Source organism: Rhodococcus sp. (in: high G+C Gram-positive bacteria), assembly GCF_049286785.1.
In the GTDB taxonomy this organism is placed as follows: Bacteria; Actinomycetota; Actinomycetes; order Mycobacteriales; family Mycobacteriaceae; genus Rhodococcus_F.
In genome coordinates this window covers 1-41,118 of the sequence record NZ_JBAQEO010000584.1, presented here as the reverse complement: position 1 = coordinate 41,118, position 41,118 = coordinate 1, and the positions used below count along the sequence as shown (strand labels likewise).

General features: G+C 67.1%; 34 protein-coding genes and 1 tRNA gene. 19 read left to right on the top strand and 16 right to left on the bottom strand.

Features of this window, described 5'->3' with window-relative positions; translation table 11 throughout:
* Both nucS and WAW17_RS21380 read left to right on the top strand, forming a co-directional pair.
* Positions 1–540, top strand: a 540-nt coding sequence (gene nucS, locus WAW17_RS21385) for an endonuclease NucS (RefSeq protein ID WP_422334915.1), incomplete at its 5' end; no start/stop codon positions are given.
* Positions 541–556: 16 nt separating this feature from the next.
* Complete coding sequence (locus WAW17_RS21380; protein WP_422334914.1) at positions 557–883, top strand: ATP/GTP-binding protein; 327 nt, start codon at positions 557–559, stop codon at positions 881–883.
* Here WAW17_RS21380 and WAW17_RS21375 read toward each other — a convergent pair.
* Both WAW17_RS21375 and mce read right to left on the bottom strand, forming a co-directional pair.
* Entirely contained in the window at positions 880–1,965 is a 1,086-nt protein-coding gene (locus WAW17_RS21375; protein ID WP_422334913.1) for a hypothetical protein, read from the bottom strand. The genes WAW17_RS21380 and WAW17_RS21375 overlap by 4 nt on opposite strands.
* A 62-nt stretch (positions 1,966–2,027) precedes the next feature.
* The gene (gene mce / locus WAW17_RS21370) at positions 2,028–2,501 is read right to left on the bottom strand and encodes a methylmalonyl-CoA epimerase (protein WP_422334912.1); all 474 of its coding nucleotides are present in this window, start codon (positions 2,499–2,501) and stop codon (positions 2,028–2,030) included.
* A gap of 105 nt (positions 2,502–2,606) precedes the next feature.
* Between mce and WAW17_RS21365 the strand changes: the two genes are divergently transcribed.
* From WAW17_RS21365 to WAW17_RS21355, 3 genes are all read left to right on the top strand, one after another.
* Complete coding sequence (locus tag WAW17_RS21365; protein WP_422334911.1) at positions 2,607–3,800, top strand: acetyl-CoA C-acetyltransferase; 1,194 nt, start codon at positions 2,607–2,609, stop codon at positions 3,798–3,800.
* A 68-nt stretch (positions 3,801–3,868) separates the two neighbouring features.
* Positions 3,869–4,243 carry a DUF3817 domain-containing protein gene (locus WAW17_RS21360; protein WP_422334910.1) on the top strand — a complete coding sequence of 125 codons (375 nt, stop codon included), beginning with the start codon at positions 3,869–3,871 and terminating at the stop codon, positions 4,241–4,243.
* A 120-nt stretch (positions 4,244–4,363) separates the two neighbouring features.
* Positions 4,364–5,275 (top strand): tetratricopeptide repeat protein, encoded by a 912-nt coding sequence (locus WAW17_RS21355; RefSeq protein WP_422334909.1) that lies wholly within the window; start codon positions 4,364–4,366, stop codon positions 5,273–5,275.
* Positions 5,276–5,280: 5 nt separating this feature from the next.
* Here WAW17_RS21355 and WAW17_RS21350 read toward each other — a convergent pair whose 3' ends face one another.
* From WAW17_RS21350 to WAW17_RS21340, 3 genes are read right to left on the bottom strand one after another with little or no spacing between them, the layout of a single operon-like run.
* Positions 5,281–6,702 (bottom strand): neutral zinc metallopeptidase, encoded by a 1,422-nt coding sequence (locus tag WAW17_RS21350; RefSeq protein WP_422334908.1) that lies wholly within the window; start codon positions 6,700–6,702, stop codon positions 5,281–5,283.
* Between the two features lie 60 nt (positions 6,703–6,762).
* Positions 6,763–8,964, bottom strand: coding sequence for a 1,4-alpha-glucan branching protein GlgB (gene glgB, locus WAW17_RS21345; protein WP_422334907.1), 2,202 nt, complete (start codon positions 8,962–8,964; stop codon positions 6,763–6,765).
* Entirely contained in the window at positions 8,964–10,982 is a 2,019-nt protein-coding gene (locus tag WAW17_RS21340) for a maltotransferase domain-containing protein (protein WP_422334906.1), read from the bottom strand. Before WAW17_RS21340 ends, glgB begins: the two co-directional genes overlap by 1 nt.
* A 159-nt stretch (positions 10,983–11,141) precedes the next feature.
* On the opposite strand from WAW17_RS21340, the gene glgP reads away from it, so the two are divergent.
* Complete coding sequence (gene glgP / locus WAW17_RS21335) at positions 11,142–13,730, top strand: alpha-glucan family phosphorylase (protein ID WP_422334905.1); 2,589 nt, start codon at positions 11,142–11,144, stop codon at positions 13,728–13,730.
* Positions 13,731–13,733: 3 nt separating this feature from the next.
* On the opposite strand, the gene WAW17_RS21330 is transcribed toward glgP, so the two are convergent.
* From WAW17_RS21330 to WAW17_RS21310, 5 genes are read right to left on the bottom strand one after another with little or no spacing between them, the layout of a single operon-like run.
* Complete coding sequence (locus WAW17_RS21330) at positions 13,734–15,326, bottom strand: ABC transporter permease (RefSeq protein ID WP_422334918.1); 1,593 nt, start codon at positions 15,324–15,326, stop codon at positions 13,734–13,736.
* Positions 15,323–16,252 (bottom strand): ATP-binding cassette domain-containing protein, encoded by a 930-nt coding sequence (locus tag WAW17_RS21325; RefSeq protein ID WP_422334904.1) that lies wholly within the window; start codon positions 16,250–16,252, stop codon positions 15,323–15,325. Before WAW17_RS21325 ends, WAW17_RS21330 begins: the two co-directional genes overlap by 4 nt.
* A gap of 38 nt (positions 16,253–16,290) precedes the next feature.
* Positions 16,291–18,354: an ATP-dependent DNA helicase gene (locus WAW17_RS21320; RefSeq protein ID WP_422334903.1), complete on the bottom strand. Its 2,064-nt coding sequence runs from the start codon at positions 18,352–18,354 to the stop codon at positions 16,291–16,293.
* A gap of 9 nt (positions 18,355–18,363) precedes the next feature.
* The gene (locus tag WAW17_RS21315; RefSeq protein ID WP_422334902.1) at positions 18,364–18,996 is read right to left on the bottom strand and encodes an isochorismatase family protein; all 633 of its coding nucleotides are present in this window, start codon (positions 18,994–18,996) and stop codon (positions 18,364–18,366) included.
* Complete coding sequence (locus WAW17_RS21310) at positions 18,993–20,363, bottom strand: nicotinate phosphoribosyltransferase (protein ID WP_422334901.1); 1,371 nt, start codon at positions 20,361–20,363, stop codon at positions 18,993–18,995. The genes WAW17_RS21315 and WAW17_RS21310 overlap by 4 nt, the downstream gene beginning before the upstream one ends.
* A gap of 88 nt (positions 20,364–20,451) precedes the next feature.
* Here WAW17_RS21310 and clpS point away from each other — a divergent pair, with 88 nt between their 5' ends.
* The 10 genes from clpS to rdgB all read left to right on the top strand — a co-directional run bounded on the left by clpS (position 20,452) and on the right by rdgB (position 27,261).
* Entirely contained in the window at positions 20,452–20,787 is a 336-nt protein-coding gene (gene clpS, locus WAW17_RS21305) for an ATP-dependent Clp protease adapter ClpS (RefSeq protein ID WP_422334900.1), read from the top strand.
* Between the two features lie 34 nt (positions 20,788–20,821).
* The gene (locus WAW17_RS21300) at positions 20,822–21,406 is read left to right on the top strand and encodes a DUF2017 domain-containing protein (protein ID WP_422334899.1); all 585 of its coding nucleotides are present in this window, start codon (positions 20,822–20,824) and stop codon (positions 21,404–21,406) included.
* Positions 21,403–22,473, top strand: coding sequence for a P1 family peptidase (locus WAW17_RS21295; RefSeq protein ID WP_422334898.1), 1,071 nt, complete (start codon positions 21,403–21,405; stop codon positions 22,471–22,473). The genes WAW17_RS21300 and WAW17_RS21295 overlap by 4 nt, the downstream gene beginning before the upstream one ends.
* A 69-nt stretch (positions 22,474–22,542) precedes the next feature.
* Positions 22,543–22,995, top strand: a complete 453-nt coding sequence (locus WAW17_RS21290; protein ID WP_422334897.1) for a Mov34/MPN/PAD-1 family protein — start codon at positions 22,543–22,545, stop codon at positions 22,993–22,995.
* Positions 22,996–23,058: 63 nt separating this feature from the next.
* Positions 23,059–23,331 carry a MoaD family protein gene (locus tag WAW17_RS21285; RefSeq protein WP_422334896.1) on the top strand — a complete coding sequence of 91 codons (273 nt, stop codon included), beginning with the start codon at positions 23,059–23,061 and terminating at the stop codon, positions 23,329–23,331.
* A gap of 8 nt (positions 23,332–23,339) precedes the next feature.
* Positions 23,340–24,302, top strand: coding sequence for a PLP-dependent cysteine synthase family protein (locus tag WAW17_RS21280; RefSeq protein WP_422334895.1), 963 nt, complete (start codon positions 23,340–23,342; stop codon positions 24,300–24,302).
* Between the two features lie 19 nt (positions 24,303–24,321).
* A complete protein-coding gene (locus WAW17_RS21275) occupies positions 24,322–24,948 on the top strand; it encodes a rhomboid family intramembrane serine protease (protein ID WP_422334894.1) in 627 nt (208 codons plus the stop codon).
* A 102-nt stretch (positions 24,949–25,050) separates the two neighbouring features.
* Positions 25,051–25,809 carry a cyclic nucleotide-degrading phosphodiesterase gene (locus WAW17_RS21270; RefSeq protein ID WP_422334893.1) on the top strand — a complete coding sequence of 253 codons (759 nt, stop codon included), beginning with the start codon at positions 25,051–25,053 and terminating at the stop codon, positions 25,807–25,809.
* 44 nt (positions 25,810–25,853) lie between these two features.
* Complete coding sequence (gene rph / locus WAW17_RS21265; RefSeq protein ID WP_422334892.1) at positions 25,854–26,639, top strand: ribonuclease PH; 786 nt, start codon at positions 25,854–25,856, stop codon at positions 26,637–26,639.
* Positions 26,640–26,643: 4 nt separating this feature from the next.
* Positions 26,644–27,261: an RdgB/HAM1 family non-canonical purine NTP pyrophosphatase gene (rdgB, locus tag WAW17_RS21260; RefSeq protein WP_422334891.1), complete on the top strand. Its 618-nt coding sequence runs from the start codon at positions 26,644–26,646 to the stop codon at positions 27,259–27,261.
* 16 nt (positions 27,262–27,277) lie between these two features.
* Here rdgB and WAW17_RS21255 read toward each other — a convergent pair whose 3' ends face one another.
* The 3 genes from WAW17_RS21255 to WAW17_RS21245 all read right to left on the bottom strand — a co-directional run bounded on the left by WAW17_RS21255 (position 27,278) and on the right by WAW17_RS21245 (position 28,219).
* Positions 27,278–27,640 (bottom strand): DUF3817 domain-containing protein, encoded by a 363-nt coding sequence (locus WAW17_RS21255; RefSeq protein WP_422334890.1) that lies wholly within the window; start codon positions 27,638–27,640, stop codon positions 27,278–27,280.
* Entirely contained in the window at positions 27,637–28,047 is a 411-nt protein-coding gene (locus WAW17_RS21250; RefSeq protein ID WP_422334889.1) for a transcriptional regulator, read from the bottom strand. The genes WAW17_RS21255 and WAW17_RS21250 overlap by 4 nt, the downstream gene beginning before the upstream one ends.
* Before the next feature lie 87 nt (positions 28,048–28,134).
* A tRNA-Leu gene (locus WAW17_RS21245) sits at positions 28,135–28,219 on the bottom strand.
* Positions 28,220–28,983: 764 nt separating this feature from the next.
* Between WAW17_RS21245 and WAW17_RS21240 the strand changes: the two genes are divergently transcribed.
* Positions 28,984–38,289, top strand: coding sequence for a fatty acid synthase subunit beta domain-containing protein (locus tag WAW17_RS21240; protein WP_422334888.1), 9,306 nt, complete (start codon positions 28,984–28,986; stop codon positions 38,287–38,289).
* A 24-nt stretch (positions 38,290–38,313) separates the two neighbouring features.
* The gene (locus tag WAW17_RS21235; protein ID WP_422334887.1) at positions 38,314–38,706 is read left to right on the top strand and encodes a holo-ACP synthase; all 393 of its coding nucleotides are present in this window, start codon (positions 38,314–38,316) and stop codon (positions 38,704–38,706) included.
* On the opposite strand, the gene WAW17_RS21230 is transcribed toward WAW17_RS21235, so the two are convergent.
* Together WAW17_RS21230 and WAW17_RS21225 are read right to left on the bottom strand one after the other, a co-directional pair.
* Positions 38,703–39,326 carry a TetR/AcrR family transcriptional regulator gene (locus WAW17_RS21230; protein WP_422334917.1) on the bottom strand — a complete coding sequence of 208 codons (624 nt, stop codon included), beginning with the start codon at positions 39,324–39,326 and terminating at the stop codon, positions 38,703–38,705. The genes WAW17_RS21235 and WAW17_RS21230 overlap by 4 nt on opposite strands.
* A 247-nt stretch (positions 39,327–39,573) precedes the next feature.
* Positions 39,574–39,642, bottom strand: coding sequence for a GhoT/OrtT family toxin (locus WAW17_RS21225; RefSeq protein ID WP_422334916.1), 69 nt, complete (start codon positions 39,640–39,642; stop codon positions 39,574–39,576).
* Between WAW17_RS21225 and WAW17_RS21220 the strand changes: the two genes are divergently transcribed.
* The gene (locus WAW17_RS21220; RefSeq protein WP_422334886.1) at positions 39,611–40,456 is read left to right on the top strand and encodes a mycofactocin-coupled SDR family oxidoreductase; all 846 of its coding nucleotides are present in this window, start codon (positions 39,611–39,613) and stop codon (positions 40,454–40,456) included. The two genes, WAW17_RS21225 and WAW17_RS21220, sit on opposite strands and share 32 nt — an antisense overlap.
* Positions 40,457–40,795: 339 nt before the next feature.
* On the opposite strand, the gene WAW17_RS21215 is transcribed toward WAW17_RS21220, so the two are convergent.
* Positions 40,796–41,118, bottom strand: a 323-nt coding sequence (locus tag WAW17_RS21215) for a peroxiredoxin (RefSeq protein WP_422334885.1), incomplete at its 5' end; no start/stop codon positions are given.

Below are 41,118 nucleotides of genomic sequence, written 5' to 3'. Positions count from 1 at the left end.
CCGTTGAACTGGATGAGCCCGCCGTGCTGGCTCGTCGAAGGTTCCACGGACGACGGTGGCGCCCTGTGGGTGGTGACCAACAAGGCCGGCGAAGAACTGCAGATCGCCATCGAAGAGATCGAACACGACTCGAGTCACGAACTGGGAGTCGATCCGGGTCTGGTGAAGGACGGCGTCGAAGCACACCTGCAGGAGTTGCTCGCCGAGCACGTCGAAACACTCGGACCCGGCTACACCCTTGTTCGCCGGGAATACATGACCGCAATCGGCCCCGTCGATCTGTTGTGCCGCAGCGCGGATGGAGCGTCCGTAGCGGTCGAAATCAAGCGCAGGGGAGACATCGACGGCGTCGAGCAGTTGACCCGCTATCTCGAGTTGCTCAACCGCGACCCGCTGCTGGCTCCGGTGACCGGGGTATTCGCAGCCCAGCAGATCAAGCCACAGGCCAAGACTCTGGCCACCGACCGGGGAATCCGTTGCCTCGTACTCGACTACGAGGCACTTCGCGGTACGGAGAGCACCGAGTTCCGGCTCTTCTGAGGCATAGGATCGGACCGTGCCCCGTCGTAAACCACAGCGAAAGAACACCCGCAGAGGGGGGCCGTCGGGCACTTCCGACGGCCCCCTGTTCGGGAGTGCGCTGATGCGGGAAGAATCTGGACCCGCGGGAGATGAGACCGAGCGGTACGTGGTGCGGACCATCCCCGGCGCCCGGGCCACCAAGTTCTACCGGTGCCCTGGTTGCGACCACGAAATCAGGCCGGGTGTGGCCCACTTGGTGACCTGGCCGTCGAATTACGGGGGTGCCGAGGACCGTCGGCATTGGCATACCGGGTGCTGGTCGGGACGCAGCACCCGGGGTCTGACTCGCCGGTGGTCCTAGCTTCCGGTCCTGACGGCTTGCTGCTCCCGCGACTGCGTGTCGATACCGTTCACCGTGGACGAGTCGGCTTCGCGGGTGTGTTGCTCACCGGAATTCTTGCCGGAATTCTTGTCTGACTCGGTGTTCCCGGTCTCGGCCTGCGTGGGCGCAGCACTCTGCACAGACTCGTTGTCGCTCTTGATGTTCGGGCGTTGAGCGGAATTCGAGGCTGCGCTGTCGGCCTGTGCGTCCAGCAATTCGCTTTCGCGGTTGACCGAGGCCAGCATTGCCGGCACGGAGTCGAGCTGTCCGCGAATGCCGAGGAGCTGCGCGAGGATTCGGCCTCGGAGGACGCGTAGTTCTTCCGCGAGTTCCTTGGCGTGAGCGATCTTGCGTTCGGACCGGTCCGTGGCCGACTGCAATCGGCGCTCCGCCTCGTGAGTGGCGTCGGCGAGACGGCGTTCCGCCTCTGCCTTACTGTTCGCCTCGAGCTCGTTGACCGCGGTGATCGTCTTCTCGCGGCGCTCGGCCATCGCGAGGTCGAAGTCTTCCAGGACCTGGGTGCGTCGGAGTTCGGCCTCGGCGGCCAGACGATCCCGCTCGGACCGGGCGGCCTCGACGATGCGCGCGGCCTCGCCGCGGGCTTTCGCCATGGTCTGCTCATGCTCGATCTGGAGAGCTTTGCGCCGGTCCTCGAGTTCGGCGACGAGCGACTCGTACTCTCCGCGGAGCTGAGCGCCCTCCTGCTCGGCGACCGAGATCATCTCGGCGGCATCCGCCTCTGCCTTGGCCCGCACCTCGGAGGCCTCGTCGGACGCGAGCCGCAGCATGCGCGAGATGCGGTCGCTCATGCCTTCCGCTGTGGTGGGTGGCACCGAAAGGCGATCGACGTCCTTGCGCAGGGCGTCGATCTCATCACGCGCTTCGTCGAGCTGTTTCGCCAGGTCCCGGGCCTGCGCCGCCGCGGCGTCGCGGTCGGCGGCAGTCACGCAGAGCTCCGCATCGAAACGTTCGAAGTAGTTGCGTACCTCGTCCCGGTCGAACCCCTTGCGCGCGACGGAGAAGGGAAGGGGAATCGAACCGCGGTCCTGCTCGTTTACCATGCCAGCCAATCTACCGGGACGGAATGAAGGTTGTCTCAGTGCCCGGTGACCGGCTTCGGAGGCTAGTGCCCCGCCGCGGGCTCGACGAGTTCGACGAGAACGCCGCCGGCGTCCTTGGGATGGATGAAGTTGATGCGCGAATCGGCCGTGCCGCGCCGGGGAGCGTCGTAGAGCAACCGGACGCCGCGGTCGCGAAGTTGCACAGAGATGGCGTCGATGTCGGTGACGCGGTACGCGAGTTGCTGCAGTCCGGGACCGGAGCGGTTGATGAACTTCGCGATGGTCGAGTTCTCGTTCAGCGGGGCGAGCAACTGCAGCGCCGTACTGCCCTCGGGCGAGCCGACGACGCTGAGCATGGCCTCACGGACACCCTGGTCCTCGTTGACCTCCTCGTGTGTCGAGATCATGCCGAGGTGCTCGGCGTACCACGCGATGGCGGCGTCGAGGTCGGGCACGGCGATGCCGACGTGGTCGATCGCGGTCACCAGGTCGGAAGACAGCGGCGAGAGAGACTGGATGGGGGACGGATGTGTCATACCACGACGGTAGCGCTACCGTTTCAGTAGTTCTCGTCGGGAGGGGACTTCGGTCGCCCGGCGCCCGCCCGCCCGAATTCGTCGTAACGCACCCGGAGGAAAACCGTGACCAGTTCTGTGATTGTTGCCGGAGCCCGGACCCCGATGGGTCGGCTCCTCGGTTCTTTGAAGGACCTGTCGGGTTCGGATCTGGGTGGCATCGCGATCAAGGGGGCCCTGGAGAAGTCCGGGGTGGCCCCGTCGCAGGTGGAGTACGTGATCATGGGTCAGGTTCTCACCGCGGGAGCGGGACAGATGCCGGCACGCCAGGCGGCGGTGGCTGCCGGGATCCCGATGGATGTGCCGGCGCTCACGATCAACAAGGTCTGTCTGTCGGGTATCGACGCGATCGCTCTCGCCGATCAGCTGATCCGGGCGGGCGAGTTCGACGTGGTCGTCGCCGGTGGTCAGGAGTCGATGTCGCGCGCACCGCACATGCTCGAGAAGTCTCGCGAAGGTTTCAAGTTCGGCGATGTCACGTTGCGTGACCACATGGCCTTCGACGGCTTGTACGACATCTTCACCGACCAGGCGATGGGCGATCTGACCGAGGCCCGGAACCAGGACTCCGATCAGCAGATCAGCCGCGCAGACCAGGACGCCTTCGCTGCGGCCTCGCACCAGAATGCGGCGCGGGCCTGGAAGGACGGTCTCTTCGACAACGAGGTGGTGCCGGTGTCGATCCCGCAGCGCCGGGGTGAGCCGGTGGTCTTCGCCACCGACGAAGGAATCCGCGCCGACACGACGGCGGAGAGTCTCGCCAAGCTTCGTCCGGCCTTCTCGAAGGACGGAACGGTGACCGCCGGAAGCGCGTCGCAGATCTCCGACGGTGCGGCGGCCGTCGTGGTGATGAGCAAGGCCAAGGCCGAGGAACTCGGCCTCGAGTGGCTCGCGGAGATCGGACCGCACGGTGTCGTGGCGGGTCCGGACTCGACGTTGCAGTCGCAGCCGGCGCGGGCGATCGCGAAGGCCTGCGCACGGGAAGGTATCGCTCCGGCGGAACTTGATCTGGTCGAGATCAACGAGGCCTTCGCCGCCGTGGGCATCGCCTCTGCGCGTGAACTCGGCCTCGATCCCGCTCGGGTGAACGTCAATGGTGGCGCGATCGCGGTGGGTCACCCGCTGGGCATGTCGGGTGCGCGCATCACGCTGCATCTGGCGCTCGAGCTGCAGCGTCGCGGCGGCGGTATCGGCGCGGCCGCGCTGTGCGGCGGCGGTGGGCAGGGCGATGCACTGATCGTCCGCGTTCCGAAGGCCTGACCGGACCCCGAACAGCCTGTGGTGGTGTACCTCACACCACTACAGGCTGTCGTAGCCGGTCGTGCACAATGGTTGCCATGGCAAATTTCTTCGATCTCGGCACCACGGCCACGCGTTTCCGATTTGTCGCAGTTCTCGAGGCGTTCACCTGGCTCGGCCTCATCCTCGGAATGGCCTTCAAGTACCTGCCGGCGGACGGCAACGAGATCGGCGTCAAGATCTTCGGCCCACTGCACGGTGGCGTGTTCGTCCTGTACGTGCTGATCGCGCTGTGGACGGCGCGCGCGTTGCGATGGAGCCTGCTGACCACCTTCTGGGCTCTGGTTGCCAGTGTCCCGCCGTTCGGCACCATCGTGTTCGAGGTATGGGCGGCCCGGACCGGTCGGCTGGCGGAACTGTCCGTCTCTCCGGATACGAAGAACGAGCCCTCGTACGCTCGCTGACGCACCCCGGCGGATTCGTCCGGCCCGGTTGCCTGTGCTGGACGAAATCGTGACAAACTGGTTCCTGTGACTCGACCAGGTTCTCGTCCCCCAGCGCGTTCCTCCGCAGTGGCCGCAGCCATGAGCGGGGCAGTCGATCTCTCCGCACTGAAGGAGCGTGCGACGCCACCGCCACCCCCGTCGGCACCCGGCGGCGGTGACGGCACCGCCGCCCCCACCGCTTCCGGTCCGGCCGCCGTCGTCGAAGTCACCGAGGCAACCTTCGAAGCGGAAGTACTCATCCGGTCCCAGCAGGTGCCGGTCATCGTCGACCTCTGGGCCACCTGGTGTGAGCCGTGCAAGCAACTCTCGCCGCTGCTCGAGAAACTGGCAGTCGAGGCAGGCGGCACCTGGGTGCTCGCGAAGGTCGATGTCGACGCGAACCCGCGCATCGCCCAGGCGTTCGGCGTCCAGTCGGTGCCCACCGTGGTTGCCATCGCGGCCGGGCAGCCGCTCGCCGATTTTCAGGGTGCACAGCCCGAACCCCAGCTCCGCCAGTGGCTCGCCGCAGTTCAGCAGGCGGTGGCCGGCAAGCTTTCCGGGCCGCCCGCGGCCGCCGGCGAGGCAGAACAACCCGAGGTGGAAGATCCCCGGTTCGTTGCCGCGGAGACCGCGCTCGACGAAGGCGACCTGGCCGGGGCAGAGGCCGCGTTCCAGAGGATTCTGGACGAGGAGCCCGGCAACACCGAGGCACAGGGCGCCATTCGGCAGGTGCGATTCCTCGCCCGGGTCGAGTCTGCGGATCCCGACTCCGTGGCGGTGGCCGATTCCGACCCCGGCAACGTCGACGCACAGTTCGCGGCCGCCGACATCGAGCTGTACTCCCAGGCGCCGGACGCCGCTTTCGCACGGCTCATCGGACTGATCGCCCGCACCGCCGGCGACGACAGGACCCGGGTACGGACGCGGCTGCTCGAGCTGTTCGAACTCTTCGATCCCGCAGAGCCGGTGGTCATGACCGCTCGGCGAAAGCTCGCCGCCGCGCTGTACTAGCTGTACTAGCGGTAGCGGCCCTCGCAGGCCTGCTCGCCGCCGAGAACCCCGGTCCGGAACGCGTCCACCCGGGAAAACCCGCTCGGTACCGTTTCGCCGTTGACGTCACTGGCCGCGAGCCCATCGGTGAGCAGGCCTGACACCGCTTCGTCGAGATCGCCGGGGGAGAGCCAGACGCTGCCATCCTCCAGCGTCGACGGGTTCTCGGGACTCAGTGCGGTGGTGATCACGCCGGACAGGCAGGCAGCCCGCAGCGCGGTCTCCGGGGAGTGCAGATCGTCCCCGTTGGCCTGCTGCAGCGCCAGTGTGTATCGCGAGGCCAGCAGCACATAAGCGTTGTAGTCGCCCGTCAAGTCGGTCTCGAAGAGCTCCTGCCTGCCGGGACGACCCGGTGTGCCGCGTTCCGCGAGCGCGTCGACACTCACTCCGATGGTGTTGGTGGCCGGGCAGTACGACACCGGCTCCGTCGCGTCGGCATCGGCGCAGTCGAGATCGGCGCCGTCGAAACTCAACATCGGCGGGTCGCTCAGATCGAAGATCTGCTGGAACGAGGTGAAGAACGCTTCCAGTGATTCCTCGGTGACAGGAAGTTCGCCGTCGTCGCTCTCGTCCGCGAATCGTTGTGGTAGGTCGGCCCGGCGCGAGTCGATCTCTTTTTCGTCGATACGAGTGCACGCGACGGGTCCGTCGGTGAACCCGATCTGGGTCGCGGTGACCCGCTCGAACGCCGACCCGTGCACGTTGTCGGGATCGCTGGGATCGCTGTCGCCGATCGCGACTGCGGATGCGAGAACCTTGTTGAGGCCGTCCGAGGTATTGAGCGTGAAGTGGGGGGAGCGGTCCTCGGCGATGTAGCGCATGAAGGCGCCGGCGAAACAGTCGGCCTGCTGCTCGCGGACGATACCGCCCCCGATGTTCTCGTCGGCGATTCCGGCCTTTGTCTGCACCGCGTGCCCGTACTCGTGCGCGAGCACGAACACAGCCGCGACGGTCCCGAACTTCTCGACGACCTCGGGCAGCAGAATCGTGCGATCCCAGCCGATCGTGTGGTCGGTGCTGCAATATCCGGCGTTGAGGAGCTCCCCGGTGGAATCACCGCAGAACCTGGGGCCGTCGGTGGCGCGGGCGTCCCAGGAAATCAATTCCGCGACGGGTTCGAAGTTGCTTCGGAACAGTTCCGGGAACTCGATCTCCCAATAGGACTCGATGTCCTCGACGGCGTTCACGACCATCGTGTCGATCGGCCCGTTGTCGGTGCCGGTGACCGGGCGGACTACATCAGGCACGTTCTTGCGCGCGCCGCTGGGACCCGACGTCGCCTCGAGGCCCGCGACTGTGAAGGGGTCGTCGTAGATCGAGGCTGCTGTGCCGTCGATCGACCGGGCGCAGCCGGACAGAACGGCGGCGGTCAGCACCAGCACGCCCACTCCCACAGCCGACTGCCGACGCCTTGTTAGCAAGGCCGGACCTTCATGAACACCGCACCATCATCCACGCTCCAGACTCATCCAGATCGCTCCGTTGGCGGGCAACGCCACCTCGGCGGAGGCGGGACGCCCGTGCCACGGCTGCGACTTCGCCGTGACCGTACCGAGGTTTCCCCATCCCGAACCGTGGTAGATCTCGGCGTCGGTGTTGAGAATTTCACGCCATCGGCCGGGTTCTGGCAACCCCACCCGATAGTCGGCATGCGGTGATCCCGAGAAGTTGAACAGACACGCCACGATCGATCCGTCGGTGCCGTACCGGAGGAAGCTCAGAACGTTGTTTGCGGTGTCGTTGGCGTCGATCCACGAGTACCCACCCGGCGAGGTGTCCAGTGTCCACAGCGCGGGATGCTTCCGGTACGTGGCGTTGAGGTCGCCGACCAGGCGGAGCAGGCCGCGGTGGAGTCCGCCTGGCTGCTCCTGGTCGAGCTGGAACCAGTCGAGTCCCCGTTCCTCCGACCACTCGCGGATCTGTCCGAACTCCTGCCCCATGAACAGCAGCTGCTTGCCGGGATGGGACCACATGTACGCCAGAAGGCAACGGATCCCGGCGGCCTTGACGTAGTCGTTTCCCGGCATCCGGGTCCACAGCGTGCCCTTGCCGTGCACGACCTCGTCGTGGCTGATGGGCAGCAGGTAGTTCTCGCTCCACGCGTACATCAGGGAGAAGGTGATCTCGTGATGGTGATAGCTGCGGTGCACCGGGTCGTGTGCGAGGTACCCGAGTGTGTCGTGCATCCACCCCATGTTCCACTTCATGCTGAAACCGAGACCACCGACGTTCGTCGCCCGGGTCACTCCGGGCCAGGCCGTCGATTCCTCGGCAATGGTGACCACCCCGCGGTGATGCTTGTGCACGGTGGCGTTCATCTCCTGCAGGAACGCCACCGCCTCGAGGTTCTCGCGCCCGCCGTGAATGTTGGGTGTCCACCCGCCCTCCGGCCGCGAGTAGTCGAGATACAGCATCGACGCGACGGCATCCACCCGTAGTCCGTCCACGTGGAACTCGTCGAGCCAGAACAGTGCGTTGGCCACCAGGAAGTTGCGTACCTCGCGACGCCCGAAGTCGAAGATGTAGGTACCCCAGTCGAGCTGCTCACCGCGCTGCGGGTCGCTGTGCTCATACAGCGGTGTGCCGTCGAATCGGGCCAGAGCCCACTCGTCCTTGGGGAAGTGCGCGGGCACCCAGTCGACGATCACCCCGATCCCGGCGGCGTGCAGATGGTCGACGAACCAGCGGAAGTCGTCCGGTGAACCGAACCGCGAGGTCGGCGCATAGTAGGAGGTGACCTGGTACCCCCACGAACCGCCGAACGGGTGCTCCGCGACCGGCAGGAGTTCGATGTGCGTGAATCCGATCTCGGTGACGTACACGGCGAGCTGTTCGGCGAGTTGACGGTAATCCAACCCCGGGCGCCACGATCCGAGATGCACTTCGTACACGCTCATCGGTGACTGTGCCGGCTCCGTCTCGGCGCGCTGCGCCAGCCATGCGGCGTCCTGCCACTCGTACGTGCTCACCGACACCCGGGACGCTGTTGCCGGCGGGACCTCGGTGGCGAACGCCATGGGGTCGGCCTTGTCGCGCGCCTGTCCGTCCGGCCCGTGGACGCGGAACTTGTACAGCTCGCCCGGTCCTATGCCGGGAACGAACAACTCCCACACGCCGGTGGAACCGAGGGCACGCATCGGGAAGCTTCGGCCGTTCCAGCCGTCGAGATTGCCGATCAGTGCCACCCCGCGTGCGGCGGGTGCCCACACGGCGAACGACGTGCCGGTGACGATGCCGTCCGGGGTTTCGTAGCTGCGCAGGTGTGCGCCGAGGATTTCCCACAGGCGTTCGTGGCGACCCTCGCCGAACAGGTGGAGGTCGAGGTCGCCGAGGGTGGGCAGGAACCGGTAACCGTCGGCGGCGGTCACGACGTTGCCACCCGGCCACGTCGTTCTCAACCGGTAGTCGATCAGCTCGCGATACGGGACCAGCGCACCCCATACACCGTTCGCGATGTGCTCCAGGGGAAAGGCGGTGCCGCCGATGACGGCGTCCACCGCCTCCGCGTGTGGACGCAGGGCTCGAATGATGGTGCCCTCGGGGTGCGGATGTGCACCGAGCACCGAGTGCGGGTTGTGGTGCACACCGCGTGCCAGCAGGTCGAGGTCTTCGTCGTCGGGTGCGATCGTCCGGGGTTGTTCGACGGCCACTATGCACCTCCTCGGTAGGCCAGGGTCATCCTGGCCGGATAGGGGATAGAAGGTAATGCCAGGATATGGGCCACCGCGCGCCACGGTTCCAGGCGCACGAAGTTCGCCTGCCCCCACTGGTACTGCTCGCCGGTGACCTCGTCGAGCACAGTCAGATGGTCCTGCCAGTCGCGGCCGAGGGCGGGCATGTCGAGCCACACAGTTCCCTGTTCCGCGGCGTAGGGATTGAGGTTTATCACCGTGAGAACGGCGTCCCCGGTGGTCGGGTCGAACTTGGAATAGGCGATCAACGCGTCGTTGTCGACGTGGTGGAAACGAAGACTACGCAACTGCTGCAGCGCAGGGTGGCGGCGCCGGATCCGGTTGAGCGCCGTGATCCACGGTTCGAGGGATTCGCCGCGCGCCAGCGCGCCCTCGAAGTCGCGGGGGCGCAGCTGGTACTTCTCGGAGTCGAGGTACTCCTCGCTGCCCAGTTGCAGCGGAACATGTTCGTAGAGTTCGTATCCCGAGTACACGCCCCATGTGGGGGCGAGGGTGGCGGCCAGTGCGGCGCGGATCGCGAACATACCCGGACCGCCGTGTTGCAGGCTCTCGTGCAGGATGTCGGGGGTGTTGACGAAGAGGTTGGGCCGCGCCTCGTCGGCCCTGGCCGCGATCTCGTTGCCGAACTCGGTGAGCTCCCACTTGGCGGTCCGCCAGGTGAAATAGGTGTAGGACTGGGTGAACCCGCGCCGGGCCAGTCCGTACAACCGCGCCGGACGGGTGAACGCCTCCGAGAGGAACAGCACGTCGGGGTCCGTCTTCTTCACCTCCGCGATCAGCCACTCCCAGAAGTCCGGCGGCTTGGTGTGCGGGTTGTCGACCCGGAAGATCTTGACCCCGGCCGCCACCCAGTGCCGGACGACCCGCAGGACCTCCGCGTAGATTCCTTCGCGGTCGTTGTCGAAATTGACCGGATAGATGTCCTGATATTTCTTGGGTGGATTCTCGGCGTAGGCGATGGTTCCGTCGGGAAGGACGGTGAACCATTCCGGGTGTGTCTTCGCCCAGGGATGATCCGGTGCACACTGCAGGGCGAGGTCGAGGGCCACCTCCAGGTCGAGCTTGCGGGCCGCGGAGACGAAAGACTTGAAATCCTGCAATGTCCCGAGCCGGGGGTGCACCGCGTCGTGACCGCCCTCGTGCGAGCCGATGGCCCACGGTGAGCCCACGTCGTCCGGTCCGGGGGTGAGAGTGTTGTTGGGGCCCTTCCGGTTGATGAAGCCCACCGGGTGGATAGGCGGCAGATAGACCACGTCGAATCCCATTGCGGCGATGCGGGGAAGGGCGGCCGCGGCCGTGGCGAACGTGCCGTGTCGTGGATTCCCGTTTTCGTCCCGGCCACCCGTCGATCGCGGGAAGAATTCGTACCAGGACCCGAACAGGGCGCGGCGGCGATCGACCAGGACCTGGTGCGCTTCACTCCGGGTCACCAGTTCACGCAGTGGGTGTGCGCGCAGCAACTCGGTGACGTCGGAGCCGAATGCCGGAGCCACCCGCGCCGGCAACTGCCGGTCCGAACGCAGCGAGGCAGCGACGGCGATCAGGCGGGACCGGTCGGTGCGGCGCACATTCTTGGCGGCCCGCTCGAACAGTCGCGCACCGATCTCGAGATCGTTCGCCAGTTCCACGTCGCCCTGTCCGACAGCCAGCTTTGCCTCCACCGCGTGCTTCCAGGTGGTGATCGGATCGCCCCAGGCCTCGATGCGGAAGGTCCAGATGCCCTCGTCCGTCGGTGTGAAGTAGCCGTCGACGGTGTCGGGCACCGGCCCGGCCGTCATCGGAATCCGGAAGGTGGCGGAGCCGGTGGCCTGTGCGCCCCGCGGTCCGCGCACGGCGAGCGTGGCAGCCACGGCATCGTGGCCCTCGCGCCATACCGTGGCCCGCACGGGAAACACCTCACCTACAACGGCCTTGGCCGGATAACGTCCTGCCGAGATGTCGGGTGTCACGTCGTCGATACCGAGTCGACCTGTCACAAAGGGCTCCGTTCCATAGCCGGAAGTTGCCGGCGACGCTGCGGCCGGTCGCCGATTCAACCGTAATGGAGCGAACGGTTTCGTGTTCGTATTGGCGTTCACCGGGCCGTCGCGGATACCACACCACGACGAAGCCGGTTGTACGTTATGGTTCGCGAGGTGAAAGCCTTGCGTCGGTTCACTGTCCGAGCCCATCTTCCCGAGCGCCTTGCTGCCCTCGGGCCGCTGTCCACCAATCTCCGCTGGTCCTGGCATCCCGCGACGCAGGAGCTGTTCGCCATGCTCGACCGGGATCTGTGGCGCCAGGCGCGGTTCGATCCCGTCCGCATGCTCGGTGAGGTCGACCCCGCCCGGTTGGACGAGCTGGCCGAGGACGCGCCGTTCCTCGCGCGTCTCGATGCCGCGGCGGCCGACCTCGACGACTACCTCTCGCGGCCGCGGTGGTACCAGAAGCAAGTGGACAAGGGCGTCACACTCGGCGGTGGAATCGCCTACTTCTCAATGGAGTTCGGAGTCAGTGAAGTACTGCCCAACTACTCCGGCGGCCTGGGAATTCTGGCCGGCGACCACCTCAAGGCCGCCTCGGACCTCGGACTACCCCTGATCGGTGTCGGTCTGCTGTACCGGTCGGGCTACTTCCGGCAGTCGCTGACCGCGGACGGATGGCAGGTGGAGCACTATCCGGCGCACGACCCGCAGGGGCTGCCGTTGCGATTGCTCACGGAGTCGGCCGACGGTGCACCGGTGCTGGTGCACGTCGCGATGCCCGGTGGCCGGGTACTACGGGCACGCGTATGGATCGCTCAGATCGGACGGGTGCCGCTGCTCCTCCTCGACTCCGACATCGCCGAGAACGATGCCGAGATGCGTGGTGTCACCGACAGGCTGTACGGGGGTGACCAGGACCACCGCATCAAGCAGGAGATCCTGGCGGGAATCGGCGGTGTGCGCGCCGTGCGCGCCTACACCCGGGCGTCGGGACTGCCCGATCCCACGGTCTTCCACATGAACGAGGGGCACGCAGGGTTCCTCGGGATCGAGCGGATCCGCGAGTTGGTGACCGCCGACGGCTTCGATTTCGACGCCGCCCTGGCCGCGGTTCGTGCGGGCACGGTCTTCACGACCCACACACCGGTACCCGCCGGGATCGACCGGTTCCCCGCCGACCTCGTGCGGCACTACTTCGGTGGTGACAACGGGATGAACGAGTCGTCCCTGCTGCCCGGGCTGACGATCGACAGGATCCTCGGTCTGGGTGGCGAGCAGGACCCGGCGGTGTTCAACATGGCACATATGGGTCTGCGCCTCGGCCAGCGCGCCAACGGGGTGTCCCAGCTGCACGGCATCGTCAGCCGTGAGATGTTCAGCCCGCTGTGGCCCGATTTCGACGTCGACGAGGTCCCGATCGGGTCGGTGACGAACGGGGTCCACGCGCCCACCTGGGCAGCTCCGGAGTGGATGGATCTGGCAAACCGAACCCTGGGACCGGAAATGGTCGAGGAGGCGCGCGGCTGGGAACGGCTGCAGGAGCTGCCCGCAGAGGAATTATGGTCTACCCGTAACGATCTGCGCGCGAAGCTGGTTGCCGAGGTGCGGCGCCGCGTGCGCGCATCGTGGATCGAGCGCGGCGCCACCGCTGCGGAGCTGGGATGGACCGATGCGGTGTTCGATCCGGGTGCGCTCACGGTCGGGTTCGCGCGCCGGGTACCCACCTACAAACGGCTCACCCTCATGCTGCGGGACCCCGACCGGCTGCGGGCACTACTTCTCGACGAGCAGCGCCCTGTCCAGTTGGTGGTGGCCGGCAAGAGCCACCCCGCAGACGACGGCGGCAAGGCACTCATCCAGCAGGTCGTGCGCTTTGCGGACGAAGCCGACGTCCGGCACCGGATCGTGTTCCTGCCCGACTACGACATGTCGATGGCGCGTTACCTGTACTGGGGTTGCGACGTGTGGCTCAACAACCCGCTGCGTCCCCTCGAGGCCTGTGGCACCTCCGGCATGAAATCGGCGTTGAACGGCGGCCTCAATCTCTCGATCCGCGACGGCTGGTGGGACGAGATGTTCGACGGGGAGAACGGCTGGGCGATCCCCACCGCCGACGGCGTGGTCGACGAGGTGCGGCGCGACGACCTCGAGGCCAGCGCCCTGTACGAACTGCTCGAGCGGTCCGTTCTCCCGCGGTTCTACGACCGGGACGCGGAAGGCCTGCCCGTGCACTGGGTCGAGATGGTGCGCCACACGCTGAAGAATCTGGGGCCCAAAGTGCTCGCCTCGCGGATGGTGCGAGATTACGCGGTCCAGTACTACGCACCTGCCGCAGCCTCGGCCGGGACGGTGACCGCCGACAACTACGCCGGCGCCCGTGAACTCGCGGAGTATCGCCGACGCGTCCTCGCCGCCTGGCCGTCCGTCACGGTGCTCCAGGTCGACGGCTGTGGTCTGCCGGACACGCCGGAGATCGGGGCGAACCTGTCGTTGCGCGCGTGGGTGCGGCTCGGTGAACTGTCCGTGTCGGACGTTGCCGTGGAGGCCGTGATCGGGCGAGTCTTCGCAGACGAGCAGCTCACCGACGTGGTGACCGTGCCGATGACGCACCAGCGGACGGACGAGACGGGGGAATTGTTCGCCGCCGATACGGCGCTGCCGCTGTCCGGCTCGGTCGGGTACACCGTGCGCGTACTCCCCAAGCACCCCCTGCTGGTCGAGCCTGCAGAGCTGGGTCTGGTGACGCTGCCGAATCCGTGACGACTAGGCGGATCCTGCCGGAGCGGCGGGTGCGGGGGGTCCTTTCGAGATCTCGAGGTCTCGGCGGCGGAATCCTTCGATGCCCAGCATCGTGAGCACGAGCGCAGTGGCCGACAGGAACACGATCGGGAGGGCTTCGAATTCGTCTGCAGGCAGAGCAGGCGTGAAATGGAATGGGGACAGCAGACCGAACCAGTCCGGGAGGACTCGGCCGAAGATCTCGGTGGCCAGCACGTACGCCAGATATCCCCATATCGCGGGCAGCGCGCGCGGGGCATGACCGTACATCCACGTGCACAGTCCGACAACGCAGAACAGGGCCGGTAACAAATTCAGGGACGCGCCCACCAGACGGGGGAGAACGCCTCCGTCCGACTGCGTCAGTGCAGCCGCGACGCCCATCCCGATGGCCGATGCCACCATGATGCCGATTGCTGACACCGTGATCACCCCGACCTGCGCGACAAGCCACTGTGTGCGCGACGTCGGTGTCGACAGAACGAGGTCGGTGCGGCCCGACCTCTCCTCGCCGCGAATCGAGACGACGGCGTCCAGCACGTACATCGCCGCCGCCACCGTGAGGAACATCGAGGAGTGGAAGTCGTCGACGGAATGTCCCGAGAACCCCAGCGGAAGTGACAGCGCGACCGTTCCCGCGGCCCATCCCAGCATCCGGTCGCGTTGCCGGTGGGCCGCCGACGCGGTCACTCCGGTCAGCCGCTCAGTCGCCTCGGTTCGGCCACGCCGCGGCGGCAGCAGTCCCGCACCGAGGTCGCGTCTGCCGGCGGCCGTGTACGCGCACGCCAGCAGGATGGCTGAGGCCGCTACCCCGAGCATCAGTGGCCACCAGCGTTCGTCGACATAGGCGCGCGTGGCCTGCGCCCAGCCGATCGGACTCGCCCAGCTCAGCAAGCTTCCGCTCTCGGGCTGCGCCGCATCTCCCACCGCGCGCAGCAGAAATGCGGCCGTCACCGCAAGGACACCGAATGTGTTTGCGGTCCGGGCACGGTCGGCGAGCTGGGACATGAAGGCAGACAACGCCGTGAACACCAGGCCGACCGTCAGCACCCCGGCGGACAGGTTCAGCGATCCCACCGGGGGAAGCCCCACCGCCAGCAGGCCGATGACCAGCAGCAAGGCGACGAACAAGTTGGCGAGTGCCGCCGGGAGCACACCGGCGGTGATACCGGCGTGCCGTCCCGCCACACCGGCGATCAACTCGGCGCGTCCGGCCTCCTCGGCGGCACGCAGATGCCGGGTCACCAGGAGGACGGACATGATGGCCGCGCCCACCATCGTCAGGCCGGCGATCTCGTTGGCCACCATCGCACCGAGGGTGTAATCGCCCAGTCCGTAGCCGGGTCCCGACAGCGCGGTGCCTGCGGCCGACGACGCGATCGCGGCCCGTGACCCGCGCGATTCGGCTGTCGGGTAGAGGGTTCCGTAGCCGGACGACACGAGGACGGTCAGGCCTGCGACCGCAACCGTCCAGACCGGTATCCGGATTCGGTCGGCGCGCACCGCCGACTCCGTGAGCGCCGCCGTCCCGCTCAGTGCGCCTGCCGTCCCGCTCAGCACGCCTGCCGTCCCGCTCAGTGTGCCCACCGGCCCGAACCGATCGCGAGTGCATCGATTTCCTCATGGTACTCACGGAGAAACAGGTCCTCGAGGGTCGGCGGATTCGCGGTGATCGACACGATGCCCAACCCGGTCAGCGTGGTGAGGACGGGATCGATCTGATCTGAGTCCACGTCGAATGTCACCGTGTGCGCGTCCGCACCCTGTCGCAGGTTGTGTACTCCTGCAACGGTCGCGATGGGGCTCGGGCGGATGCGGGTGGTGGCTGTGATCGTGGTGCGCATGAAATGCCTGAGTTCCGAGAGGTTTCCGGCCTGCACGGTCTTGCCGCTCCGGATGATCGTCACGCCCCGGCACAGCGCGTCGACTTCGGTCACGAGGTGACTGGACAGCAGCACCGTGCGTCCTTCGCTCGCGAATTCACTGAGGCACTCCTGGAAGACCGCTGCCATCACAGGATCCGCACCCGACATCGGTTCGTCCAGGATCAGCAATTCGACGTCGGCGGCGAAGGCGGCGACCAGCGCCACCTTCTGCCGGTCGCCCGGTGAATAGGTGTCTCCTTTGCGGGTGGGGTCGAGTGCGAAACGCTCGATGAGGAATTCGTGACGGACACGATCGAGGCCGCCGCGAAGCCTGCCCAGGAGATCGATCGCCTCGCCGCCCGAGAGGTGGGGCCACAGATTCACCTCGCCCGGAACGTACGCGAGACGTCGGCGCAGCGAAGCCGGACTCCGCCACGGGTCGGTGCCGAGGACGGACGCCGTGCCACCGTCGGCGCGGAGCATGCCGAGCAGTATCCGGAGGGTTGTGGTCTTACCGGAACCATGGGGTCCGAGTATTCCGTGGACCTCACCCGCCTTCACCTCCAGATCGAGGCCGTCGACGGCGTGGACGTCACCGAATTTCTTGGTCAGTCCGCGAGCTGAGATGGCAAGGTGCATCGGTCGAGCATAGGGTGCGGTCCGGCACGCCCGCCGAGTCAGTCGGAGCCGGCGGGGGAGCGGGAGTCGCGGATTCTGCCGAGCGCTTTGCGCACGACTTCCGGATCGGTGGTCTCCCAGAACGGGGGCAGCGATGCGCGGAGATAGCCGGCGTACCGAGCGGTCGCCAGTCGCGGGTCGAGGACCGCCACCACCCCCTTGTCGTCGACACTGCGCAGCAGCCGGCCCACGCCCTGCGCAAGCAGCAGAGCGGCATGATTCGCTGCGACGGAAAGGAATCCGTTGCCCCCGCGGGACTCGACGGCCTTCTGCCTCGCGACGAGCAGAGGATCGTCCGGCCGCGGAAACGGGATCCGGTCGAGGATGACGAGACTCAGCGAGGGGCCGGGAACGTCGACACCCTGCCACAGCGACAGCGTGCCGAAGAGAGACGTGGGCTCGTCTTGCGCGAAGGCACGCACAAGTGCGCCGGTGGAGTCGTCGCCCTGACAGAGAATGGGGGTGTCGAGCCGCTCCCGCATGGCCTCGGCGGCAGCCTTCGCTGCCCGCATCGACGAGAACAAACCGAGAGCGCGGCCGCCCGCAGCTTCGATCAACTCGGCGATCTCGTCGAGGTACGACGGCACGAGGCCGTCGCGTCCCGGCGGGGGAAGATGCTTGGCGATGTAGATGATGCCGGCCCGGGCATGATCGAACGGGGATCCGACGTCGACGGCGTTCCACCTGAGCGTGCTCGCGTCCGACGGCGCCTCGGCCCCGGTGGCCATGGCCGGGTCGATCACCACCGACGACTCGGCCGGAAGGCCCCAGTTGACCGCAAGACCCTCGAACGAGCCGCCGACCGTGAGGGTGGCGGAGGTGAGGACCACGGTGGACTCGGCGAACAGGCGCGAGCGCAGCAGACCGCCCACGGACAACGGTGCCATCCGGACCACACGGCGCACCGAACCGCGGCTCTCGTCGGCCGCCAGCCACACGACGTCCCGGCGTTTGGCGGGATCGGGCTCGTCGAAGGCGCTCAATACCCGCACGGCGCTGTCGTGTACTTCCTCGACCGCGGCGAGCGCCGTATTGCGTGCCGCGGCAGCTTCGGGATCGCTCAGCGCCATCCCGGGACGGGACGGTCCGATGGCCGTTCGCAGCGCCCATGCGGCGTCGCGCACAGCAGCGAGGGCGGGGGCGGCACCCGGCGGCAGGGCCTCCCACCGTTCGGGGCGTAACTCCTCGAGGAGTGCGGCCCAGCCCTCACCCGCGGCCTCGAGACGATCCGCGTCCTGTTCCTCGACGAGCTTGACGCATCGACGGGCCGCGGCACTGATCGTGGACGCCGCGAGTTCCGCGGTGGCAACGTTCGTGACCCGGTCGACCAGCTCGTGCGCCTCGTCGATGACGACCACGTCGTGTTCGGGCAGGATCGCGATGCCGGTGATCGCGTCGATGGCCAGCAGTGCATGGTTGGTGACCACCACATCTGCTCGGGAGGCTTCCGTGCGGGCACGTTCCGCGAAGCAGTCCTCGCCCACCGGGCAGCGCGACTTCCCGAGGCACTCGCGGGCGGTGACGCTGACCTGACGCCAGGCCTTGTCGCTGACCCCGGGCACGAGGTCGTCGCGGTCCCCGGTCTCGGTGTCCGACGACCATTCGGTGAGCCGCTGCACCTCACGCCCGAGGCGGGAGACCGCGAAGGGATCGAACAATTCGTCCGTCGGCGGCTCCTCGGACGCCCCGGTGTGGATCTTGTTCATGCAGAGATAGTTGCCCCGGCCCTTGAGGATCGCGAAGTGCGGACGCCTGCCGAGGGAGCCCTCGAGCGCGTCGGCCAGCCGCGGCATGTCCCGGTCGATCAGCTGACGCTGCAGGGCGATGGTGGCAGTGGAGACGATGACCGTTTTTCCGGTCTGCACGGCGTGCCGCACACTGGGGACGAGATACGCGAGCGACTTGCCCGTGCCGGTCCCGGCCTGCACCGCCAGGTGCTCCCCGGTGTCGATCGAGTGCGCGACTGCGGAGGCCATCGTCAGCTGGTTGGAGCGCTCGGCACCGCCCAGAGACCGCACCGCCGTGCGCAGCAGTTCGGGGACGTTCGGCAGGTTTTCGGGCACGCGAGCAGGTTACTCGGGGCCTACGTCAGAAATCGTCACGCGGTCCGGCGGCGCATTCGGATCGCGACCCTCGAGGCACACCCCGGCCGCTCGCATGGCGTCGAGTGCGACCGCGGCGGTGGCAGGGGACACCCCGGCGGTGAGGGGGAGGAGAACCCGCGTTCGGAACCCGGACGCCACGGCGTCGAGTGCGGTGGCCCGCACGCAAGGGTCGGTCGTCAGGCCGGCTATATGCACCTCCCCGATACCGGCGCGGCGCAGCCACTTCTCCAACTCCAGGCCGTCGGAGTTCTTTCCCTCGAAGCCCGAATAGGCCGCTGCGAACTCACCTTTCGAGAAGACGGACTCGACAGCGCTCAGGTCCAGGGCCGGATGAAATTCCGCGCCCGCCGTGCCGGATCTGCAGTGCACCGGCCAGGTGTCCACGAAGTCCGGGTTCGTCGAGAAGTGCGAGCCCGGATCGATGTGGTGATCCCTGGTGGCGACGATCGCGTCGTATTCGCTCTCGGCGAGGAAGCGGCCGATCGCGGCGGCAACGGCGGATCCGCCCGCGACGGCGAGCGATCCGCCCTCGCAGAAGTCGTTCTGTACGTCGACGACCAGTAGTGCTCGCCTGATGCGTGTGACGACTTCCTCGCTCATCGTGTCCTCCCTGACGCAGCGAACCCACCCGTGGCGGTGTCGGCGAAGCGGACAGGAACCGCAGGCTCGCCCCGCGACAGCTTCAGCCCGTCCCAGGGCAGACTGCCCAGACCGGCGGCCAGCAGGGCTCTGCTTGCCTCCAGAGTATCCGCGTCGGCAGCAGGTTCGCCGCCCCGAATCAGCGGCACGAGAAGCGCATGTGCGGCGAGTTCGCCCGGATCGGGTGTCTCTGCGTGCGCCGGGTACACGACCTCCTCCACGAGGGTGCCGGTGTCACGGGCGAAACGCACCGCCCGCTTGGTGCCGCCCCGCGACGCCTTGTGGCTGCTGCGTTTCTCCACCGGAAGTCCGTCCACCTCAACGAGCTTGTACACCATTCCCGCGGTGGGGGCGCCGGAACCTGTGACGAGGGAGGTTCCGACGCCGTAGACGTCGACGGGTTCGGCGCGCAACGACGCGATGGAGTATTCGTCGAGGTCACCGGACACGACGATCTTGGTTCCGGTGGCACCGAGGTCGTCGAGCTGGCTGCGGACCTGCCGGGCCAGGATCCCGAGGTCACCCGAGTCGATCCGGACGCCACCGAGTTCTGTTCCGGCTACGGCGACCGCCGTGTTCACCCCGGCCGTGATGTCGTAGGTGTCCACGAGGAGAGTCGTCCCCACACCGAGTGCGTCGATCTGCCCGCGAAACGCTGCTGCCTCGTCGGGCCCGTCCGGTGTCGTGTGGAGCAGCGTGAACGCGTGGGCGCTGGTGCCCGCACCCGGTATGCCGTGCCGGCGCACCGCCTCGAGGTTGGAGGTGGCGGCGAAGCCTGCCAGGTACGCCGCACGCGAGGCCGCTACCGCGGATTCCTCGTGGGTCCGCCGCGAGCCCATCTCGATCATGGGCCGGCCGTCCGCGGCACTCACCATGCGTGCCGCCGCGGACGCGATGGCACTGTCGTGATTGAGGACTGACAGAACCAGCGTTTCGAGCAGGACGCACTCCGCGAATGTTCCGCGCACGGACAGAATGGGGGAGCCGGGAAAGTAGAAGTCGCCCTCGCGATAACCGTCGATGTCTCCGGTGAAGCGATAGTCCCGCAACCACTTCACGGTCGCGGCGTCGAGGAAACGGGACACGACATCGATTTCCGCGTCGCCGAAGCGGAAGTTCGCCAGCGCCGCGATCAGCCGTCCGGTGCCCCCGACGACGCCGTACCGGCGACCGTCGGGCAGTCGCCGGGCGAACACCTCGAAACTGCAGCGACGATTCGCGGAGCCGTCCGCCAGAGCAGCCGACAGCATCGTCAGCTCGTACATGTCGGTGAACAATGCAGAGGAACCGGCGCCCGGCTGTGCGGCGGATACGGAATCTGTGGTCACACTTCACGACCCTATGCGGTGCAGCGTTCGATCGAGGGGCTCACCGGCTGCGGTGTCGCGGTCCGCAGAGGCGTCGTACCCTTGTGTCATGGCCTACTGCTCGACGACTGTTCTTCTCGTGGATGCCGTGCCGGCATCGCCGCAGGCCACGCCTGTCGAGGCGGAGGTAGTCGAGACGGACCAGTCGAACGATCGTCCCTGGGTCACGGTGGTGTGGGACGATCCCGTGAACCTCATGCACTACGTCACCTACATCTTTCAGAAACTCTTCGGCTACAGCAGGACGAAGGCGACGGAGCTGATGATGCAGGTGCATTCGGAAGGTAAGGCCGTGGTGTCGAGCGGTTCGCGCGACAAGGTCGAGAACGACGTACGTAGGCTGCATGCGGCCGGCCTGTGGGCCACGATGCAGCGAGACAGCTAGTTCCGTTCAGACGATAAGGACCTCGGTAAACGACGTGCGGATGTGGAGTAGGAAGAACTCGCTCGGCGGTGTGAAGGTGCGTTCGGAAATGGACGCGCACGAGGCCACGGTCCTGCGATCGCTGGTGGCGTCCGTACTCGGGCTCCTCGAACAGCGCGCGGCGTCCTCTCCCGAAGACGAACTGGCAGCACTCACCGGTATCCGGACCGGAAACACGGCGCCACCGGACGAAGCCGTCCTGGCCCGGCTGCTCCCGAACTTCCACCGGCCCGGCGCCGATGCACCGGGCGACGACGCCCGCGCCGAGGACAAGGCGGACCTCAACGGCGCGCTCCGCGGACTCCACGAACCGGAGATCATCGACGCGAAGCTTGCAGCCGGCTCGGTCGTCCTCGACACCGTGCCCGAGCAGGGGGGCAAGGTACTGCTCACGCCCGAGCAGGCCGACGCCTGGCTCGCCGCGCTCAACGACGTGCGGTTGGCACTCGGAACCAACCTCGGTATCGACGCGGACACTCCGGACGAGCTGGATCCGGCCGATCCCCGGGCACCGCACCTGGACATCTACCACTGGCTCACCTGGATGCAGGACTCGCTCGTTCAGGTACTCGCTCCGTGACGGGCACGACGCCGGGCCGCACCGATTCACTTGTCGACGTGGTGGGTCTGTCCGTCGGCCACTATCACGAACTCGATGTGGACGCCACACTCGGCGCAGGCGCTGCCACCGGATGCACGGTGGTTCTCGCACCCCACGGCGTCACGGCCGCGGTCGACGTGCGCGGGGGAGGCCCGGGAACCCGGGAAACCGACCTCCTCGACCCGAGCCACAGCGTGCAGCATGTCCATGCGGTGCTGCTGACCGGGGGAAGTGCCTACGGACTCGCCGCCGCGGACGGCGTCATGCGGTGGCTCGAGGAGCGTGAGCACGGCATCGTGATGGACGGGCCCCGCCACGTGGTGCCCATCGTTCCCGGTGCCGTGATCTTCGATCTTCCGGTGGGCGACTGGTACCACCGTCCCACTGCCGAGTTCGGTTATCGGGCAGCGGAATCCGCGGGCGCCACCGTGCTCTCGGGATCGGTGGGAGCGGGAACCGGAGCCCGCGCTGGAGCACTCAAGGGCGGCGTCGGGACCGCGAGTGTCGTCATCATCGAGGGCCCCGGGAAGGGAATCACGGTGTCGGCGCTGATGGTGGCGAACCCGGTCGGAACGGTATTCGATCCGCGAACCGGTCTGCCGTGGGGTGTCACCACAGCCGGCGCCGCCGCATTCGGACTGCGCATCCCGGACGCTGCCGAGCTCGCCACAGCCAACGAACTCGTAACCAAGAGCACTGTGCTCAACACGACCATCGGTGTCGTGGCGACCGATGCGGTGCTCGGGAAGGCGGCGTGCCGCCGCGTGGCCGTGGCCGGTCACGACGGTCTCGCCCGTGCGATCCGCCCCGCGCATTCGCCGCTCGACGGCGACACGATCTTCGCGTTGTCGACCGGCACGCACGCTCCGCACGTGTGCGCGGACTTGCCGGCTGCGTTTCCGCCCGACCTGAAGGTTCTCGACGCCGTGTGCACCGCAGCGGCAGAGGTCGTGGAGAAGGCCGTCGTCGACGCGATTCTGTCGGCCACACCGGTCGCGGGAATTCCTACGTACCGTGAATTGTTCCCCACAGCGTTCCGGTCTTGACCGACGATCGGGCGCGGTGGCCGGGCCGGCCGTCCGCACCTATGATGGGCGCTCACGGAGGAGGATGACGTGCTGGTGATTCGATCGGACCTCGTCGAGGCGATGATCGCGCACGCCCGCGTCGATCACCCTGACGAGGCCTGCGGGGTCATCGCGGGCCCCGACGGCTCGGATCGTCCGGAGCGTCATGTCCCGATGATCAACGCGGAGCGCTCACCCACCTTCTACCGATTCGACTCGGGGGAACAACTGCGAGTGTGGCGTGCCATGGACGACGCCGACGAGGTTCCGGTGGTGATCTACCACTCCCACACCGCTACCGAGGCGTATCCCAGCCGCACCGACATCTCGTTCGCGTCCGAACCCGATGCCCACTACGTTCTGATCTCCACTCGCAACCCGGACAGTGCCGAGCTGCGCAGTTACCGCATCGTGGACGGAGCGGTGACCGAGGAGCGCGTCGATGTGGTCCAGAGCTACAAGTTCGCCCATACCTCGGTGGCCGACATCCCCGACAAGTGAGCCGGCCGTCCCTTCGTGACGGTATCCGTCCAGGAGACATTCCACCACTTCGAGGAGCCGACCATGGCCGTGACAGTTTCTATCCCCACCATCCTCCGAACCCATACCTCCGGTGAAAAGCGTGTGGAGGCAACAGGCCCCACTCTCTCCGACGTCATCGACGATCTGGACGGCCGCTACGGCGGCATCAAGGAACGCCTGATCAACGAGGGGCGGCTACACCGATTCGTCAACGTGTACGTCAACGACGAGGACGTCCGGTTCTCGGGCGGGCTCGACACCGAGGTCGCGGACGGTGATTCGGTGACGATTCTTCCCGCGGTCGCTGGAGGCTGATCGCGGTCGTGGCGCGGTTCGACTCCCTGATGGACACGGTCGGCAACACACCCCTGGTGGGACTACCACGGTTGTCCCCGAGGTGGACCGGGCCCGATCCGGTGCGGTTGTGGGCAAAGCTCGAAGACCGCAATCCCACCGGTTCGGTGAAGGATCGGCCAGCACTGCGCATGATCGAACAGGCCGAGAAAGACGGTGTCCTGGCGCCGGGCGCCACGATTCTGGAGCCGACGAGTGGCAATACCGGAATCTCGCTCGCCATGGCGGCGAAGGTGAAGGGCTACCGGCTGATCTGTGTGATGCCGGAGAACACCTCCGTGGAAAGGCGTCAGCTCCTCACGATATTCGGTGCGCAGATCATCGACTCGCCGGCTCGGGGCGGCTCCAATCAGGCTGTGGCGGAAGCCAAGAAGCTCGCCGCCGCCAATCCGGACTGGGTCATGTTGTATCAGTACGGCAACCCGGCGAACGCTCTGGCGCATTACGAGACCACCGGTCCCGAGATCCTGCGGGACCTGCCCGAGATCACCCATTTCGTTGCCGGACTCGGTACCACCGGAACGCTGATGGGCACCGGACGGTACCTCCGCGAGCACGTCGACGGCATCGAGATCGTCGCCGCGGAACCGCGCTACGGGGAACTGGTGTACGGGCTCCGCAACATCGACGAGGGATTCGTGCCCGAGTTGTACGACGAGTCGATCCTCACTTCCCGGTTCTCCGTCGGCCCCGCCGACGCCGTGCGCAGAACCCGTGAGCTGATCGAGACCGAGGGCATCTTTGCCGGCATCTCGACCGGAGCCATTCTGCACGCCGCCCTGGGAGTGGCAGGCAAGGCGACGAAAGCCGGGCGAGCGGCGGACATCGCGTTCATCGTCGCGGACGGTGGGTGGAAGTATCTCTCCACCGGCGCCTATGACGGTACGGTCGAAGACGCGGAAGAAGCGTTGGAAGGCCAGCTGTGGGCATGAGAAGAAGAGGGCGGACACCATGACTTCTCCGATGGATCCGGTGGGGTCGCAGCGCAAACGGCCGCTGTGGTTGCAGTCGGCGGTCCTGATCGGCGGCTTCACCCTGCTGCTGTACGTCATCGAGGTCCTCGACGTGGCGTCGGGCGAGAGGCTCGAACAGAACGGTGTCGAACCGCGATCCCTGGACGGACTGTGGGGGATTCTCTTCGCGCCGGTCCTGCACGATGACTGGAACCATCTCGCCGGAAACACCGTCCCCCTGGTAGTGCTCGGGTTTCTCGTTCTTCTGTCCGGTCTCGTCAGAGGGCTCGCCGCCACCGGGATCGTTTGGGTCATCGGGGGACTGGGCACCTGGCTGACGGGCGGCGAGTACGACAACCACATCGGGTCGTCCATCCTGATCTTCGGTTGGCTCGCATACCTCCTCGTTCGTGGTCTGTTCACGCGCAATGCCGGTCAGATTCTTCTCGGCGTGGTGGTGTTCGTCTTCTACGGCGGCCTGCTGTGGGGCATTTTGCCCAGTCAGCCGACCGTGTCCTGGCAGGGACATCTTTTCGGCGCGATCGGCGGCGTCGTCGCGGCGTGGGTGCTTTCCGCGGACGCCCGAAGGCAACGTGACCGGCGAGCCGTGGCTCCCAAACCGTAGGACGGCGCGAGCAGGTCACAGTTCGTCATCAGTTGTGAGGTCGACGCGCCAATTCCCCCCGAGGCTTTTTGGAAAACGGGTCGTCGTGGCAGCATGACGGGTATGCGCATTACTGTCCTGGGATGTTCAGGCAGCGTCTCCGGACCGGACTCTCCTGCATCGGGCTATCTCGTGACCGCGCCGGACACACCGCCGCTCGTTCTCGACTTCGGTCCCGGCGTGCTCGGCGCTCTCCAGCGCTATGCCGATCCCGGTGACGTCGCCGTGTTCCTGTCGCACCTGCACGCGGACCACTGCCTGGATGTTCCCGGCCTGCTCGTGTGGCGCCGCTACCATCCCAATCCGCCCGACGGCCGGGCACTCGTCTACGGCCCCTCCGACACTGCCCGGCGCATCGGTGTCGCGTCGGCCGAGTGCGGCGGCGATATCGACGACATCTCCGACACCATCGACCTCCGGCACTGGTCCGACGGCGTGCCGGTCAGTTTCGGTGATCTCACCATCACCGCGCGAAAGGTGAATCATCCGCCGGAATCCTACGGTCTGCGAGTCACCAACGGGCCCGGCCGCACTCTCGTCTACACCGGTGACACCGGCATGTGCGAAGAGGTGATCGAGCTCGCGCGCGGCGCGAACGTGCTCCTCTCCGAGGCGTCGTGGACACACAGCCCGGATCGGCCCGAGGGAATCCATCTGTCGGGAACCGAGGCCGGTCGGATCGCCACCAGGGCCGAGGTGGGCGAACTGCTCCTGACGCACATCCCGCCGTGGACCTCGCGTGAAGACGTCATCGCGGAGGCCAAAGCCGAGTTCTCCGGACCGGTTCACGCCGTGACCGCGGGCGGGGTGTACACCGTCTGAGCCAGGTGCCCGACTCCGATGTCCGGGCGACTAGGCTCTCGCCTGTGACCACACGAGAAGACGGTAGGGCGGACGACGAACTCCGCGAGGTCAAGATCACCCGTGGTTTCACCACCCATCCCGCGGGATCGGTACTGGTGGAGTTCGGAAATACGAGGGTGATGTGCACTGCGAGTGTGGAGGCGGGCGTCCCACGCTGGCGGCAGGGGTCCGGTCTCGGCTGGCTCACCGCCGAGTACGCAATGCTTCCTGCGGCGACCCACACCCGCAGCGGGCGCGAATCCGTCAAGGGCAAGATCGGCGGGCGGACGCAGGAGATCAGCCGATTGATCGGCCGCTCCCTGCGCGCATGCATCGATCTCGCCGCCATCGGAGAGAACACCATCGCCCTCGACTGCGATGTTCTCCAAGCCGACGGTGGCACCCGCACCGCTGCCGTCACCGGCGCCTACGTCGCTCTCGTCGACGCGGTCACCTATCTGCGTGCGGCGGGCCGCCTCGCCGACCCTCAGCCGATCTCCTGCGGCATCGCCGCGGTCAGTGTGGGTGTGGTGGACGGCAGGGTCCGTCTCGACCTCCCGTACGAAGAAGATGTACGGGCCGAGGTCGACATGAACGTCGTCGCCACCGACACCGGCACCCTCGTCGAGATCCAGGGAACCGGTGAGGGGGCCACGTTCCCACGAAGCACCCTCGACAAGATGCTCGACTCGGCGCTGGCCGGCTGCGAACAGCTCTTCGCGATCCAGAAGGCCGCCCTCGAAGCGCCGTACCCCGGTGTCCTGCCCGAGCGGAAAGCCCCGGAGTCCAAGAAGAAGTTCGGGAGCTGATTCGGTGACCGAACCCACGCGAGTGTTGGTGGCCAGCCGCAACGCGAAGAAGCTTCGGGAACTGCACCGAGTACTCGAGACGGCCGGGGTACACGGGATCGAACTGGTCGGCCTCGATTCCGTGCCGACGTACCCCGAGACACCCGAAACCGGTGCCACGTTCGAGGAGAACGCGCTAACCAAGGCCCGTGACGGTGCAGGTGCAACCGGATTGGTCTGTGTCGCAGATGATTCGGGTCTCGAAGTGGATGCGCTGAACGGGATGCCCGGCGTCTTGTCCGCACGATGGTCGGGCACACACGGCGACGACGCCGCCAACACGGCGCTGGTGCTGGCACAGCTCGGTGATGTGCCGGACGATGGCCGGGGAGCGGCCTTCGTCTCGGCATGCGCACTGGTCGTTCCCGGTGGCGACGAAGTGGTGGTGCGCGGCGAATGGCGGGGGCGTATCGGCTATGAGCCCGCGGGCGACGGTGGTTTCGGTTACGACCCGGTGTTCGTGCCCGAAGGCGACACCCGCTCGGCTGCGCAGCTCTCGCCGGAGGAGAAGGATGCGGCCTCGCATCGCGGACGCGCCCTCGTCCAGCTGGTACCGGCCCTGGCGGCACTAGCCCCGATGTGACGAGGAGGGTGGCCGGTCAGACTCCGAAGTCGCGGCGGACCTGCTTGGTGCGCTGATGCTCGACGTAGAAGGACAGGAACGGGATGGTGCCCGCCAGGAGGGTTCCGACGGTCCGGAGTGCAGGCCACCGCACCTTCACCGCGAGGTCGAGCGTCAGAATCAGGTAGACGAAGTACACCCACCCGTGCACGACCGCGATCCACGTGGGCAGATTCTCCACGTCGAAGATGTACTTGGCGATCACTTCGGCGGTGAGCACGAGCAGCCACACACCGGTGGCATACGCGAGGACGCGGTAGCGCAGGAGCGCGGAGGCGATCTTCTTCTGCTTCACGGCATCGATCGATGGGGAAGTCGTCTCGTCTTGTCCCGTGCTCAACTGGTGCTCCTATCGGACTCGCGAGCTGCCAGCTCGGCGAGATACTCGTTGTACTGCTGAATTTGAAGGGTTTCCAGATCTTCCGCACCGTCGACGGGTGTCACCGCTGTGACCGTCGGGCGAGGAGGAAGGAGATCGGCCGGAATTTCCCGCACCTCGGCGGCCGGTTTCTCGCTTTCCGTCGAGTCCTCGGCCTCGGCATCCTCGAGCTGTACGAAACGCCGGTACGCGTAGACCAGGAACGCCGCGAACAGGGGCCACTGGAATGCGTATCCCAGGTTCTGGCCGGTGCCGCCCACCGCCTCGAAGCGCTGCCACTGCCACCAGCCGAGCGCAAGGCAACCGACGGCCCCGACAACCACCAGCAGGACGAGCGCAGGTCGGCTTCGCTTACGGTTTCCGGACACGTCGACGACGGTACCCGAAACGTCGAATGCGCTGCTAGGAGAGGCCGACGGTATGGGCGCGGTCACACGCCCATACCGTCGGGAACGTGCGCGAGGGGGGATTCGAACCCCCACGTCCTTTCGGACATCAGGTTCTAAGCCTGACGCGGCTGCCTGATTACGCCACTCGCGCGCGGTGAACAGACTACGCCATGGGCGCGGTCGGTCCGCAAATGCGGGAAACGCGCTGCAGTGGCCGGAGGAGTTCGTCTGCCGTCGAATGCGACACCGACGCCTCGGGTTCGAGGGTATCGACCACGAATTCGTCTACCAGTTCACGTGTTTCGAGTGTGAACAGCCGAGTTGCATCGTGAAGCCGAGGCAGTCGGATCGTGCGAGTTGCACGCCGCGGTGGGCACGCCGGTGCGCGGTCCCTCCGGCCGATCTGGCCGGGTGCCTCGCGGCAGTGCGGTGTCGACGTAGTCGAACAGGGCGCGGACGTGTGTGGTGCTCATTTCTTGCCTCGGAACGCTCGCGGTCGTTGCCGGATCGGTCCGAACGTCGGTGCGAAGGCCTGGCACGTTTCGGATTCGAGCCGAGAAGGCGGCGGATGGCATGCCGGGAGGACCTCGTCAAGGTGATAACGAATTGATAACGATTAACGTGAGGAGTTCCTCAGGTTCTCGGACGTCCTCGCACCGCACCGGTCCAGCGGTGACGCGATCTACTCGCGAGTCACCTGTGGGCCTTCCTGTGATCGACATCACCGATTTTTGGCGGTGACGCCAGCCGTGGTGGTCCCGCATCGATTGAACGTGAGGAAATCCTCATGATTCTGTGTCAACCTTGAACAGCCCGGAAATGCTGATCAGAGCCGATGCAGCCGGCACACGATGCCCAGGGCGGCACACAGCAATCCCCACCTCCTCGCAGGGGTGACCAGGAGAGGATCAATTCGTGACGATCGACGACTCGACACCCGCAGGAAATGGAACACACTCGAAGGGCTCGCGGCGTATCGGCGTAGAACGGGACGACTCTCGGACTCCCCGCAAGACGACCCTCGTGGACCGTCTGGTCGGCGGCGAGCCCTACGCGCTCGCCTTCGGTGGCCAGGGAGCGCCCTGGCTGAGCTCGCTCGAGGAGCTGAGCCGCGACAACGGCCTCGAGCCGGCACTGACAAAGCTCGTGAACGACGCTGCCGAGCGCCTGCGTCCGGTGGCCCAGGAACTGCTCGTCGTCCGACCGCTCGGATTCGATCCCATCGCGTGGATTCTCGAGCAGGAACTCGTCGACGAGGAAGAAGCCGCGCCCGCTGCTGGTCCGTCCGCTTCCGCCCTGCTCGCCGCGGCCGTATCGCTTCCCGGCGTCTTCCTCACCCAGCTCGCCGCGGTGCGTGCGCTGGCAGCACAGGGCCTCGATCCCGCGGTGACGCCCCCCGTGTCCGTGATCGGCCATTCTCAGGGACTTCTCGCCGCGGAAGCCGTCACGTCGGCAGGTGACAAGGACGGCGAGCTCCTCGCTCTCGCTCAGCTGATCGGTGCGGCCGCGGGACTGGTGGGCCGCCGTCGTGGCATCATCGCCGCCGCGGACTCCACCCCCATGCTTGCGGTGTCCAACGTCGATCCGGATCGCCTGCGTGCGATCGTCGCCGAACTCGCCGAGGGCCTCGAGCCCGAGCGCGCCGCCGTTCTGGGGATCCGCAACGGTCGCCGTCGTGTGGTCCTGTCGGGTCCGCCCGCTCAGCTCGCGCGTGTGCAGCAGCGCCTCGAGCAGATCGAGGCCGATGAGGCCCGTGAACGTGACGCCAAGAAGCGTGGCGGCTCCATCTTCTCGCCCGTGATCGAGCCCCTCCCTGTCGAGATCGGGTTCCATCACCCCGCGCTCGCGGATGCGGTGGACGTCGTCGGCCAGTGGGCTGCGCGCTGTGGACTCGACCAGGAGAAGGCTCGTGCACTGGCAAGTGCCGTTCTCGTGGATCCGGTCGACTGGGTGGAGGCCGTCGATACGACGCTCGACGCGGGTGCGGCGTGGATTCTCGATCTCGGTCCCGGTGACCTCCTTTCGCGTATGACGTCGGCCGCGGTCCGCGGCCAGGGTGTCGGAATCGTCGCCGCGGCAACTCGCGGTGGTCACCGCAACCTCCTCACGCCAGGCGCAGCACCCGAGGTGCCGCCGTCATGGAGCGACTTCCTTCCGAAGCCGGTGACGCTGCCGGGCGGTCGGATCGGTGTCGAGACCGCGTTCACGAAGCTGACCGGTCGTTCGCCGATTCTGCTCGCAGGCATGACCCCGACGACCGTGGATGCCAAGATCGTCGCCGCGGCCGCCAACGCAGGCCACTGGGCGGAACTCGCCGGTGGTGGCCAGGTCACCGAGGAGATCTTCGAGGACCGGGTGGCCGAGCTGAAGACGCTCCTCGAGCCAGGCCGCTCCGTGCAGTTCAACTCGCTCTTTCTCGATCCGTACCTGTGGAAGCTGCAGCTCGGCGGCAAGCGTCTCGTGCAGCGCGCCCGCGCCGCCGGTGCACCGTTCGACGGTGTCGTGGTCACCGCGGGTATCCCCGAGCTCGACGAGGCTGTTGCGCTGATCGAGGAGCTCGTCGAGGTCGGCATCACCAACATCGCGTTCAAGCCGGGCACGGTGGCGCAGATCCGCTCGGTGATCCGCATCGCCAACGAGGTTCCGTCCTTCCCGGTGATCGTCCACATCGAGGGCGGCAAGGCCGGCGGTCACCACTCGTGGGAAGACCTCGACGACCTTCTGCTCGACACCTACTCCGAGCTCCGCGCCCGCCCCAACCTGGTGATCTGCGTCGGTGGCGGCATCGGCACGCCGGAGCGTGCAGCCGACTACCTCACCGGTCGCTGGTCGGTGGATGCCGGATTCCCGGCCATGCCGGTCGACGGCATCCTGGTCGGCACCGCCGCGATGGCCACTCTCGAGGCCACCACGTCTCCCGAGGTGAAACAACTTCTCGTCGAAACCCCCGGCACGCCGGACTGGGTCGGTGCGGGAACCGCCGAGGGCGGCATGGCCTCCGGCCGTAGCCAGCTCGGCGCCGACATCCACGAGATCGACAACGCCGCGTCCCGCACCGGTCGTCTGCTCGACGAGGTCGCCGGTGACTCCGACGCCGTGGCCGAGCGCCGCGACGAGATCGTCGCCGCCCTGAACGTGACCGCCAAGCCGTACTTCGGCGATGTCGAGACCATGACCTACGAGCAGTGGCTGCGCCGCTACCTGGAACTGGCTGTCGGCATCGACGCCGCCCAGGAATTCGACTGCGGCTCCGACCTCCAGGACGCCATTGCCGTCGCCACCGCCAGCCCGTGGCTCGATGTCACCTGGCGTGACCGGTTCGGTGAAATGCTGCAGCGCACCGAATCCCGTCTGCACCCCGTCGACCGCGGTCCGATCCCGACGCTGTTCGCCGACGAGGCCATCCTGGAGCGCCCCGAGGCCGCCATCTGTGCCCTGCAGGCCTCGTACCCGGACTTCGCCACCACCACCCTGCACCCCGCGGATGTCTCGTTCTTCGTGGCGCTGTGCAAGACCCCTGGCAAACCCGTCAATTTCGTGCCCGTCGTCGACGGGGACGTCCGACGCTGGTGGCGTTCCGACTCGCTGTGGCAGGCGCACGACCCCCGCTACACCGCGGATCAGGTCTGCGTCATCCCGGGCACCGTGGCCGTCGCGGGAATCACCCGGGTCGACGAACCGGTCGGTGAGCTGCTCGACCGCTTCGAGAAGGCCACCTACGACGAACTGCTGTCCGCCGGTGTTTCTCCCGTCGCCCTCGTCTCCCGTCGTCACCAGGATGTGGCCCGCGGCCTGCTCGATGCCGTGCTGTCGGCTCCCGATATCACCTGGGCCGGCCGTCTGGCCCAGAACCCCGTCCGCCGTCTCGGTGACGTCGACAAGTGGTCGGTGGAGTCCGATACCAAGGCCGTCCACGAGACCACCGGTGCCGAACTGTCGGTCGTCGACGACGCCCGAGTGCTGCTCAGCGTTCCGCTGGTGGCCGGCAAGTCCGTCGCGATCCGGATCACCCTGCCTGCCTCCGTGGTCGACGGTGGCGCGCCGGTCGTCACGGAAGCCGACGCCGCGGAGTCCATGTCAGCGCTCCTCGCGGTAGCGGCCGGACAGGAACTGCCCGCTGTCAAGAACGGTGTCGCCCGGATCAACCTCGCGTGGACCCCCGACCTGATCGCCGACCACGCCGGCGTCACCGGCTCGGGTCTGCCCACCACTCTCAGCGCCAGCGGCAAGGCCGTCCCCGACGTGGTCGTCGGCGCCTGCTGGCCCGCAGTGTTCGCGGTGCTCGGTGCAGCAAAGACCGATGATTCGCTGTCGGTCATCGAGGGCATGCTCGACCTGGTCCACCTGGATCACAGCGTCGACTTCGTGGGCGAACTGCCCTCGGAGACCAGCATTCTCGTGGTCAAGGCCGAAGTTGCCTCCATCCTCGACACCGACCTCGGCCGTGTGGTCCAGGTCGACGTCGAGATCGGCGCGATGCTCGGTGAGGGCCTGGACGCTCCCGCCGTCGTAGCGCTGTCGGAGCGATTCGCGATCCGTGGACGTACCGGCAAGGGTGAGCTGACCGATCCGGCCCGCGCAGGCGGTTCGCTCACCGACGACGCCGTGGACACCCCGCGCCGCCGTCGTCGCGACACCACCATCGTCGCGCCCCGCAACATGGGCTCCTTCGCTCAGGTGTCGGGAGATCACAACCCGATCCACACCTCCGACAACGCCGCACTGCTCGCCGGACTCGGCAGCCCGATCGTGCACGGCATGTGGCTTTCCGCCGCCGCCCAGCAGGTCGTCACCGCGGTGGATCCGGCCGAGACCAAGGCGCCGCCGCGTCGACTCACGGGCTGGACCGCCCGCTTCCTCGGCATGGTCCGCCCGGGCGCCGAGATCGACGTCCGCGTCGATCGTGTCGCCGTGGACCGCGGCGCCGAGGTCGTCGAGGTCGGGTGCCGTATCGACGGCGAACTGGTGATGGTCGCGACCGGCCGCACCGCCGCCCCGAAGACCGTGTACGCATTTCCCGGTCAGGGCATCCAGCAGCCCGGCATGGGGCTCGACGCCCGCGCCCGCTCCAAGGCTGCCCGCGAGATCTGGGACCGTGCCGACAAGCACACCCGTAAGGCTCTCGGCTTCTCGATCCTCGCCGTGGTCCGCGACAACCCGACGGTCGTCAAGGCCCGGGGCGTCGAGCACAAGCACCCGGACGGTGTTCTGCATCTGACCCAGTTCACCCAGGTCGCGATGGCGACCCTCGGTGTGGCCCAGGTCGCCGAACTGCGTGAGTCCGGTGCGTTCGTCGAAGGTGCGCTGCTGGCCGGACACTCCGTCGGTGAGTACAACGCCCTCGCCGCCGTCGCCGGTGTGCTGCCCCTCGAGGCGGTTCTCGAGGTCGTCTTCCAGCGCGGATCCGCCATGCACGCCCTGGTTCCCCGTGACGAGGCAGGTCGCTCCGACTACCGGATGGCTGCCATCCGCCCGTCGCAGATGGGTCTCGCCGACGAGGACGTGGAGGCATTCATCGCCGAGGTCGCCGAGGCGACCGGCGAATTCCTCCAGGTGGTCAACCTCAACCTGCGCGGTTCGCAATACGCCATCGCGGGCACGGTTGCCGGACTCGACGCGCTCGAGAAGGAAATCGACGTCCGCCGTGAGGCTTTCGGTGGAAAGCGCGCGTACATCATGGTTCCCGGCATCGACGTGCCGTTCCACTCGACAGTGCTGCGCGGCGGTGTCGACGACTTCCGTGGACGTCTCGAAGAGCTCCTCCCGCAGGACATCGATCCGGCCATCCTTATCGGGCGCTACATCCCGAATCTGGTTCCCAAGCCGTTCTCGCTGAAGAAAGAATTCGTCCAGGAGATCGCGGATCTGGTTCCGTCGAAGCCACTCGACAAGGTCCTGAAGGACTTCGACTCGTGGGCGGCGCAGCCGTCCAAGCTGACCCGTGTGGTGCTCACCGAACTTCTGGCGTGGCAGTTCGCCAGCCCGGTGCGCTGGATCGAGACGCAGGATCTGCTGTTCGCCGACGAGTCCGAAGGTGGACTCGGTGTCGAACGGTTCGTCGAGATCGGCCTGGGCTCCGTCCCGACGGTCGCCAACCTGGCGTCGCAGACCCTCAAGCTGCCGGGCCGCTTCGGCTACCCGGTCGAGGTGCTCAACATCGAGCGCGAGGCGTCCATCGTCTACTCCACGGACGTCGACCCGGCGCCTGTGGAGGACGACGAGCCCGAGGCGCCGGCGTCCTCGGCACCCGCCGCGTCGGCTCCCACAGCAGCTCCGGCCGCCGCCCCTGCCGCCCCGTCCGGCGGACCCCGTCCCGAGGACATCGCGTTCAAGGCTGCGGACGCCACCAAGGTGCTGATCAGCCTGTGGACCAAGCTCCGTCCCGATCAGGTCGGCCCCGCCGACACGATCGAGGCTCTGTGCGACGGTGTGTCCTCACGGCGTAACCAGCTGCTCGTCGACCTCGGTTCCGAACTGTCGCTCGGCGCCATCGACGGTGCCGCCGACGCCGACATGGGCTCGCTCGCCGCCACGGTCGACTCCCTGGCCCGTACCTACAAGCCGTTCGGTCCGGTGCTGTCCGACTCCATCAACGATCACCTCCGCAAGGTCTTCGGACCCTCGGGCCGTCGTCCCGCCGCAGTCGCAGACCGGGTCAAGAAGGTCTGGGAACTCGGCGACGGCTGGGCGCACCACGTCACCGCCGAGGTGGCGCTGGGAACCCGCGACGGCTCCAGCGTCCGTGGCGGTGACCTCGGTGGCCTGGCCGGCGGCGGTCTCGCCGACGGCGCTGCGGTCGACGCGGTCATCGACAGCGCCGTGGCCGCAGTGGCTTCGCGCCGCGGGATCTCGGTATCGCTGCCCAGCTCCGGCGGCGGTGCCGGTGGCACTGTCGACGCAGCGGCACTCGGTGAGTTCACCGAACACATCACCGGTCGCGACGGCGTTCTCGCCTCCGCTGCCCGGCTCGTGCTCGAACAGCTCGGCTTCGCCGACGACGCGGTGGCGGCTGCGTCGCCTTCGGACACCGAACTCGTCGATCTGGTGTCGGCGGAACTCGGCTCCGACTGGCCGCGTCTCGTCGCTCCGGCATTCGATGGTCAGAAGGCGGTCCTGCTCGATGACCGGTGGGCCAGCGCACGCGAAGACCTGGCCCGTCTGTGGATCAATGACACCGCGGTGGAGATCGAAGCATTCGCCGGCGCAGGAAAGACCGTTGCGGCGCAGGCGCAGTGGTGGCAGCAGCGTGCCACCGGCGAGGGCCGAACGGCTCTCGCCGAGAAGTACGGGCGCATCGCGGAGGCAGCGGTCACCGCTGCCGACGAGACCGCGGAGTGGGCCGACGAGGTCGCTGTCATCACCGGAGCCAGCAAGGGATCCATCGCCGCGTCGGTGGCGGGCAAACTCCTCGCGGGCGGTGCCACCGTCTTCGTGACCACCTCACGTCTCGACGACAAGCGTCTCGGCTTCTACCGCGACCTGTATCGCGACAATGCCCGCGCCGGAGCAGCCCTCTGGGTGATTCCCGCGAACATGGCGTCGTACACGGACATCGACGCACTCATCGAGTGGATCGGTGAGGCCCAGTACGAGACGGCCGGTGCGTCGAAGAAGCTGGTCAAGGAAGCGGTCACCCCGACCCTCCTGTTCCCGTTCGCCGCGCCCCGCGTGGCAGGCGATCTGGCCGATGCCGGCGCCCGCGCCGAAATGGAGATGCGGGTTCTGCTGTGGTCGGTCGAGCGTCTGATCGGCGGACTGTCGAAGATCGGTTACGACCGTGACGTCGACACTCATCTGCACGTGGTGCTGCCGGGCTCGCCCAACCGCGGAATGTTCGGCGGCGACGGTGCCTACGGCGAGGCCAAGGCCGCGCTCGATGCGGTGGTCGGACGGTGGAAGGCCGAGCGCAACTGGGCCGAGCGTGTCACCCTGGTGCACGCTCTCATCGGCTGGGTTCGCGGTACGGGCCTGATGGGCGGCAACGATCCGCTGGTCGAGGCGGTCGAAGGCGCCGGAGTCCGTACCTGGTCCACCCAGGAGATGGCGACCGAACTGCTGACATGGTGCGAGCCCGAGGCTCGTCGCCTCGCTGCCACCGAACCGCTCGCGGCGGATCTCACCGGTGGCCTGGCGCAGGCGAAGCTGGACCTGCCCGCCCTCGCGAAGGAAGCGCAGGACGCGGCCGCCGCAGCGACCGACGAGGTCGAGGACCGCGACACCATCGCGGCACTGCCGGCTCCGCCGCGGATCTCGGAGACCGTCACTCCGTCATGGCCCGAACTGAAGGTGGATCCGGCCGACCTCGTGGTCATCGTCGGTGCCGGTGAGCTCGGGCCCTACGGTTCGGCACGCACCCGGTTCGAGTTCGAGGTCGACGAGAAGCTCTCGGCGGCAGGTGTGCTCGAACTCGCGTGGAACACCGGCCTGGTCGGGTGGGAAACCACACCGAAGCCCGGCTGGTACGACGCAGAGACCGGGGAACTCGTTCCCGAGGCCGAGATCGCGGACCGCTACCACGACGCGGTGGTCGAGCGTTGCGGCATTCGCCGCTACGCCGACGACGGCGCCATGATCGAGAACACGGCTCCGCTGCTGACGTCGGTGTTCCTGGACAAGGACCTGAGCTTCGTCGTCGGGACCGAGGCGGAGGCCCAGGCCTTCGTCGAGGCCGACCCGGAAAACACGGTTGCCGCCCCGGTGCCCGACACCGGTGACTGGCAGGTGACCCGCCGTGCGGGTACCGAGATCCGGGTGCCGCGGAAGATGAAGCTCACGCGCAGCGTGGGTGGTCAGATCCCCACCGGATTCGATGTCACCAAGTGGGGCATCCCGGCCGATATGGCCGAGTCCGTCGACCGGGTGGGCCTGTGGAACATCGTCGCGACGGTGGACGCCTTCCTCACCGGCGGCTTCACGCCCAGCGAACTGCTCCGCTGGGTGCACCCGTCGCTGGTGGCCAACACCCAGGGCACCGGCATGGGCGGCATGACCTCCATGCGGTCGCTCTACATCGACACGCTGCTCGGGGAGAACCGGCCGAACGACATCCTGCAGGAAGCCCTGCCGAATGTGATTGCGGCGCACGTCGTCCAGTCCTACGTCGGCGGCTATGGCGCGATGGTGCACCCGGTCGCGGCGTGTGCCACGGCTGCGGTGTCCGTCGAAGAGGGCGTCGACAAGATCACGCTGGGTAAGGCCGATCTGGTGGTCGCCGGCGGGTTCGACGACCTCAGTGCGGAGGGCATCATCGGATTCGGTGACATGTCCGCCACGGCGAAGACCGACGACATGCACGCCAAGGGCATCGAGGACCGGCGGTTCTCGCGGGCCAACGATCGCCGTCGCGGCGGGTTCGTCGAATCACAGGGTGGCGGAACGATCCTGCTCGCTCGCGGTGACCTCGCAGTGGAGATGGGACTGCCCGTCCTCGGTGTGGTGGCCTACGCCGGTTCGTTCGCCGACGGTGTGCACACCTCGATCCCGGCTCCCGGTATCGGCGCGTTGGGCGCCGGCCGCGGGGGAGTGGACTCGCAGCTCGCGAAGTCGCTGAACAAGCTCGGCGTGAGCGCCGACGACATCGCGGTGATCTCCAAGCACGACACCTCGACCGCCGCCAACGATCCCAACGAGGCGGAGCTGCACGAACGCCTCGCCGGGGCTCTCGGCCGCAGCGAAGGTGCACCGCTGTTCGTCGTCTCGCAGAAGAGCCTCACCGGTCACGCCAAGGGGGGTGCCGCGGCGTTCCAGCTGATCGGTCTCTGCCAGGTGCTGGCTCAGGGCGTCGTCCCGCCGAACCGCAGCCTCGACTGCGTCGACGAGAAGATGGCAGAGTTCGAACACCTGGTGTGGGCTCGGGAGCCGCTCCGCTTCGGCGAGCAGTTCCCGCTGCGCGCGGGTCTGCTGACCAGCCTCGGCTTCGGCCATGTGTCCGGACTGGTCGCGGTGGTTCATCCGCAGGCGTTCGTGGAGTCGATCCCCGCCGGCAAGCGGGAGGCGTACCTCGAGCAGGCACAGAGGCGTGCGGTGGAAGGCCGGCGTCGCCTCGCGAAGGCTATGTGCGGAGGCGACAGCTTGTACGAGCGTCCCGCGGATCGTCGATTCGGTGGCGACAGTGTGCCGGCCGCGGCGTCCCGCCAGCTCGAGGCGGACGTGTTGCTCACCCGGTCGGCACGCCTCGGATCCGGTGACGTGTACACCTCGGGTCTACCCGGCTGCAAGTAGGAACAGGCGGGTAGGAACACAGGGATGGGAGTTCTGGGAATCGGGTTCGACCTCGTCACGGTGTCGGAGTTCGCCGAGCAGCTGGACCGGCCGGGGACGGCCATGCTCGACAACTTCACACCGGGCGAGCGCCGGGACGCCGTTACTCGGAGCTCCGATCCGGCAAGACATTTCGCTGCCCGGTGGGCGGCGAAGGAAGCAGTGATCAAAGCCTGGTCCACTGCGCTCTTCGCCAGCCCACCGGTGCTGCCGGAGACCATCCATCACCTGATCGAGGTGGTGACCGACGCGTGGGGACGGCCGAGCATCCGGCTACGGGGTGACGTCGCCAAGCATCTGACGGACGTGAAAATTCACATCTCCCTCACTCACGACGGAGACATGGCGGGCGCATTCGCCGTGATCGAGGAAGCCTAGTTCGACTGCGTGGCCGACCTCGACTCCTTTTCGGCGACCAGCAGATACGCCACCATCAGCCTCTTGAGTTCGGCTACCGCGTCCGCGTGACTCTGGTCGTCCTGCACGGAGAAGTTGAGCATCGAATACACGACGTGGACGAGAACCTCGGCCATCATCGTGCGGCGCTTGCGGGACGTGTGCGGTGTGAGCGGCGCGAGCATGCGCGAGACCTGCTCGGCGAACGCCTTCTCGTGGATTGCCCCCGTCGCGCGCGTCGACGGCGTGGACTGCATCGCCAGCCAGACCTCCCGCCGCGACGGGTCCGAGGTCCACAGACCGGCCATGTGGTCGACGAAACTGTTGAGGAATCGCAGCCAGTCGAGCGACGGCACCTCGCCGTTGAACTGAGCGAGTTCGTGCTGGACGCCGACGAGGTCCTGCCTGTTGAGTTCACAGACGATCACGTACTTGTTGGCGAAGAACTGGTACAGCGTGCCGATCGGTACGTCGGCCCGCGCTGCCACCTCTTCACAGGTGAACGACTCGAAACCCACATCCACCAGTAGTTCCCTCGACGCGGTGAGCAGGGCGTCGAACTTGCGGCGACTGCGTTCCTGGGTCGGACGTCGGCGGGGCATCAGCTCCTGCGGGTCCGACTGCAGCTCCAACGCCGGGTCGATGCGGCGCGGCGCTTGCTTACTGGCTGGAGACTCCACGGCCCTAGGCTATCTGTCTTTTGTCCGGATTCCGAAGATCCGTCCCCGCGGGAGCTTCGCGTCGTGCTGTTTGTCCACTCGGTTGTCCACTCGGTTGTCCCACGCGGTTGTCCGACCCGGTTGTCCCACTCAGAGGGAATCGATTGTTCGGATCCCTCCCGGCGCAGCACTATGAACGTGTTCCAGTTTTCGAGCTGAGGAGAACGATGGGCAAGCTGAGTGGCCAGGTCGCGTTCATTACCGGCGCGGCCAGGGGTCAGGGACGTGCGCACGCCGTCAAGATGGCGTCCGAGGGTGCCGACATCATCGCGGTGGATCTGTGTGCGCCCGTGAAGTCGGTGGGATACGAGATGGCCACCGAAGCGGACCTGGCCGAGACGGTGGCGCTGGTCGAGGCACAGGGACAGCGCATCGCCTCCCGGGTGGCGGATACCCGTGACCTCGATGAACTGCAGGAAGCCGTCGATGCCGGCGTCGCGCAGTTCGGCCGGCTCGACATCGTCGTCGCCAACGCCGGCATCGCCGCATCCGCAAAGATGTCCTGGGACCTCGAACCCGCCGAGTTCCGCGAGATGATGGACATCAACGTCACCGGGGTCTGGCAGACCACGAAGGTCGCGATTCCGCACATCATGACGGGAAACCGGGGTGGTTCCATCGTGCTGATCAGCTCGATGGCCGGTCTCCGGGGTGTTCCCGGGATTCTGCACTATTCGACCGCCAAGCATGCTGTCCGCGGAATGGCCAAGTCGCTTGCCAACGAGTTGGCCTGGGCGAACATCCGCGTCAACTCCGTTCATCCGGGCAACGTCCGCACCCCGATGATCGACAACGAGAAGATGGTGCGCGCCTTCCGGCCGGACCTGGAGAGCCCGGTCCTCGAGGACACCGCGGAGATCATGCAGAAACTCAATCTACTTCCCGAGCCCTGGGTGGAACCCGAGGCGATCGCGGACGCCGTTCTGTATCTGGTGAGCGACACCGGCCGGGCCATCACCGGGATAGCCCTGCCCGTGGATCTCGGCACGTCCGAGAAGTTCGCCGGGGGGTAGGCGAGCTATCTCGACGTCCTGCGGATGAACTCGGTGACCGCGGCCAGATATCCGACGACCGTGATCGCGCACCGAGCGGACCATGTCGCTGGTCACGCCGACCGCTGTCTGCGCGGAGCCGAACCCGCACAGAGAGGGATGATCGTCTCGGATAATCCACAGCTGGAATCGACGAAGGTCCAAGTCGTACTCGATGTTTCGCTGTACGTCGTCGGCCCCGCACGCTCCACCGGGAGATCGCGCGTTCCGCTCGCCGCGAGTCCGTCGACTACGCCCTGGATGCTCCCGATCCTTCTCGACGAGAAGCGGTTTCCGGCGTTGCCGCTGAGCGCCGAACGCTCAGACGGAGAGATCCCGTCGCAACTTGGCGACGTGACCGGTCGCACGCACGTTGTATTGCGCGACCTCGATCTTCCCCTCCTCGTCGACGAGAAAAGTCGATCTGATGACGCCCTCCACCGTCTTTCCGTACATCTTCTTCTCGCCGAACGCCCCCCACGCCGTGAGGGTGGTCTTGTCGGGGTCGGACAGCAAGGGGAACGTCAGGTTTTCGTTGTCGCGGAATTTCGCCAGTTTTGCGGGCTTGTCGGGCGAGATGCCGACGACAGCGAGGCCGGCCCCGTTGAGCTCCGCCAGGTTGTCGCGGAAATCGCAGGCCTGTT

What these genes read in the sequence shown, in the direction of transcription:
- WAW17_RS21360 (WP_422334910.1), top strand. Translation starts at nt 3,869, where the DNA reads ATGGTTGCCATGGCAAATTTCTTCGATCTCGGCACCACGGCCACGCGT.
- WAW17_RS21285 (WP_422334896.1), top strand. Translation starts at nt 23,059, where the DNA reads ATGGCCGTGACAGTTTCTATCCCCACCATCCTCCGAACCCATACCTCC.
- WAW17_RS21375 (WP_422334913.1), bottom strand. Translation starts at nt 1,965, where the DNA reads ATGGTAAACGAGCAGGACCGCGGTTCGATTCCCCTTCCCTTCTCCGTC.
- WAW17_RS21275 (WP_422334894.1), top strand. Translation starts at nt 24,322, where the DNA reads ATGACTTCTCCGATGGATCCGGTGGGGTCGCAGCGCAAACGGCCGCTG.
- WAW17_RS21315 (WP_422334902.1), bottom strand. Translation starts at nt 18,996, where the DNA reads ATGAGCGAGGAAGTCGTCACACGCATCAGGCGAGCACTACTGGTCGTC.
- WAW17_RS21355 (WP_422334909.1), top strand. Translation starts at nt 4,364, where the DNA reads ATGAGCGGGGCAGTCGATCTCTCCGCACTGAAGGAGCGTGCGACGCCA.
- WAW17_RS21220 (WP_422334886.1), top strand. Translation starts at nt 39,611, where the DNA reads ATGGGCAAGCTGAGTGGCCAGGTCGCGTTCATTACCGGCGCGGCCAGG.
- WAW17_RS21325 (WP_422334904.1), bottom strand. Translation starts at nt 16,252, where the DNA reads ATGCACCTTGCCATCTCAGCTCGCGGACTGACCAAGAAATTCGGTGAC.
- WAW17_RS21270 (WP_422334893.1), top strand. Translation starts at nt 25,051, where the DNA reads ATGCGCATTACTGTCCTGGGATGTTCAGGCAGCGTCTCCGGACCGGAC.
- WAW17_RS21235 (WP_422334887.1), top strand. Translation starts at nt 38,314, where the DNA reads ATGGGAGTTCTGGGAATCGGGTTCGACCTCGTCACGGTGTCGGAGTTC.
- clpS (WP_422334900.1), top strand. Translation starts at nt 20,452, where the DNA reads ATGGCCTACTGCTCGACGACTGTTCTTCTCGTGGATGCCGTGCCGGCA.
- WAW17_RS21230 (WP_422334917.1), bottom strand. Translation starts at nt 39,326, where the DNA reads ATGCCCCGCCGACGTCCGACCCAGGAACGCAGTCGCCGCAAGTTCGAC.
- mce (WP_422334912.1), bottom strand. Translation starts at nt 2,501, where the DNA reads ATGACACATCCGTCCCCCATCCAGTCTCTCTCGCCGCTGTCTTCCGAC.